Raw genomic sequence first — 41,110 nt, forward strand, 5'->3', positions numbered from 1 at the left:
ACAAGCGGCAAGGTACGCGAAAAAAACGATATTACAGCACTGGACAGGAATGCAATGCTTGAAAAAGTCAAGGCTGCAGGTATTGTTGGCTTAGGCGGTGCTGCATTTCCCACCGCGGTAAAATTAAACCCACCCGCAAACAGAACTATTGACACACTGATAATTAACGGCTCAGAATGCGAACCGTACCTTACCGTTGATGATATGCTGATGCAAACACACCCAGAAGAGATCATTGAAGGCATTCAGATATCCATGAAAATACTGGGTGTGTCAAAAGCTTTCATTGGTGTTGAAAAGAATAAAGCACTGGCAATAAAAGCATTACAGAAAGCTGTAACCAGTGTAAAATCAGAGGGTATCAGCGTAATGCCTTTGCGGACACGCTATCCCCAGGGCGCCGAAAAGCAGCTTATCTATTCCATTACAGGACGAGAGGTACCTTCCGGTGGGTTGCCCATGGATGTAAATGTGGTTGTACAGAATGTAGGCACAATCTATGCAATTCGTGACGCAGTGCTGTTTGATAAGCCATTAATTGAACGCTATATCACTGTCACCGGTAAAATTGTACAAAAACCCGGTAACTATAAGGTGCGGTTTGGCACACGGGTTATTGACATACTTGAAGAGTGTGGTGGTCTTACCGAAAATCCTGCAAAGATAATCATGGGTGGACCAATGTGTGGGCTAGCCCTTAACCACATGGATATACCCATAGTTAAGGGTACATCTGGCATTCTATTTTTAGCAAAAGACGAAGTGGAAGTGGATTCGTTCAGGCCATGTATCCGCTGTGGCAGGTGTGTAGCGGTATGCCCCATGAACCTCATGCCGTGCGACTTAGGTAATGCGGTTGAAAAGCAGCGTTATGATATTGCTGAAAAGCTGCATCCGTTTGATTGTATCATGTGCGGTTCCTGTTCATATGTATGTCCATCTAAACGCCCATTGTCGCATTTTATTAAGGTTGTTCAGACAGTACTGAGTGCAAAACGATAATATCAGAATATAGAAGGGTTGTTCATGGAAATAAAAGATGCTGACAAAAAACGCCTGTTAGAGGATTTAGTGCTTTCACACGCACCACATATTCGCGATACCCAATCGGTTCCGCTGGTCATGTGGCTGGTGGTGCTTGCATTGTTGCCAGCAACTATCTTCTCCTGCTATCTATATGGATTGTATGTGGCACTTGTTATTGGTGTTTCAATTATTTCGGCAATAGTTGCTGAAGGCATTGTACAATTTTTGTTAAAAAAGCCAATAACCGTACATGATGGCTCAGCCATAATAACCGGGCTTCTTTTAGCCATGAACCTACCGCCACATGTTCCACTATGGATTCCAGCTATTGGTTCTGCGTTTGCCATCATCATAGCAAAACAATTATTTGGCGGATTGGGATACAATATATTCAATCCCGCGCTTGCCGGTAGAGCTTTTCTCTTAGCTTCATGGCCTGTTGAAATGACCACGTTATGGCATAAATTCCCCGGTGGTTATGTTATAACCCAGAATCCAATATTTGACCCATCCATGCCACAACAGCTTGTTGACAGTATCAGTGGCGCCACTCCACTTGGCGCTTTGAAAGAAGGACCAAAAGTTTTATATGAACTATCGCTACAATCACAGCCGTTGTACCACTTTCTTTTTTCAAAAGCTATGATCAAGTCTCTGTTTATTGGAAACATTGGCGGCTGCATTGGCGAAACATCAGCATTGCTGTTATTAGTTGGAGCGCTGCTTCTTTTATGGAAGCGCATCATCACCTGGCATATACCGGTATCATATATAGCAACTGTTGCACTCATTATGGGAATATATTATTATTTCTTAGGTGTTCCCAATCTTCACTATGCCATACTTTTCCATATACTATCGGGCGGACTAATTTTAGGTGCCTTTTTCATGGCAACGGATATGGTTACCTCTCCAGTGACAAAAAGTGGTATGATTATCTTTGGCATAGGATGTGGCATATTGGCTTCGGTCATACGTCTGTGGGGCGGATACCCTGAAGGTGTGTCATATTCAATTTTGCTTATGAATGCGGTAACACCATTAATTGACAGGCTAACACGTCCCAAAGTATTTGGTACGCGATAGTAACCGATTATAAATTTTCTGGGAATTACCTATTTTGAGGAGCATTTTTACACTGTTATTATATTTAATAGATTTACACTGTCATTTCGATGAACGTAGTATTTTTTACACTGTCATTTCAATGAACATAGTATTTTTTACACTGTCATTTCGAAGGAGCGAAGCGACTGAGAAATCTTAAAGACGGAAACAAAGATTTCTCGCTGCGCTCGAAATGACAATAAAAAATGCTCGAAATGACAATTACGATGTTATAAATGACAATGATCAAATCATACTTTCAGAAGCGAGGAACAGTTATTACATGAAACCTGCTGATATCGTAAAGGCTACGATTATAATAAGTGTTATCGGATTTATATCTGCTTTTTCATTATCATTCATGAAAAAGATTACGCAGGAGCCAATTGCAAAACAGGAACAAGAAAAGAAACTGGCAGCTCTTGCGCTTGTTTTGCCTGGTTATACAGTACAGCAGGAAAAAACAGTGACCGTTGATGGCACATCCTTTACCTACTGGATAGCAACAAAAGAGGAAAACAGGATAGTAAAAAAAGCATGGGCATTTTTAGCTGACAAAAAAGGATACAGTGGGCCAGTGCAATCAATTGTTGGTGTTGATGAATCAAATACAATTCTGGGGTTTACTATACTATCGCAGAATGAAACGCCAGGGCTTGGTGCACGCTGTGTTGAGGTTGCGTCCAATGAAACATTTATTGACCATTTTATAACTAAAAGTGTTACCAGTAAAGAAGAAGTATCGTGGTTTCAAAAGCAATTTATTGGTTTGAATGCTGGCAAGCCCATCGCTATTCAAAAAAAGGGCGACTGGCACAAGGAAATGAAAGATGAATTATTGCAGCATAATGCTGTTACTGCAATAACTGGGGCCACAATCACCACTAAAGCAGTTACCCAGAGTATTGAAGAAGGTATACAGAAATTACATAAAGCTTTAACACTGCAAGAGGTACAATAATGGATTACTTCAAGGAATTTTTTAAAGGAGTATGGCAAAAAAATCCAATCCTGGTATTAGGGATAGGCATGTGTCCAACACTTGCAGTAACCACATCTGCATCAAATGCTGTCTGGATGACCATAGCAACGACATTTGTATTACTGGGTTCCAATATCCTTGTATCAGCCATACGTACCATTGTTCCTTCACATGTTCGAATACCAATTTTCATCACCATTATAGCCAGTTTTGTAATCATTGTTGAATTAACACTCAAGGCATTCCAGCCTGACGTATACAAAGCCCTTGGCATATTTATACCCCTCATTGTTGTGAATTGTATTATTCTGGGAAGAGCTGAAGAGTTTGCATCAAAGAATTCAGTTATATCATCCATTCTTGATGCATTAGGAATGGGCTTGGGTTTTGGTTTAACCCTTTTTATACTTGCAACAATACGTGAGGTGTTAGGAGCAAATAAGCTTTTTGGATATGTGTTAATTCCTGGCATGAAACCAGCAATTCTCATGATACTTGCACCCGGTGCATTTTTCACCCTGGGACTGCTCCTTTGGGCTATGAATGTTATAAAAGCACGGAAAGCACTTTTTAAACGTACTGAATAAAAGTACAGGCGAGGTAATGTCGTTATGGAAATTAAGATACTTTTTACTATACTAATCAGCACTATCTTTATTAACAACTATGTCCTTTCAAGGATATTAGGCCTATGCCCTTATTTAGGTGTTTCTAAAAAATTGGATTCGGCCATTGGTATGGGATTAGCTGTTATCTTTGTTATGACGATGGCTTCTTTCTTTACTTTTATAATTTATAAATTTGTTCTCATACCTTTTCACATTGAATATTTACGAACTATTGCGTTTATTATCGTTATAGCTTCTCTTGTACAGCTTGTTGAAATGGTTATTGAAAAGATATCCCCTGCCCTGTATCAGGCGCTTGGAATTTTTTTACCACTTATTACAACCAATTGTGCTGTGTTAGGTGTAGCTGTTCTTAATATAGATTCGGGCTTTATTACTCAAGAGTTTGGTCTTCTTAATTCTGTAGTGCAGGGTTTTGGCGCAGGCGTTGGTTTCACGCTTGCCCTGCTGCTTATGGCTGGCATTCGTGAACGCCTTGAAATTGCCATGATCCCGGAAAACCTTAAAGGTCTGCCCATTACGTTTATTACCGCTGGCCTTATGGCAATGGCATTTTTGGGTTTTTCAGGTATGAAAATTTTTTAATAAAGCGATAGTTTATGGAAATTTATTCCCCTAAAGTTACACTACTTGCTATAACACCCAATGCCGAAAAGCTCATTGAGGAAGCAGGTCGTACATGCTATCTGTCACTTGACAGAATTACTGAAGGCAGCGAAGCGAACTTTATACGTCGCTGCATCATAAACGGACACCACTCAATACTGGAACATGCATCAGCATCATTCAGGGTGCTGGGGGCTTCCCGTGCATTCACCCATCAGATGGTACGCCACAGGCTTGCAAGTTTTTCACAGCAATCGCAGCGCTACGTGAACGAAGAAGAATTTAATTTTATCATTCCACCATCAATCGCAGCAAATAATGAAGCAAAAGCCATCTTTACTGATTTCATGGAACAGGCACGCATCACCTACAAAAAGTTGCGCGAATTAAGTATAAAAAAAGAAGATGCACGTTTTGTGCTTCCCAATGCGTTAGAAAGCCAGATTGTCATTTCAGCTAATTTCAGGGAATGGCGACATATCTTTTCACTGCGTTTGGAAAAGGCAGCACAGTGGGAAATACGAAGCGTATGCATGCAGATGCTTAAAATTCTACAAGATGCAGCACCATCAGTTTTTGGTGATTTCATTATTGATGAATCAACATGTACTGCAAAATCTGATCTTATCAAATAACAATATCAGCTTTCTGTAAATGAAAATCAAAGTGCATTACTCCATCTTCAAAACGCTGAGTAAAGGGCACACCACACTTTTCAAAAACTTTCATCATCTTATCATTTTGCGGTAATACATTTGCTGATATTTTTTCAATATTTCGTTCTTTTGCAATTTTCATCAAATATCGTGCCATAAATGTGGCTATACCCTTGCCCTGAAACTCCTCATCAACTATAAAAGCCATCTCATATGTCTTTTCATTTTCATCATATCCATAGCGTGCTTCAGCTATAATCCGTTCATTGCCAGCATGCTGAATTATGCCAACTATCGACAATATCCGGTCATAATCAATATTGACATACGACTGCATCTGTTTATGCGGCATGGTCCGTATACGCGCAAAATACCGCAGATATTTTGACTCATCTGAAAACTGATAAAAAAGCCTTCGCATCATATCTTCATCAGATGGCTTTATGGGCCTAAACTTAACCAAAAGGCCATCCTTGAATGTTTTCATTGTTTCAAGCGTCACAGGATAGTTTATAATATTTTCAATTACATATATCTGGTCGGGATACACCAGGCCTGCTTCCTTTGCCTGATTAAGCAAATCAAGCCTGTGATTGGGATGGGCAATGTCTATGAGCGCCAGTGCCCGCTCACGAATTGATTTACCAAAAAGGTTTGCCACACCATATTCGGTTACTACATACCGGGTAACACCTAAGGTTGATCGCACCTGTTCGGTTTCTGTGTGTCGTATTACTATGTTACTATCGCCATGCTGATCAATAGAACGCAACGCCACTATTGCTTTACCCCCACGGGAAAAAGCTGCACCAACGGCAAAATTCAGCTTGCTTTCATAACCGGACAATAAATTATCACCTGAGTAAAATACTACTGACTCACCAGACAGATCAATCTTCTTAACATTCATGACACTTACCAGCTTAGGAATGCGCTGCACAACGGTTGGATACAGAAGGCGCATGAGTGGTAAAAACTCAAACATGGGATTTCGGTCTACATAGTCATACAGCATCCGGGTGCCATAACAATAGCTTAAGGTCACTGGAGCAAGATTTCGTATGCCCCGGTCAACTTTAATGGCACCAGAATCAATTAGATCAATAACCCAATCAGATACTACATGACTATACACTTTAAGCTCGCGCTTATTATGCAGGTGTTTGGCAATTGCATCAAATTGCCGTCCAACATGTAATGCTATCACCGAACCATCATCAATAAGATTGGCAACATGCCATCCAATCTTATCCATAATTTCATCATAGCGCTTATATTCTCTTTCAATCAGGGGGGCTTTGCTTTCAATGATATAATCTATGGCGTCAATATGCACAGCAGTATCACCCATGGTAACGGGAACATACGGGTTGACTTCAGCTATTACGGTTTTTGCATTTGCAATCACTATATTGGCAACATCTATCGCAATGCCCAAACTCATAAACCCCCTGTGATCAGGAGGCGAAACCTGTATAATAGCAACATCCACGCCAATGGCACCAGTGGAAAAAATAAATGGGATTTCCACTAAATGTGCAGGTACAAAATCTGCCTTGCCTTGCTCAATATCTTTGCTAATACTTTCACCAGTATTGAATGTCTTCAGTCGGAATTTATAAAGATTACTATCGGTTTTGAGGTAATTACCCAGTGTGATAAGATGTATTATCTCTAAGTCCTGCAGGCTGGTTGCATCTGATGTCATCATCTGCTCAACAGTATACACTGGCATTGCGGGGCCACTGCTTAAAAAAACACGGGAACCTGGTTTTATAATTTCACATAGTTTCTGGAAATCAATCTTCTTTGACTGGTATACATCATTATATGTTTTTTTTATTTGCATTGTATGTTCCTTTTTGCAGTGTATTATTGATAGGCCATACATTCTATACTACTGCTTATTATTCTACATTATTATATAATTTTAGTCAATTATTTACACAACTACTTTGATTAATCATAAAGGTCAGATTAACCATACGGTAATTATAACACCATAAATATGCAATACAATATTTTATGCTTTTTATCATTTATGCAGCTTGTATACTGAATTTTGAAAACTTAATTATATACTTGTATATTATAGTAAAATTTTTTCATATATACCATGACATTTCATTCTATCCTTCCCTATGCGATACTTAAAGGTGCATTTAGTTTATCTGCAAAAGCAGTTTTTTTTCTTACTATGTAATACACTTATATTTGTTGTGCACTGTACAAGTACCTGCATTACCTATTTTTATATTGTGTTATCCAATTTTTTTTATTGAAATTTATTATAATCTAATAATAGTATGATTGCTGTATAAATACTTTGGAGGAAATATATGAATATAGAAACAACCACCTGTATTGCCTATGAACACTTAGAGCTTTTTCAATCATATGCTGCTATGCACAAACTATCGCTTCATACGTTTATTATAAATTTCATAAACTATGTGTTTTCGTATAAACATATCCCGGTGAAAAGCTATTCACGATTGAGATATAGAAAGCGGTATCAAACGTGGAAACGCGTACATCTGTATTTGTATGAGAATGAGTATGAGTTTGTGATGGATGTGCGCAAAGTCTGTAAGATGTCTTTTGCTAAGGTTATAGCCTATTGTGTGGAGAATTATCTTTATGATTATCTTGCCGCATTAGAAAGTGAAGATAATACCGATAACTATCGCTTTAGTGGCTACACATTTTCATTTTATCTTGAAGAAGGCATCCCGTGTTGTCAATTTTACTGGGGACCACCCCCAGAATTGGTGAAACTTGCCACTCAATAGCAGTCAAAACTTATATAAATAGCCCAATAGATACCATACATATACTTTTACATTGTTAAAAGTCTATCAGTCTATTAGCTTCTACACTTTCTTTATTAATATATCACTTGCACTACAACTTAAGACACAAATATACCATTTGAGGATAGTAACAAATCTATAAAACATCACAGCAACTTTATATAATGCTTGACATTTTATATAATCATGATTTTTTAATTTTTCTTACTATTAAGAAACGGTAAGTTTTTATGAAACCTTACTCAATTCTTTTTTTAATATTATCTTTTACTACTATTTTTTTCATTTACTCATTCAGCATATCGAAAGCTTCTGATAGTCAAGAAATTAACCATAAAAATTGGATGCATCATCCTGATATTAAAAAAATTAGGTTGATATATGAAGAAGTTGAATCAAAAATAAAAAATAAAAATTTAAAAATATTAAAGAAATCATTTGACTACATCCAACCATACAAACCAACCCAAAAGATTATATATTACGATAATAACAATACCGTGCGCAAATATATTGAAGAAGCAGGCTCGGAAGATTCAAGCCTTACATTCAATTATTATTATGACCATAATAAGATTCTTCGATTTGTGTTCATAACAGGAGGAGCAGTTAACGGAACAAAACTTGAACACCGTATCTATTTTGATGATAACGCTAAAAAGATATGGGAAATACAAAAATTTACTCACGGACCTGGTTATACATTCCCCAAAGTATGGCCTGCAGATGAGTTAATTTTTGATCCCTGGAAAAGGTTTAGCGAAAACGTTGAGTGATTCAAACACCAAATTTTTAAGATAGTTGAAGTGTATAGCCTATTGCCAGAGTTGGCAGAGATTTAAGTATTGAAAGCCTTATTTTAAATTAACGTTTGATTAAGCTAATACATAATGAATCTTAATTATCTGGAGGATATAAATGAAATATATGGAATATGTAGGTGCTTTTTTAATTATTATATCCGTCCTGATTGGCATAATTTCTTATCAGGGTTATAAGATTAATAATTTTAAGAAAATGGGAATTACTGCTCAGGCTAAGATATACAAAAAATACCAAAAAGAAAGTTCAGAACCATGGGGCATTAGAAGCATTAAAGATTCTCCCCGCTATAAATTTATTAGAAAGACCAACTATTTCTGTGATGTTTCTATGTTTCATGGAAGCGATAATAACCAAAGTGGCTTTATGTTTATTACTGCCTCATTGCAGATAAGCAAGCAAACTCTTTCAAAAATTAAAAAAGGAAGCAAAGTTGAAATTATATATCTACCCGATAATCCGGATTCATCGGCATTAGTGTATAATGATTATAAAAATAATTTTTATAGTTTAGATGATAGTGCAATTACACTTAATCACAAAAACGGTAAAAAGTAAAATCCAGTTTAAAATCAACTCGACTCTGCAACTAGTAGTGCTAAGTTAATGTTCACGTCATATTCAGTTGCAGGATTGGGGAAGTTTACCACTGCAACAATACCACTTGATAAATCGATATATGATTCTCTAAAAGTTGGCGACTCAATAGAAGTGGTATATCTGCCAGAGGATCCACAAAATTCAGTGATTGCAAAAAAAATGCTTGATAGTCTTATATATTTACCTCCATACCTTGGTATTGCTTTGGTGGCTCTATGCTTTGTGGTAGGAATAATTCTATTAAATATTAAAAAACCTCTTCCCTACTAAATAGATATGGAAATTTATGAGAAAGGGGTTGTCTCAAAAGACATCTTCTGCAATAACTTTTGCCATACTGTCATTGCGAGGAACGAAGTGACGAAGCAATCTTGTCTTCTGTGGTATTTAGATTGCTTCACTTCGACATGCTCAGTGCAAGCGCTACGCTCGCAATGACTTTGCACCCGCGTCATTGAGAACTCCACGGATTGATTTGGGACACCCCCATTTTGTTGCAATTGCGTCTTTTTTTACTTAAGGAATATGCCCCATTGAAATTGCCGAGGGAATGACGCCTGCTTATATTGCACAGGTCGTAAAACCATTTCTGGAAGCGCGATGATGTTTTACGATGTATCAAAGGTGCGCATTTATGTGCGTCCGGGAAAGACGGATTTTCTAAAAAAAGCCTCAACGACCCTGCAGGTGGGGTTAATATAATTAGAGGGCATTCTAAAATTTGGGAAAAGACTTATGACAGCCGCTCAAGGTGTTTTCTTATAACAGCATTTTGTTTCTCTTCAAACGATTCATAATCAAAAAGCCACTTACCAAAATTATCTTCCCTGAAAAGCTGTATTACATCTTCACAAAAAGGGTATAATTTTTCTGATAGATCTTTTAATTGCTCTTCTTCACTTTTTGAAGCGCGGACTTTAGAAAATATATGAGCAGTGTCAACAGAAGTTCTAGTTATGAAATCTATTATGGCACTTGCGTAATACCAATACCGGTATCCATTAATTACATCTTCCCATCCAATAGGCGACGATAAAGTACCAAAAAGGATATTTACCTCACCCTGCGAGCTATAGAACTTAATGCGGCAATCCTTAGATTCAATTATCACTAAACAATGTTCGCCGCCTCTGGCTGATGAGCTATGTACCACATCAAATTTATATTCTTTGAATAAATATTTGAAATGCTTTTTTATTAATTTTATAAAATCCCTGCATTCACCATTTAATAACATAATGCTTTCCGCGTTTTGTTAGTTAAATCGATATGTTTATGCCATAAAATCTTATTGCCAAATCTTTTTTTTACAATCTTTCCACTATTGCCTTATATTTATTAGACACAAACCCAGTAAAAATTTCATCTACCATACATAAAATACTGATAAATAAATCCTTTAGTCAAAAGTATTTATTTAATATTTTATAATCAGAGTAACATCTTCAAATTGTTTTTTCCATTCAGAAATTGTTTTTGGCAATTTGTTTTTGAACTTGGCATCTGAGCTCACATAATAAATTTTATCCTCTTCAAGCCATGCAATGTAGAAGTGTTTGCCAGGTGTAAACATAACAATAGCAGCCATATCATCACACATCCCGGCAACACAACCCTCAATTACCGTAGCATTAAAATTATCAAGGCACTTTTGATGTGATATCACATGCAAGCGATATACAAAGGAAGTATAAGATTTCCCAAGTGTATTTTTAATCTTTTTTATTAGCAAACTGTCATGTATAATATTTTTTAGCCTTTCATCTGCAAGCTCTTCTTCAGGAATTATTTTTGATGTAAAATTTCCATCAAACACCACCCCTGCTCCACCATAATATCCTTCACAGTTCTTTGTTGTAACTACAATACCATGAGCAGTAAGTTTAAAGTGGATTTCTCTGTCATCATCAGAATCCAGAATGCATATAGCAGTATTATCTTTTAGCACTGCATTGCCTTCTATTACACCAGTATGGGCACCAGAATATGCTGTTAATACAAAATGAAAAGAATCCTGTGTTACCACACTAATTACAAGCTCAGCATTATCTACTAGACTATTCCTGTACCAGGTTCCTTCCCAGCTATTATCTGATGCCCCTATGATACTTAAAAAAAATAATAGAATATACTTAATAGTCATCTAACAGCCTTTTTAATAATTAAAAAACAATTTGATACTATTAAACCGTGCATTAACACATTGGACTCCAGAATCTGTTGTTAATCAAGAAATCCTTAAATGACATCTTTGCAGGTTTTCCTTTTTTACTTTTAATTGAAAACCTTCCATCTTGCTTTGACCAGCCCAACACTACCTCAGTAGATTCAAGACTCTGGTATAAAGTATATATATTCCATAATTCATTTAATGCTTTCTGCAAATCATTTTGCGATTTAAAACGACTTTCATCATTACCTATAGCATCCATAACTGCATTTTTATCTTTTGCAGAAATTTTATTAAAATTACCCTTCATTATATGATCAAGAGTAGCTGGATCCTTCATTGATCTTGCTATATCAGCTATCCTATAAAGAGATGTACAATTTTTTGCACCTTCTTTTTCCCTGTATTCAAAACACAGTAAACCGTTGCCGTCAGGTCGCAATCCAAAAGGAACCAGTTCAATTGTTACTTTAGTATCTGTACCATAGCGGGGAATTTCAAAATTAAGGAAAAAAACGGGATAATTTATTTTTCCCTGTACCGGTTGGGAAATGAATGTATGTATACCAAAATCTTTTGGCATTAAATCATTTAAATTTTTATTTGATGAAATCTTTTTTTCCCAGCTGCATTTGTATGAATCTGACTGTAAAAATATATATTCACCAGCACTGTTGACGTAGGCTCCCACCGTTGAAGTACACGAGCATCCACACTCAGGCCAGCTTCCTGAAATTTGGAGATAGCCATTTTTGGAATCATCTATAACATTACCATCAGGCTTCCCATCACCATTCTCATCCACAAAATTAGAATAGCATTTTTTTGCTCTTTCCCATAACATCTGGCTTAATGATTTTTTTGCCTGCCCGGCTCCTGAAACAGGAATAAAGGTCAGCACTATCAAAAGCAAAAACATCCATTTTGCAGCCTCAACCCCTTTTTTTGCATACATTCTTGTAGTATTCATTATATACCTCCAAAATATTATAGTATGCTGAAATAGTTTCAGCACATTTGCACTATATTTATATCTAACAATATAAAACCACAGCACCTGCTTAACTGTAGATAGCTCATTGATGCAATTATACAAATGTATGGTAATTGTTTAAACACTAAGCGATAGATAGTATTGGTACACAAAATCTCTTAAAAAAGCGTCTTTGGAAAATATAAAAAATAAATGGTAATTGTCAATACAATTATTGTTAACATCTATTATCATTTGATAGATTGTTTGTTTATATATTACACTATTTTACTTGACTTTTATAATTGAAGGCATTAATGCTTATGCATCTTCATAAATTTTTTATAGTTTAAGGAGGTTTTAACTATGAAAAAAGTCATTTTCATTTTTATTCTTGTTTTTTGTATGTCAGTAACGCTTTATGCTGCAGACCTGGTTAACAAAGATTCAAAAAAATATACTATTGAAGTTACCACATATGGTACTCTCAATACTTCTATTGGAAGCAATACAACACTGATGGGTGGTGCACCAGATGGTGCAACAATTAAGATAAAAGAAACAGGCTCAACAATTAAAGTAAATGGCAGTAAACCAGTTATCATAAAAGATGGGAAATTGTCTCAATAAAATCTTGTAGGCTACATCTTATTTTATAACTTCAAAAACACTGGTTATTATAATTAAACCAGTGTTTTTTGTCTGTACATAAAAAGTCGCAAATTATAAAATAGAAAGCCAATTTCGTACACAAAGTATATTTTTATTAAGTGATAGCGATGATTTCTATAATAAACATACAAATTCATTCTGCTATTTGGATTCATAATACTACCCAACAAATTCCATGAAAATTACATTCTGTTATTTCTACGAATACATTAACTTCTATTATTTCGACAAACATGAGCTCTTTTCATTTCGACTTTATTTTGCCGATTATATCATTTCGACAAGTAAAGTGAGGAGAAATCGTAAAGTAGTGAGTAAAGATTTGTCACTGTGCTTAAAATGACACGCTATTTGTCTTTTAAACGAGGGAAGCAAGAAGAAATCCTACACTATGAAGTAAAGATATTTCGTTATATCTAAAATAACACGATGGTACACTCAAAATATAATAATGCTATGCTCAAAATAATCGGAAGCAGTTAATATACATCACATTTAAATGAAAATAAAAGATTCGCACAAAACTAATTTGTTAATAAAATCCTCATTATAAATACAAAGGCAAGTGATGTATCGTACCAGTAAAATGTCCCAATTATTTACACAGTAAACACCGTTATTTAATGGTTATTATTTCTCACTTACATGTCATACAAATATATTTTTACTGTAACAAAAATTTAATTATTGACACAATAGCACATATGCGTTTACATTAGTCTGGTAAGACTTGAATATAAACAGGGGTACCCACATGGAAATCAACCTTAACAATAAGGGAAATCTGGTCGAGGTTAAAGTTAAAGGCGATATTGAGATGATGTCCATCAAAGAGTTTAAAGAAAAACTCCTTGCAGTTGGCGAAGACAATGATGTGGATATAGCACTTGACCTGTCTGAGGTTGATTATATCGATTCCTCAGGTGTTGGCGTCCTTATCAGCCTGAATAAAATACAGAAGAAAAAAGGCAAAAAACTGGAACTCATCAATGTCAGCCCAAAAGTTCTTAATGTATTAAAATTAAGCTCACTTGCTGAAGTTTTTAATTTATAATTGGCGATAGTTCCTGATACCAGTTCCTTTATATGCATAATCTCACAGCTTACAGAACAGGCATTGGCTTTGATGCTCACCAACTTGTCAAGGGCAGGAAGCTTATTATTGGTGGTGTGCATATACCGTATGAATATGGCTTGCTTGGCCACTCAGATGCCGATGTTTTAACCCATGCAATTATTGACGCATTGCTTGGTGCAGGCAACTTAGGCGATATTGGCACACTCTATCCCGACACCAGCAATCAGTATAAAGATAAATACAGCATTGAAATGCTAAAAGACACCTATCAGCTTTTAACCAAGCATGATATTGAAATTATAAATATTGATGCAGTGATACTATGCCAAAAACCTAAAATTGCACCCTATTCAGGCCAGATGAAAGAAATAATTTCAGCTGCCTGCGGCAACCTGCCTGTATCATCCATATCAATAAAAGGTAAAACTACCGAAGGAATGGGATTCACTGGAACAGGTGAAGGCATAGCTGCACTGGCAACATGCCTGGTGTTTTTTAAAGAATAATGTACAAAAACGTAAATCCCACCGGATAACGATATCCAAAAAATCACAAATACAGGTTGACAGCTAACAACAAATTTATATTGATAGTTCATTCAAATGGACATGCGTCTAATGTCATTTTAACAATTGCACGTATAGTCACTGAATGTTTTTACAAGAAACGTAAATTAACATCTTTGTCATTCTGACTACAATGAAATTGTAAAAAAAAGAATAAATATTTTTACAACACAGGAGCACTGCTATGATAAAAAACGATATTGAACTGCTAAAACGAGGTGTTGAAGAAATTATCCCTCTGGATGAATTTGAAAAAAAAATTGAACGATCACAAAAAGAAAACAAACCACTCATTATAAAAGCAGGCTTTGACCCAACTGCACCGGATATTCACTTAGGACATACCGTGTTGTTGCGCAAAATGCGCCATTTCCAGCAAATGGGGCATACAGTTATTTTCCTCATTGGCGATTTTACCGCCATGATAGGGGACCCTTCTGGAAAATCCCAGACTCGTAAAAGGCTGACTCGTGAAGAAGTTTTGAGCAATGCTGAAACCTATAAAAAGCAGGTTTTCAAAATCCTTGATCCTGAAAAAACCATCGTTGATTTTAACTCACGCTGGTGCATACCCATGAGTTTTGCTGATGTTCTTGATCTTGCATCACGGTATAACGTTGCTCGAATGTTAGAGCGTGATGATTTTGCTAAACGCTATAAAGATGGTGTGCCTATTTCCATATTGGAATTTTTGTATCCTTTAATTCAGGGCTATGATTCCGTGGCACTGAAAGCAGATATTGAATTAGGTGGTACTGATCAAAAATTTAACCTGCTGGTTGGTCGAGACCTTCAGCGTGAATATGGACAGGAGCCACAGGTTATCATGACCTTACCGTTACTGGTGGGCCTTGATGGTGTTCAGAAGATGAGTAAATCGCTTAATAATTATATTGGCATAGATGAAGATCCACAACAGATTTTTGGGAAGGTCATGTCAATATCTGACGATCTCATGTTTTTATATTATGAGCTTGTCACTGACGTTCCACGAACTGAAATTGAAAGCTACAAAAAAGGGATACAGGATGGTTCAGTGCATCCCAAAGATGTAAAGGTGAGGCTGGCAAAGGAAATATGCGCACAGTTTTATAATGAAGAGATAGCCCAAAAGGCAAAGATGGAATTTGACAAAATATTTGTACAAAAAGACCTGCCATCAGAGATGCCCGAGTTTAAAGTACCTGAATCCGAGAAAAAGAACAATACAATATGGATTGTGAAGTTACTGGTTTTGGCTGGCATGGCAAAAACAAATGGTGAAGCACGCAGACTTATTGAAGGCGGTGGAGTGTATATTGATGGCAATAAGGTAGAAAATCCTGATGCCGAAATTCCCTGCAGTGCATCTTTTATTATTAAAGTTGGGAAACGCCGTTTTGTTAAAATACTTCCGTAACTTTTTTCCCGTTTCTACACTAATTTTTTTAGTAACTTAAATCTACAAACTATGTCAGAATATAGTGATAATGAACTTATAGACAGGGTAATTGCAGGTGACACTGATGCATTTGCTGATATCATTACACGATACCAGAACAAAATTTTCAGGTATGTGTATACACGTGTATATGACTATGATGAGGCATGTGATATGACTCAGGATATATTCCTTATTACCATGGAATCGTTAAAAACATTCCGGAAAGAATCTCAATTTTCAACTTGGCTTTTTAGCATAGCTGTTAATTACTGTAAAAATCACCGAAGAAAAAACAGGCATAAAGTATATTCAATACACTCAACTCAGGATGAAACGGAAATACAAATTCCTGATATTCGCCAAAACCAGGAAGAACTTGTCATAACAAATGAATTATTGCAGATAATGCTTGAGGAAATCCATAGATTACCAGATGACTACCGGGATATCCTTGTTTTAAGAGATATAGAAGGTGAATCATACTCAGCAATTGCGCAAGCGTTACATTTAACTTTGGCCAATGTTAAAGTTCGTATCCACCGTGGGCGTGAGATGTTAAAAACTCGTTTGCAGCAAAGGGGGCTTTTATGAATCATATACCCGTTCATAAGCTTTCTGAATATATCGATGGCATTCTTGATGCCCAGGAAAAAGATGCCATTACATCACATATAAAAGAGTGCCCTGAATGCAAGCAAAACCTTCTGCAACTTCAGAAGATGATTGTTATGCTGTCATCCCTTAAAACGCTATCCATGCCTGCAACATTTGCAACTAATACTCTGGCACGGGCTAAAAAGCAGTATTATCATAAACGGTATTACCGTTCATTGCGTGGCTCATTTTTTGCAGCTGCTATTATGCTTATAGCTATAATAACCATGCTACCGGACTCAATCAAACATGATCAATTCATAAATCACATTACACAGAATACCCATAACACTACCAGATTAGATTGCATCATCCCAACCAACATGGACCTGAATACTGCAATGATGGTTATACAGCAACATAATGCACGGGTGCTGGATTACTCAAACTCATATGTTATTGTGGAATCTGATGTGAACAGTTTTTCATCAATACGGCAAATCATAAATAATTATGAGAGCTATCGCCACAATACAATATCCAATGTGGGTATTACTTATATGTCACAACAGGGAAAAACTTATCCCGAATTATCACATGCCAACAAAAAGAAGTTTCTTTTCCGATTGCAGCTTCGCTAAAAATATATTTACTACCTTTTAGTTTGTAATGCCTTAATAGCGTTTATAAAGTCATCATAAAAATCAGTTAAAAGATCGCCCTTACGTAATTGCCTGAACTGTGGCACTTTACCCTGTTGTATTTCCTTGCAATATTGTCGCATTACATAAACAGGGCCTGCTATTCTATGGGTTAGATACACTCCATAAACAAAAAGCAACACTGCCTGGAATATTGTTATCCCAATAGCGCTATATAAAAGAATAAGATTATTATTTTTAATTGATTGTAGTATGCCTAAATTTTCCCTGAATGTTTTTTCACCAGCAACTACTATCTGATTTTCCTTATCCATTAGAGCTGGTGTTGTCATAAACATTTCTATGAGGTTTTCCTGATTAGCTGATATCTGATTAATATAATTGCTATTCTGAAAAACAAAAAACAATAGCACCAGTGAAAAACAGGTTAGCAGTATAATTGGTATAATAAGTATTTTTGTAGCGATAGTAACCTGAATAGACCTATCAATGAGGTAATGTTTTCGTTGCTTCAACATATCTTATTCCTCTACATTAATTATTTTGTATATGCCTGAATACAATAATAGATACTATCTTCATTATGTGTCAGTACTATACACGATAAATTGCATTACGTCAACTACGTTTTTAGTTTTACTAATAAAACTTGACAATCAAGTAATTATAATGGTAGTATTGGCACCAAAGGTACAATTTTGTTCTAACAATATCGGTAAGAATAGTTATGAAGCAGTACATATCCCATGCCAAATTTTAATTGGGAGGAATATCTCCATGATTACCTTGAGTTTAATTGGTTCATTATTGTCATCGTTTATGCTGCTATTTACTATTTTTTACGGACTATATAAAAACTATCATGACAGAGTATTGCGATATTATTCATATTTTGGCTTATGTGCGTTTGGCATACTTTTTACCATGTTTTTGACATATGCATTTCCCAATGACCTTGATTTAACATTAGTAAATAAAATTACTCAGGCATCGACGGTGTTAACCTTTTCAGCACTTTTTGTACTATCCTTAATATTCCCAAAAACCGAAAAACAGGTCCCGTTTCTGGTAATTGCAATTATTCTTGTTCCTGCATACATCATTGCCTACATAGCAGTTTTTACTGATATGAATATCACTGCAGCATATTTTAAAGATGGAAAATTAGTTCGTGAATTCAGATTTTTTTACACTGTATATTTATCTATAGCATTTGTATATGTTCTTTTAGGAGTTATTAATTTCATCCGTAAATATATAACCACAAAAGTTGAACTGTATCGCAAGCAGATGCGTTTTGTATTTATTGGTACCGGTATAGCAATGACTTTTGCTGCTGTTTTTTCCATCATTATGCCACGATTCTTTGGTTATGTTGATCTCTATGTTTTAGGTCCATCACTGGCAACCTTTATTGGAGTATCATCCCTTTTTTACGCAGTTATTTCATATCAGATGATGGATATCAGGACCGCTATACATAAAACAACCATGTATACTGTTATTTCCACTGCTATATTTCTACCAATGTTTGCACTGGTTTATATTTACGATATTAACATATTAGGATTAAAAACGATACCTCTCTATATTATAGCATTTATCATAGTTGTTATGTTTATGGCTCTTTCACGATATATTCAACCGATAATCGATAAAGCCTTTAAACGTAAGCACTATGAATTGCAGGAATATCTGGATACATTTGTTAAAGAAATAAGTTCTATACGAGACATAGATGAATTGATAAAAAAAACAGTTTCAACTATACATAATACGTTTTATCTAAAATCAACATATTTTTTGCTGTACAATAATGATGTCCGGAGCTATCAGCTTGAATACTCAATGGGAGAAGCCCCTGTTTCACCTTCCATCAACCGTTTATCACCTATAGTCCGCTGGTTTAACAGAAACCAGCGGATAGTAACCCTGGATAACGTTTATATGGATGAAACCTCATTTATTGATGTACGGGATGAATTCATTCAATATTTTACAACCAATAATATTGTAATCATGATTCCTATTTACCATCGCCGTGTTTTAACTGGCATTCTATGCTTGGGTGAAAAAGATACGCTTGCAGCATACAAACCTGATGAGATTGAACTATTATCGTTCTTATCCAATGAAACCAATATTAACCTTTCTCATGCAATAACATATCAGGAAGCAAAAAAAGAACAGATGCTGCAGCGCACCATCACCATTTCAAGTGACCTTTTAGCAAAAGCTGTTCCCAAAGCTTTGCCCAATATTACGGGCATAAAATTTGGTGCTTTTTATATCCCACGGCAGGGTGGAGGTATTGATTACTTTGATTTCATCCGCCCGGGCCTGCAGGGAATAGGCACTATCGCCACCGACATTGCCGGCATTGGTATGCAGAGCGCATTATATTCTGTTATCATGAGGTCTGCTTTCCACACCAGCCTCAGTGATGCTCATTCATCATATAGCGTCATCCAGAAACTTAACCGCGTTATTCATAACTATTCCCAGGGTAAAGGTATATTAATTACAGCCTATTACTATTATATTGATGTTCGTAATATGCGGCTTATATACACAAATGCGGGATTTCCACCAATGGAATTATACCGTGTAGAAAAAAGTGACTTTTCATCACTGGATACAGAAGGAATACCACTGGGATATGACCCAACCTTCAATTATGGCATGGGCCGAACCAACATACTCAGAGGAGATATTGGCATATTATATTCCAAAGCATTAATTACATCTAAGAATTCCCGTGGTGAACAATTTACGTTAGATCATGTACGGACTATAATAAAAGAAAATCGTATGAAAATGCCTTCCGACATTGCAACCATAATACAGGATGAGTTCAAGGCCTTTATGGGGATAAGCTCTCCTGAATCAGATATTGTGGTAATTATTTTTAAATCATATTAAGTGCAACTATAACGATTCAACAAGTATCCTCAATCCTTCTTCAACTGTATAGCCGGGTGTAAATCCTAATTCTCTGATTATTTTTGAAGGATCGGTTACTGATTCTTTTATATCCCCTGCACGTGCTTCAGCGTAATTAACTTTGATATCTGTATTATATATCTTTTGCAATATGGCTATCAATGTGTTTAAATCGGTAGCCTTTCCATAGCCAACATTATAATAATGAAAACCTGAATGAATTTTTTCCAGTGCCAGCATATTTGCTTGCACTACATCCTTTACAAAAATAAAATCCCGGTATTGCTTCCCATCGCCAAACACCGTGATATCCTTTCCCTGAGCAATTCTACTGGTAAAAATTGAAATAACGCCAGAATACGGTGATGACGGATCCTGCCTGGGGCCAAATACATTGAAGTAGCGCAACGATACAGTTGTTAGATTATACAATTCATTGTATAAGCGTAGATAAACCTCTGAAATATATTTATCAGCACCATACGGCGATTTTGGCAATACCGGTGAATCTTCACGTTTAGGTATTTCAGGATGATCCCCATATATGGCTGCAGAGCAGGCAAATATTACTTTTTTTACGCCATTATTCCTGCTTGCCTCAAGTACATTCAATGTTCCTTTTGCATTTGATTCAAATGTTGCCGGTGGGCATTCAATGGATTTTTGTACCGAGGCAACTGCTGCTTCATGAAATACTGCATCACAACCCTTAACTGCTTTTGAAACTGCTGCATAATCAGCTACATCACCCTTTATTATCTTCAAGCGCAAACCTGGAAAGTTTTTCCCAAAGGAAAGGTTTTCTTTTTTACCCGTTGAAAAATTATCAAATACTATCACTTCATACCCTTTGCGCACACACTCTTCTGCAATATGCGAACCAATAAATCCCGCACCACCGGTAATACAGATTTTCATACTCAAATTCCTCCAGCTATAGAATGTATAATGCTTCCTTTATTATCATACTATGTATTGATAAGAAATTTTGTATTACATTAAACTGAAGGGTGTCCCAAAAGACACCTCTTTGCAATGACTTTTGTTTTCCTGTCATTGCGAGGAACGAAGTGACGAAGCAATCCCATAGTTGCGAGCGCCGCAGGCGCGTGGCAATCTCATCTTCTGCGGCATTGAGATTGCTTCCCTACGACAAGCTCAGGGCAGGCGCTTCGTTCGCAATGACATTGCGCTCACGCCATTGCATGCCCTACAGTTTCTTTTGAGACGGCCCCTTCATCCATCTTTTTTAGAAAATATAAACCTTGCCACTACACTGTACTTTGCTGTCGTTGTACTAGCAACAATGCAATTGTTGTCTGTAATCCTTGTAACGACAAGTATAGTAACTATCGCTTTGTACTCAATACCTTTTTCACACGTTGTACAGTTTATAAGCTACAATACGTGTAATGGGATTGATTTTAATCATAACAATAATTCTTTAGAATTTCAAGAAATTTACAGATTACTCCGGGCAGTTGTAATTTATGCAGTTACTATCGCCCCAAATTTTAAATTTTTATTGATTTTATGCAAAATACCATTATATTGGTTATTGGTATTAACGTTATTATTTGTATTATCTATCAAAGCTTCATTTACAAAGGATACTGCTCTAAATCGTAAAATCTAACCAGGCTATTTTTCAGGATACCTATGAAAACAGAATATGAGTATTGGGACCACAAACCGCGTGAAGAATGCGGTATTTTTGGTATTTATAATCACCCAAAAGCTGCTAACCTTACCTATTTAGGCCTTTACAACCTGCAACACCGGGGACAGGAATCAAGCGGCATTGCATCATCCGATGGCGATCATATTTACCGTTACGCAGGAATGGGTAAGGTTGTGGATGTATTTACTGAAGAACACATCAATAATCTTAAAGGCAATATAGCAATAGGCCACAACCGCTATTCAACCACCGGTTCATCATTTTTGCGCAATGCCCAGCCTTTGCGTGCGCACTCGGTATTGGGTCCAATAGTGCTGGCACACAATGGCAACTTAGTAAATTACGCACAGCTTCGGCGTGCTCTTGAAAAAGAAGGAGCCATTTTCCAGACATCTATCGACAGTGAAGTTATCGTGCATTTAATGGCACGCTCTGGGCTTACTACGTTTATTGATGCACTCATTTATGCACTGAAGGCAATTAAAGGTGCCTATTCACTGCTGGTAATGAATTATAACACCATCTATGCAATCCGTGACCCGTATGGGTTCAGGCCGCTGGTACTTGGCAAACTGGGCAATGCAGTTGTCATAGCTTCAGAAACCTGTGCATTTGACATCATTGATGCAGAATATATACGGGAGATAGAACCCGGCGAGATGATTGAAATATCACCCAATGGCATTAAGTCATACTTCCCGTTTGCAAGTGTTAAAAATTCACTGTGTGTGTTTGAATATATTTATTTTTCACGGCCCGACAGCATCATCTTTGGCCAATCGGTGCACGAGATGCGTCTTCGCATGGGGGCAATGCTTGCAAAACAGGCACCGGTTGATGCTGATATCGTAGTTCCTATTCCCGATTCATCAGTGTGTGCTGCGTTGGGATATTCCCGAGCAAGCGGCATTCCGTATGAGATGGGCATGATACGCAGTCACTACATTGGCCGCACATTTATAGAGCCCGAACAGCGCATCCGCGACTTTGGCGCTAAAATAAAATTCAATGTAGTGCGCTCTGCTGTAGAAGGCAAACGCATTGTTGTTGTGGATGATTCCATTATGCGTGGCACCACCATGCGAAAAATTATCAAGATGTTCCGAAAAGGCGGCGCTAAGGAAATTCACGTGCGCATTTCAGCGCCACCAACACGATTCCCCTGTTTTTACGGTATTGACATCCCCACACGCTCAGAACTCATTGCATCATCGCATACCATTGAGGAAATTCAAAAATACCTGCGTGTGGACTCGCTTGCATACATGACGATTGAAAGTATGTTAAAAGCCTTGGACGTACATCACGGAAAATTTTGCACAGCCTGTTTTGATGGCAATTATCCAGTTGAGTTTCAGGAAGCTGATGATTATCAAAAGTGCCTGTTTGATGACACGGTTGCATGCGGCGATTACTACTAAAAACGCTTGACATAATTGACATAAATTTTTCTTTGTTACGTATACAGGTGACTAGCTCAATTGGTAGAGCAGCGGTCTCCAAAACCGCAGGTTGGGGGTTCGAGCCCCTCGTCACCTGCATTTTTATTTTATGAACCCGCAAATCACCACCATTCAATTTGATGCAAGCACCTTTAGCGCTGATGACACCCTTGTGAAGCTCTTACATGCCTCATCCCATGATAAGCTTTTGCACCAGAGCACCTTTACTAACACTGTATTTCACACTTCATTATCTCACAATTTTGGCGATAGTTCTGGTAAACCAATGCATCAAGAGTCAACCCTTACTAAAAGACTTTTGCAGCTATTTGCACAGACACAAAATAACCTTTTGCCGGTTGCTTTTGTTTGCACTGTAGAACATCATGCACTGCAACTGCCTTTCAATTACAACGATGATTTTCCCCTGCATCCTTTTATTGTCACTTTGGGCATGCAGTTTGAACGCTGGCGTACCACTCTTACAACGCTAAGCGATAGTTACTGTGCACATATCATTGGCATGTGGATTTTACACCGTTGCACACAAAATATTGCAGCAAAGCTTGATCTTGGCGATAGTTACCAGGCAATTTATCCGGGTTGCCAATTACTTCCCATTTCGTATAACAACCTCATCTATTCACTATTTGAAAGCAAGCTACAAAATTATGAAATCACAATGAACGAATATATGTTTACACCATTACATACGGTTGCAGGATTTTTACTGCCACATTCAAAAGCAAATGCCTGTGCAGACTGTAGCATGACACACTGTGAGTTCAGAAATATCTTGACAGAATAGCTCACTTACTACAATGCTCTATGGACGCATAGCAATGTATTTAGCCAGTAACTATCGACTATTACCAATTTATTATATACTTATATGATACTTACACACCCAGCATACTGTAACCGCCCCACACGGGCCGAAATATCACTGCCAAATCTCAGGAATAATTTTGCTATTGTCCGCTCACTGGTTGCCCCACAGGTAAAAATTATGGCAATGGTAAAGGCAAATGCGTATGGACATGGCATAGTGCGCATTTCTCAGGAACTGATAAAAGCAGGTGTGGATTATTTAGGTGTTGCCTACTTAGAAGAAGCGCTATTTTTACGCCAGCACGGCATAACCACACCAATTCTGGTGTGTGGCGCCATCAACACCGAACAAATTCCCGAATTTATTATAAACGATGTTGAAATCACCAGCTCTTCACTTGATAAATCAAAGGCAATTCACAATGCAGCCAAAGCATTAGGCAAAAAGGCAAAGGTACATTTAAAAATAGATACAGGAATGGAACGCATAGGTGTTCACTGGTACAATGCAGAAAAGTTTATCAACGAAACCATGTCACTTGATGGCATCATAGTCACTGGCATTTTTTCACATCTGGCAAAAGCCGAATCTGATGTGGCATTCACAAAACTACAGATACAACGTTTTACCACAATTGTGGAATATATGCAAAAAAATTCTATAGCTCCCCCATGTATTCATATCGCAAATTCAGCAGCAATCATTAATCATCCCCAATCGCATTTTACCATGGTACGACCTGGCATTATGCTGTACGGTTATAACCCCAATGGATATAATCCCGATATTACATTTAATGGCAAAAAGTTACTGCCTGTAATGACACTAAAAACCAAAGTTTCATACTTTAAAGTAGTGCCTGCACATACGGGAATAAGTTACAACCATTTATATATCACCTCACAGCAAACACGTATCGTGACGCTGCCTGTTGGTTACGGCGATGGTTACAGCCGCTACCTTTCTAATAACGGTGAAGTCATTATCCGCGGGAAAACCTATCCTGTAGTTGGGGCCGTATGCATGGATCAGATCATGGTTGATATTGGGCCTGATGGTACTGCATACAATGGTGATGATGTGCTCTTGTTTGGTCAGATGGATGGCTACACCATTCCGCTTGAATCATTATGTCAAAAAATTGGTACTATCACGTATGAAATTTTAACAAACATAAGCCCACGAGTACCACGGATATATATTGAATAACTCACTAATTTTTTAATTGACATAATCCGTAATCTATTACTTAACTTCTTTATCTTTTTGGGAGGGTTTGTTGATGATAAAAGACGCAATGTATTATGATTCGTATAAAGAAGATCGTGATCTAATTTTAGAATATAACCAGACTTCACTGGCTGACGTTAATTTAGTTAACATTATTGGTATTGGTATTGATAATTGCACACGCCAGCAAGCTGTGGTCAAAGTTCTTAGAATGATAGAAGAAGGTGGTGTGCACCATGTGATGGCACTCAATCCTTATAAACTTCACCGCCTTACCACTAACAATGACCTTAACCTCATTGCATCCAAAGCTGATTTGAAACTGGCCGTTGGTGCAGGCCTTCCATGGGCTGCAAAATTTTTAGGAAAACCATTAAAAGAACGAATTCATTTCATGAGTTTTCTCATGGACCTAATACGCATAGCTGAAATAAAAGAGCTTACCATATTTATGGTAGGAGCAAAGCCTGAGATTATTGAACAGGCATATGCAAATATAAAAAAATCTTTTCCTAAAATCCGCATAGTAGGCCGACATGGAGGCTATTTCAATAAAGAAAGAGCTGCAAACGTCATTGAAGCCATGCGAAAATCCGAAGCACAAATAATACTTATTGGACTTGGTTTTCCAAAAGAAGATAAATGGATTTATGAAATCAAGAATCAGTTTAAAAATACTGTATTTATTGGCATTAATGGTAGCATAGATATAATCTCTGGACAAAAACGAAAAGCCCCTGCATATTTTATGGAAAAAGGGCTTGACTGGTTTTATAGAATCATTACCCGTCCCTGGCGGTATTTGCGTCTTTTGCGTTTGCTTCTTTTTTATATACAGGTTTTGTGGCAAAGGTTACGGAAATAATTTTAATTGGACAAAAACATACTTCAACAATTACTATCGCTCATATTTTCCGGGCTTTGCCTTTGAATCGCGTGCTTTCTGTAATTCTGAATTAGTTACCTGGCACCTTCCTAATGTAAACCACTCAACAATTTCCTTTTTGCCACAGGTGCGACAATGAAACACAGCTTTTTTATCCTGTGTCCATTCATTCACTTCAACATATCGTGAGCCACAATTGCGGCATAAAATTACCGAAACATATTCCATTAAAAGCCTCTTATTTATTGTATTTTTACAGCAATAACTGATATATCTTCCCGCTGAGCCAGGCCCTGCATAAACTCTTTTACTTTTGAAAGCAGCCCATCTATGCAGTGAGATGGTTCATCATACTGACAGCATGTGTCCATTACCTGTTTTAACCCAAAAAGGCGTGCATTGCGGTTTTTACAATTAACAATCCCATCAGTGACAATAATAAACATGTCATTAGGTTTAAGTTTTACAACAATTTTTTTACTATCCCGTGTATATGAAAAACGCAGATATCGCGCAATTTTGTGACGGACCAAGATAGGATACGCTTCACCGGTATTCATGAAAGTAAGTGTCCTTGAATGTAAATTAATCATTCCATAGAATAAGGAAACATATTGCAAATTTTGCTCCTTAACCACACGCAAAGTATTGATAAATACCGGGCTCACTGCATTTTCATATACATTCATTAACCCTTTTACAATTCCATTAACCAGTGATGCATTGAGTGCGCCAGGTACTCCCTTATTGTGAACGTCACATAACGCTATGTTTACAGTATTTTTTTGGTACAATAATTCATAAAATTCACCCCCAACCTCACGTGCGGGAAGATATCGTGCTGCTACTTTACACAAACCAAAATCTTCAGAAATTGCAGGATGCAGTGAATGCTGAATTGAACGTGCAGATTCTAATTCATGGCGCATGCGGGCTTCCTCAATAGCATGCTCAAAAAAGATGGCATTCTGTACAGCCAGTACTGCCTGATCAGCAAATGCCAAAAACAGGTGCATATCTTCATCAGTAAATGCAGGGCGATTAATTGGATTAATTGCCTGAATTACTCCCAAAAGCTTTCCTTTATAAAGCAGAGGTACACATATAATTGAGCGAGTAGTAAAACCTGTCTGTTTATCAAAATTTGGATCAAACCTGTTATCTGAGTATACATCATTGACAAAAACACCTTTACGCTCTCTGGCAACCCATCCTGCGATACCCTGCCCCATTTTAACCCTGTATTTTTCCTGTAATTTATCTCCAGCCTCACCCAGTGCCACCTTAAACACAAGTTCGTTGGTTTTGTCATCATATAAAAATAAGGTACTGGCTTCCGTTTCCATAATCTCTTTTATAATCTCCATGATTATGGTAAAAAGTTTGGCCATGTCAAGTGTTGAGTTTATGATTCTGTTTATCTCAACTAACTTTGAAAGGTTATGCAGCTGTCGCTCAAGATATTCTAAATTGTATTTTTTTTCATTCATATATGCCTTTATTCCCTTAATAAATATTTATCTATTTATTTTTTCGGTTTTTATTTTATAATCATATACATACGTATGCTTTTATATATATAAAACTAAACAACAGTCAATAAAAATAATTACAGATAGTAAAATATTCAACTATTAATTTTCAACCGTATTTTTATTACCTTACTATGAATATGTGTACACAATAGTTTCCTAACATATCGTGATTGTACGCTATTATTAGCCTAAAATCATTTTTATGAAATAATTGTTAAAAATATTTCAGTAATAATTCCTTAACAAATTTCATAATGAATATAGTGTACACCCCCGCCGCCTTCGGAGGCGGGGGTGTACACTATTTTATATTTTGTTCAAATTTCCACATTTAGGTATAATTAATAAAAATATTTAGTAATCACTTATAAAAAGTGCTTGTATTTTCGTAATACTGAAGTAAAGCTATTTGAATAGCACTATTTATTGTATATGCGATAGTATCTGATAAAAAAGGTACATTGCCATGACCTACCTTATTGATGGTTACAATTTAATATACAAATTTCCTCATTTAGAAGAGCTCATGCTTCAGGACAACCTTACTGAAGCCAGAAAAGAACTTTTAGATATTTTAAAGACATTTGCTAAGCTAACCGGAAAACGTATACGTGTTGTTTTTGATGGTCAGAAGAATATTGAGATACCAATAAGCAGTGAAAAGGTTGCCAATATCGACGTATATTACTCATTACACTATTCGGCGGATTTTTTAATAAAAGAATTCATACGAAAAGATATTCAGCCACGCAATACAACAGTCGTTACCAGCGATAAAGATATCATTGACTTTGTTAGCCGATTTAAAACACGCACCATGAAAAGTGAAGACTTTGCAAATTTTATAAATCAGACTATAGAAGATTATACTGTGGCACAAACTCCAGAAAAAGAAGAAAATCCAACATTAAGTAGTGAAGAAATTGAATACTGGGAAAAACTTTTTATTAAAAGAAAAAAGTGAATTAATTTTCTGCTGCTAACAGTGCTGCACCCAGCGCCCCTATTATCTGTGCATTTTCTGAAACTTTAACCGGTGAATCTAAAAGTTTTTCTATAGCTTTAACAACGCCAATATTTTTTGCCACACCACCCGTCATCATAACGGGGTTTGTTATTCCCACACGGTTAGCCATTGCCATAATTCGCGATGCTATGGATTGATGAATGCCAGCAATGATATTATCTCGAGTTTCACCTTTTGCAATGAGTGATATAACTTCAGATTCTGCAAATACAGTGCACAGACTGCTTATTTTAGCTGGATTATTAGCTTTCAGCGATAGTTCCCCAAATTCATCCAGATCCACTTCAAGCGCACGCGCCATTACCTCCAGAAATCGCCCCGTGCCAGCAGCACATTTATCGTTCATAGCAAAATCTTTCACCCTACCGTTTTCATCTATCACAATAACCTTGCTATCCTGGCCACCAATATCAATGATTGAACGTATTGAATTATCCAGAAAGTGAGCACCCTTTGCATGGCAGGTTATTTCGGTTATATTATTATGAGCAAATGCTACACTTTTACGGCCATATCCGGTAGCAACAATCTTTTCAATTTTATCAAGCGATAAACCAAGCTCAGTTAATAACTCCTGTGTTACTTTTTCTCCGGCTTTTGCAGCATTAAATCCAGTAAATATGATTTTACTGCCAATGATATTTTTAGTATCAAGAACAACCGCTTTTGTGGTTATAGAACCAATATCCATTCCTAATGTCAGCATAATAAATGTTTTCTCCCTTACAATGAAATATAGAACAAGCGTTCACTCATTTTTTGTCAAGCTAAATTTTACCAATCAGGCTGCGGCTTGTAATTATTTTTTTCTCTTCCAATAATATCCATTTTGTATTCTAACGGCAGATAATAGATAATAGCCTTAGGGGACAGATCGTCTTTTTTAACAAAGCCTATCACTACCAGCTGATGATTTTCTTTTTGTACAAATGTCCTGAAAATAACCGGCAACGACATTTCGGTAAATTGCCATCGCTGGAACTGTTTGTTGGAATAAATCATCTGTATACGGAGCATAACTTCATCAACGATCTTATCACATACCAGTGATTTGAGCTTTGATTCATTTGTAGAACTATCGCCACTGCCCGATTCAGAAAAGATATAATAATCATCTATTGATTTTTCATCAACACCAATGCACCGGGCAATATCACCCTTGTTGTAGCAATTATGAATACCATGGATGGTACAAACAAGTGGGCCAGTACGGATACTTTTTTTTATGCATCCGTTGTAAGCAAGAATCACCACCACTAAAGCTATTGCAACATATCGTTTCATATACACATTATTTCAGATTCAATTATTAAAATTTTCGTCGTCAGCATATCAGCAAACCAAATAGCACACATCATTTTCTATTTCAGGTTTTCATTGAAAAAGGCCATCATCTCAGGTAATATTGACTGACAAAAATTCCAGTCATGCATTTTATATTTTTTTTCAACAAAGGTAAAATTGTAGCCGCTTTTATATTCCTTCTGCAATTGTTTCAACTTTACCGCCAGCATAAAGCTTTGCTCCATTGGCACACGTGAATCCTTATTGCCATGTGCTAAAAATACTGCAACACTTTTTAAATTTTTTGCATCGTCAATTGCATTGTCAAAAGCAGCCCAGCGCTGTGGATTATCATTATATTTTCCATATACTGAAACAAACATGTAATTTTTAACATGAGATAGCATATCGTAATATCCGGAAAGACAAGCAATGGCACCAACAGTGTCACTGAAAAGTTCCCCTATACGAAGTGCTCCACGTGCTCCAATAGAAAATCCACATACTCCCAGAGAGTCTTTATCAATCTTTAAACCTACAGTATTTTTAAGATAGGGAATTAACATTGTCCCAATCCATAACGCCGCTGGCATCTCATTCCATTTTACTGTTGTTTCATCAAAGAATTGTGACTCATACACCGTGCGAGGCATGTTGGGACATACTATAACCATATTGTACATATTGGCATAGTATGTAATATTTGTATTATTTTGCCAGCTATTCATAGAACCATCATAATCATGGAGTGCTATAATTGTGCGACTGCTTTTGGAATAATCTTTGGGGAAATATAGTTTAACTGGCACAGTTTTTTCAGAATTTTCTGCAGCAGGAACAGTAACAATAACCCAGCTACCTGGTTTGACATCTACTGCAGAGACAGAATGAATTGCAAGTATTATACAAAGCAGAACCTGAACTATAAAAGTTCGTTTCATAAAGTTATTGCCCCCTATGACAAAATTTTTATATTTTTAATCCTTTTGCTCTGACCCTTTATTGTAAAAAAAGTATACTTTAAACTTTAAAAGCATGACTTTGAATATAGAAAGATTGTTATGCTCTGACCCCGTGTGCGTATTGCAATCCAAACGTATATTGCAGAATGTTTTTTTTCAAGGGAATTTTTTATAGGCATCTTAAAAAAACCGCTTTGATCATTACAGATGCAAAAAAAAGTGGTTTTAACCTATAGATTGTGCCTACAAGGGAACATCCCAAAAAACAGTTTTTAGATGTTCCCTTGTCCTGACATCGTTATGGAAAAAGGATACCCTGATATTTAATAACTACAGATAAAATTTGTGGATAGAAAATGTAAGAAATACTTAGCATTAATTCACGTCTTTACTGCATAAATAATGTTTCATCAGTTTCCCTGAGGCTTAAGTAATCGTTATCCGTAACAATGACATGATCAAGAAGCTGTATGCCAACAATAGCACCAGCCTGTGCTACTCGTTTTGTTATTTCTATATCGTTGACCGAAGGCTTGAGCACACCAGAAGGATGATTATGCGCAATAATAACCGATGATGCTGCTTCACGTATTGCATCCCTGAATACCTCACGGGGATGCACAAGCGCCTCTGAAATTGTCCCAATTGATATCCTTGATTTTTTTATTAGCCTGTTTTTACTATCCAGTATCATGACCCAGAATTCCTCCTGCCTGCTACAAGCAATATTGCCTACCAAACATTCCCAAACAATACGCGGTGAGTCAATTGATTCTTCATAATTGCGTGGTGCTATCAAACGTTTGCCAAGCTCCATTGCAGCTTTAATCCTCACCGCTTTTACAATGCCCATTCCATTAATGGAAGCTATCTCCCTAATTCCCGCATGATAAATACCACTAACACCCCCAAAATGCTGTATGAGCCCAAAAGCACATTCCATAACATCCCTTCCCTTTACTCCTGTGCCAAGTAAAATAGCTAAAAGCTCTGCATCACTTAAATCATCAATTGATTCGCCATTAATACAACGCTGAACTGGCAGGTCACATTTTGTCTGCATAGTTTTTCCTTCCATAAAATTTTTTTGACGGTTACTATCGCCCTACTTATTACAACGCTTGAGTTATAAAAACTTTAAAAAAAATTTTTTTAATTTATAATTTTTTTTCTTAAACCGATAACTATTGTAGGATTTTTTTATATCACATTAAATTTTACTGTTGACAAAATTCCATGATACGGAATATATTAAATCATAGGGAGTTTGCAATCAGGGAGGGTTATATGAAAGTTAGTATCGATGCTATTTTGCAGTCCGCACATCAGTTAAAAAGCACTATAAATGTTGATGAACATAAATCAGGAAATAGAAATAAAGTAACCAGCGATAAAATCAACATTGAACACAAAGTGATGGCGCGCCTGGATGAAATTCACAACCAGATTAAAGATATTCAGACAACACTTTCACGCTATCAGGTTATTGATGAAGGCATTCGTATGCTTTTGGATGACAAAAAAGCAGGCGGCACCAACGTTTTGAATATTATTAATTCTACGCAGTATAATAATAGGCCTGTATTAAAAGAATTTCTGGGCGATAGTTATGATGAAAACACCCTTGCCCATAAAAAAGACCAGTTAAAAAATCTGGTTGCTGACAGTATCACCGGTTTGCAACGACTTCAAGTTGAATTTGAGAATATCGTTGCCTCTGACCTTGCACGCAATGTTCACCTGAAAGATAAAATTGATGAGATTAATTTACTGATACCGCATAGCATCAAAAATGCTCAACACCTCCATCATCTTGATGCTGAAACCGTCAAGCGGTTGATTCAGTGATGTAATCTTATGCTCTGACCCCTTTTATCTTTACATTCAATCTACAATAAAATAGCGCTTGCTGTATTTTGCATCATAGCGCATAAACTTAGCTACTCTCTTTGCAAAACTATCCCCTAACTGGAAAAGAACTCATGATGGTCTATTAGCACTTCTACATCAGCATCCTCTTGTAAATATGATTTAATCCTGCTGTAGAAGTATGCAGTGGTGTCAGAGCCCAGATTCTCCCCATCTCTGCGGTCTCTGCGTGAGACAAACTGATGTATCACGCAGAGTGCACTGAGTACGCTGAGTTATTAGAGAGATAGTGGGATTTTGGGGTCAGAGCCTTAATGGATAGGATGACTTGTTGCCTATACGTCATTCCGGTCATCTCTTTTTGTCATTTCGAACGTAGCGAGAAATCTTTGCTTCCCCCTTTAAGATTTCTCAGTCACTTTGTTCCTTCGAAATGACAGAGTAATACGGTCATTCCGGGCTTGACCCGGAATCTTTATCCTCACCATTGTGGATCCTGAATCAAGTTCAGGATGACTTTTTGCCTATACATCATTCCGGTCATCTCTTTTTGTCATTCCGAGCAATTCTTTTTGTCATTCCGTCCAATCCTTTATGTCATTTCGAGCAATTTTTTTTGTCATTTCGAGCGCAGCGAGAAATCTTTGCCTCCAACTTTAAGATTTCTCAGTCACTTTGTTCCTTCGAAATGACAGAGTAATACGGTCATTCCGGGCTTGACCCGGAATCTTTATCCTCACCAATAAGATCCTGAATCACGTTCAGGATGACTACACTGAATCAATCCTGAAATAAATTCAGGACATGATTCAGGATGACACCCTGTTATTCACTATAAAACCCCGCTGTGGCGATATTATTATAAGGGGTCAGAGCATAATGATTTAATTTGCTGCATATTAATTTCATACAGACTCCCAATGTCATATTTGCTATCACATATTAATTTTAACCATGACGTAATTAATATAACATATAATTATAATAAAAAAAGGCGAACATAAAGGGGGTTCTATGTTCGCCAAACGATATATTATAGATATGGGGCGCTTTATGAAAATAAAGCCAATTGTGTATATATCACCAGCGCAATGCCACCTCCACAAATCCACTGTACACTGTGCCACTATACGAATAATCTGGGTATAATGCATCTATTTCAGCCTGACTGACATCATCATTAGTTGGATTCCCATCAAAATTTTCATAAATTTGTTCAATTGCAATCCTATCCTTCTTTACCTGACGTTCCTGTAGCATTTGCATCTGCCCAGCTATAGTTATGACAATTGGAGCAACCATTGGCCCTGTTTTGGGGATGGTAAAGCTTAATCCCGCCGAACCAATATGAGTATTAGCATCCATGAAATTGAATAATGACGAGTCGTTCACTGCTTCATCAGGAACATAAGAAGGTCTGTATGAATATCCTAAATTCATAGTGAGCCATTGCATCTTAGGAGTAAGACATCCAAAGTTATAGCTTACACCAACTTTTGGCACAATGATATCCTGAAACTTGGGTATTTCTACCCCTTTATTTGCCCAGTATGCTTCTTTTGATTTAGAAACTTTACACTTTGACCACATCTGATATTCTACATCTACTGATAGTGTAAGACCCGATAGTGGTTTTATTGGCAAAAATGTATATGCAATACCACCAGAAATAATTTGTGGTGTATAGTAATCAAATATACTTAATGCCATTTCCAATGTTACACCTGCAGTATACAGTTCGGCACTGGTTGCAAATGGATCAACCTCCATATACACTTCACCTCTGTATGCAACGCCTAAATCAAGTCCCCTTAAAGCATTAATCTTTTTCCCAGGTGATATATATAATCCTGCAACAGGTGCTATTTTTGGAGTTAACTCCATCTGTACTTCAGAGTTTGGCGTCTGCTCATTTGGCCCAAGTTCAACCTGTGTTAAATTAACTGCACCTCTTCCGCCTGTCCACACGTTGGCACCAACTCCAATGCCAAAAACATCATCCATAAATCCAAATCCCAACCCTGCCAGTATAACTGCACGCTCAGCTTCTTTGCCGTACCTAACAAAGTCATGAGTCCGCAAATCTATATCATATACTTTAACCAGCGATCCATCCTGCATCAATCCCAATCCAAGGCCAAATCTGCTTGATGATATGAACGAAGGCATCTTTACAAAATGATTCAAATCAAGCACCAGTCCTAATGTAACCGTTCCAAAGTTAAGCTCCTTATCGGCAACAATATCAGTGCGCGGGATATCAATTTTCATCTGCGGCTGCGTGTACATATAATTGATTGCCAGCTGATCTTTATAGGGGAAAATATCATACGGTGATATCGTTGTTTCGGTAACTGTTGTTTCCTGCTTTCCGCCTTTTTGTAAGGTCATTTCCTTTTTTTCCTGTACAGGTTCTAGTATATATCCCCTTGTTCTGCCAAGTCCTGCAATATTGTAATAAACGCTTGACCAGTCATTAACCACTGCAGTCATAGCATTTCCGCGTGAAATTCCAATGGCACTAAATCCATACGTATCGGCAAAGTTTGCAAACGCAATCGTTTGCACAGTAACTATCGCCACAAAAATTAACAAAACTTTGCTCATTAATCTATACATTATAACCTCCATACTATTTTTTATACTTCAATTGGTGTATATGATATTATCCCGCACCCTTCACTTTTTTTATCTTGTTCGATAGTTCCCGTCATCATTCTACTGTACTATATGCAGCCTCACGCTAAAACGTAAGGCTGCACTTTTTTTACTTTGTTAATACCTGACCAAGCCCTGAATATGGATCAAACTCATCGCTATACAGATATTCAGATGGCGATGAAATTACAGGCTTTGAATAATCCTCAAATGTTGTTGCTTTATAGTACCTACCTGCCTCCACATCATTCATCATGCTGGCTAATGCAACAAGGAGCTCACCTAAATCATCCCACAGGCGTGAATCAGGATTTGCTATTAAATCAGTTCCCAGGAATGCATACAGCTCTTCAAGCACCTGCTGCGATGGATAACGTGATGACAGGTTAGTCATAAAGTATTCCATAAACCCATCATCCACCAGCATGTTGTTAGCAACTGTTAGGAGATTGGCATAATGGCCTGAAAATCCATTTAAAATAGTAGGTAAATTGGTTGTCAGAATATCATTCAACTCATTGGGAACTACCCACTGGCTACCGTCATAGTAATACAATACAGCTCCTAACGTATGACGCAATCCTTTAAGCTGTGAATCGGTTGCCGTAAAGCTTGTAAGCGATTTATCCAGCACAGTAATGAGGTCTTCAGTAATATTATATTGCCCGGTTGTTGTTCCATGAGAGCTCATAAGCTCTGCTATGCCATTCATAAGCTTGTAGTAGTTATTCCAGTTGCGGTCAGGATTGCTATCATCCCTTCCATCAACAAATACCGCAAGCCCCTTTTCATTGTTTTCAGGTATATTATCAGTATCTGAGAAGCCAATGAGTTCATCAAGGGCGGTGTTAAAATTTACTATACCATGATTTTCATCAGATGTACTTAATGTACCATCATTGTTAGTAAACATCCATGATGGATAACTTATACTTTCAATATAATACCCACTTTGCAATTCTTTACTCTTTGCTGCCTTAATTGTTGTTACAACCTGTTCCAAACCATAGAATATCTTTTGTTTTGCTCCCCAGTCACCATAACTGGTGCTGTCTTCATTTTGATATGCATATACACCATCATTCCTGCCTGTCTTTTGCAAAAATGCCAATAGCTTACTTACCATGCGGGTATTTGCCAATGCAGGGATAAGACCATCTGCTGAACCTGTTGTATTTTCAGTTAATATATTTGCCACAGTACGTAAGCTTTGCGTGGGTTTAAAATCTACTGCACTATCAGTAGGCTTTGGAGTAAAGTATGCATATATCCCTCTCCCATGCGGATCATTCATCTGTGGCACAAACCATCCCTTTGATGCCCCAGTATAGGGAGTTTTGTAATAACGCACTACAGGGCTTGTCAGCGATGATATAAGATCACCTAAATACTTTAATGGGTATTTATGATTACCAGCAAAATTGTACCAGTAACCACTTGCACTGGGTTCGTAGTATGATTTTCCGTGTAATACACCCGCGAGTGCTGCTACAATGGGAAGCAATTTATTGCGGTTTTGCCACACGGATGAGGATTCATTGCCTATATCCGATGAATTGGAGGCAACGTAGTCTTGCTGTAAAAATGCCATTCGGGCCATGGTAACTATATTGTCACCAATAACATTTGGAAGTACATTACCTTGGCCTAAAATTGTATCCCAAATAGTGTCAACACCAACATAATCACCATCAGTATTGCCAAGTAAATTTTTCCATGAACTATCCTCTTTAACAATAACCCACAACCGTCCATCACCAGGCAAAAATGAATCCCCATAATTAACACCATTTGGTTGTGTGCGTACAATATCCAGACCCTGATTTCCTTTAAACACCCATGTACCCACACTCCCAGTTTTCTTTGCCGTTGCCATTCCAACCAGACCATTACCTTCAATAATAACAAAGACAGGTGCATCTATATATAAATCAATACCACACGTTAAAGCTGCTACAGCATGTATATATACATAAGATGTCATAGGCATTATAAACACAAATTTCTTTTCTAAAACCAGCCATTGGAAATTGCGATACATTGCTTCTTCCTGGCTGGCACATGCACGAGCGCCATCCCCTTCAGCAATCTTTTCAAAAAATCGTATTGCCCCAGAGTTGCTGGTAAATGCATCCAGATCATCGCTATATTGATTTCTTCCTGTGGTACCTTTTAATGAATGCATTTTATATTTTGCAAGTGAGTCAGTTGCATCAGTTACCACACTTGCTGGGGAGTAATATCCTGTCCAACCAGTTGGAGCATGGTTACTATCGTCATGATAATTTATATTTGTTGAACGGACAAGATAATGATCAGTATCCCAGTATGGCTTATAGCGATTGTCGCGCAATTTAAAAGTTCCTTTATCTGTGACCAGCGTTTGACCACTTGGATCATCCGCATCGTTCCCGCCATCAGATGGATAGAAATATTCCCAGGTTGCAGGATCACCGCTTGGCTTATGAACAAATGCATAAATTCTTCCATCAGGTCTGTAATATACATAATATGTTTTACTGCCACTCACAACCGTGGAAGCATTTGGATCAGCATAATAATATGGTCCTTCGCCCTCCCAACAAGCCCGAGCTATCCAGCCCATAGTCCATCGTCCAGTGTTTAATTCGCCAAGACCATTACCCACATATGGGTAATACGTTCGATAGTCATTATTAGCATGACCAACTGTAGTGTCATTGCTGGTTGGCGTTATGCCGGTCCTACCACCATTGGGTATACCTGCATCTCCAGCACATGCACCACTTAATAGCGCAAGCACTGGGAAATCTGAACCTAAATAAAATTTATAATTATCAGCCTGAGCTGAAGTAAAAGCATTTTTTGCACGGAATAAATAATCACCCTGCCCCCTGCTAGACAAACTTGTACTTGTCACAAGCCCACCTGTCTTCCCACTCCAAGTATTACCAGTTACCCTGCAATCAAGTGCTAAATTATAGGCACCCAAATACCACATGGTAAATCCCTGGCTTGCACTCCGCGCTTCTTTTAATCCACCAACAGTAGGATACAAGCTGTCATTAACTGTCATAATACCACCCGTTGGCAAGCCATGCAGCCGTGCCGTTAAACCACCACTTCCGCTTGTATAATTATTCAGATAATTATTTTGATATGGTTCGTTGCTGTCATAGTAAGGTGATGCTGTCACCTTCCTTGTTAAAAAACCAAATTCATTGGCGAGCTTAAGGGTATACAAAAGATGCTCCAGATATGATACCTTGTAGGTTTCGCTGCTTCGCATCTTTCCCTCACCATTGTATATAACCATACGTAATAATGAAGGTTCAAGCTCATAATTATCAAAATCTATTCCACAATTAAGTTTTAAATTATACAGGGACTCTGATAAGCATTCTATTATTGAACGCCCTTGTGCATCTTTTATTGGCGTATCTGCGTTATTCTCTTTCCCGCGTATAAAAAGTGTCATAAGAGCTGGCCACATGCTCCTCAAGCCATTGCGCAGTTCGGTGTTTACATAATAACCCGTAGCTACACCTGTTGTATCTGAATAATAATTTGTTTGAGTAGAACCATTGCCATAATACTGACCACCCACTGTGGCATAATCCTCGGCATTTATCATAAGCTCTTTTAAAATGTCTGCAAATGAGTTGCTGCCTGCACTTGCCGTCAAAAGATTTCCAGTTTCACGGATGACATCATACAGCGCTTCACGTGCTTCAGGGTCACCGGTTGCTATATCATTAATTCCTGAAAGCAGGGCATCCATACCATTGACAGCATTGCCCAGCCGATTGTTGTTGTCATCATAAAAGGTGTTTGCCCGCACTAACAATTTCCCAAGGCCTTCCTGCAATTGTGGAAATACTGTTTTTAAATTTTGCCCATCGCTGTCCTGTAAAAATGCAATCAAATCAGCCATTACGGTTTCTATTTCACTTCCATGGGCATACTGTATGTAGCCTATTATTTTGCGTAACATATTTAATATTTCATTGCTGGTACCAGGGCTTGTTGCACTTAAATCGTCTAAAAAGCTATACAAATCTGTTGCATAGCTATCATAACTGTCATTAGGCCAGTCATAGTCGTCCTGTTGCAGTATTCTTCCAATGATAGAACGAAGTGCACCAATGGTATCAACAAGAGGATCAACAACTGAAGGATCAGCCACAACAGGCAACACATCTTTAACAGCATCCACATCCGCATTAATTGAATCAGCTAAAAGAATATTAAATGTATGCTGATCAATCCCGGAAAATGCATCATACAGCGCTGGATAATCATCTAAAAGGTCAAAAAGGCGGTATGGTGGCTCAGGGTCATTGCGCTGAAACCAGAACTTACCCTGAGAACACGAAGTTATGAACATTACAATGAATATGAATAGAAATGATTTCAACACTTTCATACACCCCTCCTGGATTACATGAAATATTTTTTTTGTTTTTAATAATGAATACATTGTCGATTGGATTATATGTATTACTATAAAAATGGTACTGACATGTCGGTCTATTATATCAACATGCTTCCGACGATTAAGTACCATATTCCCCACAAAAAAACGTTTTATTAAACACTCACCATCTGTTTTGGGTGCTAAAATTTGACATGATGTTTTCATAACAAACCCTTTCAAACTGGCGTACCAGTATTTACCGTCTGGATGTACTAATTCATGCATATATATTAATACCGACTGGTAAGTATTGTCAACTATTAATCAAATATTTTACAAAAAAATTTTAATTTTGTTAACATATTATATTGTTGACGATTTATTGTAATATATACATAATATTAAAAATAGATTTATATCTAATATTTTTTGTTAACTACACTATCAACATAAAAATCATAATATGCTTTATATTGTATTGAAGTGCAATTGCAGTTGTTACCAATTTATTTTTTTAATTTCAAAAGAATTATTGCTTTAGTAAATAAATTTACTATAACAAAGCTGCTATACATACTTTATAGTATTACCAATTGTGTTATAAATAGAGGAAGCACAAGTGTTGCCGATAGTTGCTTTATGAAAATCACCCTTTGTCTTTTTACTCTAAAAGGCACCGCATTCTATAAAACAAATTTTGTTCTTTACACATTTTTTCGTTCTACAAAAAAGCATGCAATGAAAATTGCCTTTTATTCTTGACCTATGAGTTATTCCTACCATAACTCTGTTTTTTCTAATATCTTTTATATATATTCAATAGCATGAATTATAACTACGGGCTGTGTTAAAAACAAACTTTAAAGCGGCCTTTTTTTATTTTATGTACTGGACATAATGTGCAATGTCACTATTCATCACATCTTCAATCTGATAATACGTAAATGTAAAATTAACCATAGGGGAATAACAACATAATAAATATG

Annotated in this window: 37 protein-coding genes and 1 tRNA gene; 24 read left to right on the forward strand and 14 right to left on the reverse strand. The window is 37.0% G+C overall.

Annotation, left to right across the window (positions count from 1 at the left end):
• The 6 genes from rsxC to thyX form a co-directional block, all read left to right on the forward strand.
• Nucleotides 1-1,002, forward strand: a 1,002-nt coding sequence (rsxC, locus tag AB1444_10500; GenBank protein ID MEW6527085.1) for an electron transport complex subunit RsxC, incomplete at its 5' end; no start/stop codon positions are given.
• 24 nt (nucleotides 1,003-1,026) lie between these two features.
• Nucleotides 1,027-2,112: an RnfABCDGE type electron transport complex subunit D gene (locus AB1444_10505; protein MEW6527086.1), complete on the forward strand. Its 1,086-nt coding sequence runs from the start codon at nucleotides 1,027-1,029 to the stop codon at nucleotides 2,110-2,112.
• A 304-nt stretch (nucleotides 2,113-2,416) separates the two neighbouring features.
• On the forward strand, nucleotides 2,417-3,094 hold the full coding sequence (locus AB1444_10510) for an FMN-binding protein (protein ID MEW6527087.1): 678 nt from the start codon (nucleotides 2,417-2,419) through the stop codon (nucleotides 3,092-3,094).
• Complete coding sequence (locus AB1444_10515) at nucleotides 3,094-3,702, forward strand: electron transport complex subunit E (protein MEW6527088.1); 609 nt, start codon at nucleotides 3,094-3,096, stop codon at nucleotides 3,700-3,702. The genes AB1444_10510 and AB1444_10515 overlap by 1 nt, the downstream gene beginning before the upstream one ends.
• 24 nt (nucleotides 3,703-3,726) lie before the next feature.
• Entirely contained in the window at nucleotides 3,727-4,329 is a 603-nt protein-coding gene (rsxA, locus tag AB1444_10520; protein ID MEW6527089.1) for an electron transport complex subunit RsxA, read from the forward strand.
• Nucleotides 4,330-4,343: 14 nt separating this feature from the next.
• The gene (gene thyX, locus AB1444_10525; protein ID MEW6527090.1) at nucleotides 4,344-4,985 is read left to right on the forward strand and encodes an FAD-dependent thymidylate synthase; all 642 of its coding nucleotides are present in this window, start codon (nucleotides 4,344-4,346) and stop codon (nucleotides 4,983-4,985) included.
• Here the strand turns inward: thyX and AB1444_10530 are convergent.
• Complete coding sequence (locus AB1444_10530; GenBank protein ID MEW6527091.1) at nucleotides 4,978-6,855, reverse strand: GNAT family N-acetyltransferase; 1,878 nt, start codon at nucleotides 6,853-6,855, stop codon at nucleotides 4,978-4,980. The two genes, thyX and AB1444_10530, sit on opposite strands and share 8 nt — an antisense overlap.
• 490 nt (nucleotides 6,856-7,345) lie before the next feature.
• On the opposite strand from AB1444_10530, the gene AB1444_10535 reads away from it, so the two are divergent.
• The 4 genes from AB1444_10535 (at nucleotide 7,346) to AB1444_10550 (ending at nucleotide 9,511) form a co-directional block, all read left to right on the forward strand.
• Nucleotides 7,346-7,798, forward strand: a complete 453-nt coding sequence (locus AB1444_10535; protein MEW6527092.1) for a hypothetical protein — start codon at nucleotides 7,346-7,348, stop codon at nucleotides 7,796-7,798.
• Nucleotides 7,799-8,049: 251 nt separating this feature from the next.
• Nucleotides 8,050-8,595: a hypothetical protein gene (locus AB1444_10540; GenBank protein MEW6527093.1), complete on the forward strand. Its 546-nt coding sequence runs from the start codon at nucleotides 8,050-8,052 to the stop codon at nucleotides 8,593-8,595.
• Nucleotides 8,596-8,737: 142 nt separating this feature from the next.
• Nucleotides 8,738-9,199: a hypothetical protein gene (locus AB1444_10545; protein ID MEW6527094.1), complete on the forward strand. Its 462-nt coding sequence runs from the start codon at nucleotides 8,738-8,740 to the stop codon at nucleotides 9,197-9,199.
• 48 nt (nucleotides 9,200-9,247) lie between these two features.
• A complete protein-coding gene (locus AB1444_10550; protein MEW6527095.1) occupies nucleotides 9,248-9,511 on the forward strand; it encodes a hypothetical protein in 264 nt (87 codons plus the stop codon).
• A gap of 463 nt (nucleotides 9,512-9,974) precedes the next feature.
• Here AB1444_10550 and AB1444_10555 read toward each other — a convergent pair whose 3' ends face one another.
• The 3 genes from AB1444_10555 to AB1444_10565 all read right to left on the reverse strand — a co-directional run bounded on the left by AB1444_10555 (nucleotide 9,975) and on the right by AB1444_10565 (nucleotide 12,381).
• On the reverse strand, nucleotides 9,975-10,478 hold the full coding sequence (locus tag AB1444_10555) for a hypothetical protein (protein ID MEW6527096.1): 504 nt from the start codon (nucleotides 10,476-10,478) through the stop codon (nucleotides 9,975-9,977).
• Between the two features lie 180 nt (nucleotides 10,479-10,658).
• On the reverse strand, nucleotides 10,659-11,384 hold the full coding sequence (locus AB1444_10560) for a hypothetical protein (GenBank protein MEW6527097.1): 726 nt from the start codon (nucleotides 11,382-11,384) through the stop codon (nucleotides 10,659-10,661).
• Between the two features lie 52 nt (nucleotides 11,385-11,436).
• The gene (locus AB1444_10565) at nucleotides 11,437-12,381 is read right to left on the reverse strand and encodes a hypothetical protein (GenBank protein ID MEW6527098.1); all 945 of its coding nucleotides are present in this window, start codon (nucleotides 12,379-12,381) and stop codon (nucleotides 11,437-11,439) included.
• A gap of 369 nt (nucleotides 12,382-12,750) precedes the next feature.
• Here AB1444_10565 and AB1444_10570 point away from each other — a divergent pair, with 369 nt between their 5' ends.
• From AB1444_10570 to AB1444_10595, 6 genes are all read left to right on the forward strand, one after another.
• The gene (locus AB1444_10570) at nucleotides 12,751-13,014 is read left to right on the forward strand and encodes a hypothetical protein (protein MEW6527099.1); all 264 of its coding nucleotides are present in this window, start codon (nucleotides 12,751-12,753) and stop codon (nucleotides 13,012-13,014) included.
• Between the two features lie 796 nt (nucleotides 13,015-13,810).
• A complete protein-coding gene (locus tag AB1444_10575) occupies nucleotides 13,811-14,110 on the forward strand; it encodes an STAS domain-containing protein (protein MEW6527100.1) in 300 nt (99 codons plus the stop codon).
• Between the two features lie 32 nt (nucleotides 14,111-14,142).
• Nucleotides 14,143-14,640 (forward strand): 2-C-methyl-D-erythritol 2,4-cyclodiphosphate synthase, encoded by a 498-nt coding sequence (gene ispF, locus AB1444_10580; protein MEW6527101.1) that lies wholly within the window; start codon nucleotides 14,143-14,145, stop codon nucleotides 14,638-14,640.
• 244 nt (nucleotides 14,641-14,884) lie between these two features.
• Nucleotides 14,885-16,099: a tyrosine--tRNA ligase gene (gene tyrS, locus AB1444_10585; GenBank protein ID MEW6527102.1), complete on the forward strand. Its 1,215-nt coding sequence runs from the start codon at nucleotides 14,885-14,887 to the stop codon at nucleotides 16,097-16,099.
• A gap of 51 nt (nucleotides 16,100-16,150) precedes the next feature.
• Complete coding sequence (locus AB1444_10590; GenBank protein ID MEW6527103.1) at nucleotides 16,151-16,714, forward strand: RNA polymerase sigma factor; 564 nt, start codon at nucleotides 16,151-16,153, stop codon at nucleotides 16,712-16,714.
• Nucleotides 16,711-17,358: a zf-HC2 domain-containing protein gene (locus AB1444_10595; protein ID MEW6527104.1), complete on the forward strand. Its 648-nt coding sequence runs from the start codon at nucleotides 16,711-16,713 to the stop codon at nucleotides 17,356-17,358. The genes AB1444_10590 and AB1444_10595 overlap by 4 nt, the downstream gene beginning before the upstream one ends.
• Before the next feature lie 11 nt (nucleotides 17,359-17,369).
• Here AB1444_10595 and AB1444_10600 read toward each other — a convergent pair whose 3' ends face one another.
• A complete protein-coding gene (locus AB1444_10600; protein ID MEW6527105.1) occupies nucleotides 17,370-17,897 on the reverse strand; it encodes a hypothetical protein in 528 nt (175 codons plus the stop codon).
• A gap of 259 nt (nucleotides 17,898-18,156) precedes the next feature.
• Here AB1444_10600 and AB1444_10605 point away from each other — a divergent pair, with 259 nt between their 5' ends.
• Nucleotides 18,157-20,301, forward strand: coding sequence for a SpoIIE family protein phosphatase (locus tag AB1444_10605; GenBank protein ID MEW6527106.1), 2,145 nt, complete (start codon nucleotides 18,157-18,159; stop codon nucleotides 20,299-20,301).
• A 6-nt stretch (nucleotides 20,302-20,307) separates the two neighbouring features.
• On the opposite strand, the gene AB1444_10610 is transcribed toward AB1444_10605, so the two are convergent.
• Nucleotides 20,308-21,240, reverse strand: coding sequence for an SDR family NAD(P)-dependent oxidoreductase (locus AB1444_10610; protein MEW6527107.1), 933 nt, complete (start codon nucleotides 21,238-21,240; stop codon nucleotides 20,308-20,310).
• 741 nt (nucleotides 21,241-21,981) lie between these two features.
• Here AB1444_10610 and purF point away from each other — a divergent pair.
• The 5 genes from purF (at nucleotide 21,982) to AB1444_10635 (ending at nucleotide 26,372) form a co-directional block, all read left to right on the forward strand.
• Nucleotides 21,982-23,424 carry an amidophosphoribosyltransferase gene (purF, locus tag AB1444_10615; protein MEW6527108.1) on the forward strand — a complete coding sequence of 481 codons (1,443 nt, stop codon included), beginning with the start codon at nucleotides 21,982-21,984 and terminating at the stop codon, nucleotides 23,422-23,424.
• 45 nt (nucleotides 23,425-23,469) lie between these two features.
• Nucleotides 23,470-23,542 (forward strand) — tRNA-Trp (locus AB1444_10620).
• Between the two features lie 12 nt (nucleotides 23,543-23,554).
• Nucleotides 23,555-24,253, forward strand: coding sequence for a hypothetical protein (locus AB1444_10625; GenBank protein ID MEW6527109.1), 699 nt, complete (start codon nucleotides 23,555-23,557; stop codon nucleotides 24,251-24,253).
• Nucleotides 24,254-24,337: 84 nt separating this feature from the next.
• Complete coding sequence (gene alr, locus AB1444_10630) at nucleotides 24,338-25,486, forward strand: alanine racemase (GenBank protein ID MEW6527110.1); 1,149 nt, start codon at nucleotides 24,338-24,340, stop codon at nucleotides 25,484-25,486.
• Nucleotides 25,487-25,559: 73 nt separating this feature from the next.
• On the forward strand, nucleotides 25,560-26,372 hold the full coding sequence (locus AB1444_10635; protein MEW6527111.1) for a WecB/TagA/CpsF family glycosyltransferase: 813 nt from the start codon (nucleotides 25,560-25,562) through the stop codon (nucleotides 26,370-26,372).
• 33 nt (nucleotides 26,373-26,405) lie between these two features.
• Here the strand turns inward: AB1444_10635 and AB1444_10640 are convergent, their stop codons facing one another.
• Together AB1444_10640 and AB1444_10645 are read right to left on the reverse strand one after the other, a co-directional pair.
• Entirely contained in the window at nucleotides 26,406-26,621 is a 216-nt protein-coding gene (locus AB1444_10640) for a hypothetical protein (protein ID MEW6527112.1), read from the reverse strand.
• 14 nt (nucleotides 26,622-26,635) lie between these two features.
• The gene (locus AB1444_10645; protein MEW6527113.1) at nucleotides 26,636-27,883 is read right to left on the reverse strand and encodes a GAF domain-containing protein; all 1,248 of its coding nucleotides are present in this window, start codon (nucleotides 27,881-27,883) and stop codon (nucleotides 26,636-26,638) included.
• A 511-nt stretch (nucleotides 27,884-28,394) separates the two neighbouring features.
• On the opposite strand from AB1444_10645, the gene AB1444_10650 reads away from it, so the two are divergent.
• Entirely contained in the window at nucleotides 28,395-28,892 is a 498-nt protein-coding gene (locus AB1444_10650; protein ID MEW6527114.1) for an NYN domain-containing protein, read from the forward strand.
• Between the two features lies 1 nt (nucleotide 28,893).
• Here the strand turns inward: AB1444_10650 and AB1444_10655 are convergent, their stop codons facing one another.
• The 4 genes from AB1444_10655 to radC form a co-directional block, all read right to left on the reverse strand.
• Nucleotides 28,894-29,661, reverse strand: coding sequence for an acyl-CoA dehydratase activase (locus AB1444_10655; GenBank protein MEW6527115.1), 768 nt, complete (start codon nucleotides 29,659-29,661; stop codon nucleotides 28,894-28,896).
• A gap of 68 nt (nucleotides 29,662-29,729) precedes the next feature.
• Entirely contained in the window at nucleotides 29,730-30,239 is a 510-nt protein-coding gene (locus AB1444_10660) for a hypothetical protein (GenBank protein ID MEW6527116.1), read from the reverse strand.
• A 77-nt stretch (nucleotides 30,240-30,316) separates the two neighbouring features.
• Nucleotides 30,317-31,180 carry a prolyl oligopeptidase family serine peptidase gene (locus AB1444_10665; protein ID MEW6527117.1) on the reverse strand — a complete coding sequence of 288 codons (864 nt, stop codon included), beginning with the start codon at nucleotides 31,178-31,180 and terminating at the stop codon, nucleotides 30,317-30,319.
• 409 nt (nucleotides 31,181-31,589) lie between these two features.
• The gene (radC, locus tag AB1444_10670) at nucleotides 31,590-32,264 is read right to left on the reverse strand and encodes a DNA repair protein RadC (GenBank protein MEW6527118.1); all 675 of its coding nucleotides are present in this window, start codon (nucleotides 32,262-32,264) and stop codon (nucleotides 31,590-31,592) included.
• A 224-nt stretch (nucleotides 32,265-32,488) separates the two neighbouring features.
• On the opposite strand from radC, the gene AB1444_10675 reads away from it, so the two are divergent.
• Nucleotides 32,489-33,049 (forward strand): hypothetical protein, encoded by a 561-nt coding sequence (locus tag AB1444_10675; GenBank protein ID MEW6527119.1) that lies wholly within the window; start codon nucleotides 32,489-32,491, stop codon nucleotides 33,047-33,049.
• Nucleotides 33,050-34,150: 1,101 nt separating this feature from the next.
• On the opposite strand, the gene AB1444_10680 is transcribed toward AB1444_10675, so the two are convergent.
• A complete protein-coding gene (locus AB1444_10680) occupies nucleotides 34,151-35,689 on the reverse strand; it encodes a hypothetical protein (protein MEW6527120.1) in 1,539 nt (512 codons plus the stop codon).
• A gap of 148 nt (nucleotides 35,690-35,837) precedes the next feature.
• The gene (locus AB1444_10685; GenBank protein MEW6527121.1) at nucleotides 35,838-40,133 is read right to left on the reverse strand and encodes a hypothetical protein; all 4,296 of its coding nucleotides are present in this window, start codon (nucleotides 40,131-40,133) and stop codon (nucleotides 35,838-35,840) included.
• Between the last annotated feature and the right edge of the window lie 977 nt (nucleotides 40,134-41,110).

The sequence above is a fragment of the Spirochaetota bacterium genome, from assembly GCA_040756435.1.
In the GTDB taxonomy this organism is placed as follows: Bacteria; Spirochaetota; UBA4802; order UBA4802; family UB4802; genus UBA4802.

Bases quoted from the DNA above. Each gene is read 5' to 3' on its own strand.
- AB1444_10575 (MEW6527100.1), top strand. From the start codon at position 13,811: ATGGAAATCAACCTTAACAATAAGGGAAATCTGGTCGAGGTTAAAGTT.
- AB1444_10595 (MEW6527104.1), top strand. From the start codon at position 16,711: ATGAATCATATACCCGTTCATAAGCTTTCTGAATATATCGATGGCATT.
- radC (MEW6527118.1), bottom strand. From the start codon at position 32,264: ATGCAGACAAAATGTGACCTGCCAGTTCAGCGTTGTATTAATGGCGAA.
- rsxA (MEW6527089.1), top strand. From the start codon at position 3,727: ATGGAAATTAAGATACTTTTTACTATACTAATCAGCACTATCTTTATT.
- AB1444_10555 (MEW6527096.1), bottom strand. From the start codon at position 10,478: ATGTTATTAAATGGTGAATGCAGGGATTTTATAAAATTAATAAAAAAG.
- AB1444_10600 (MEW6527105.1), bottom strand. From the start codon at position 17,897: ATGTTGAAGCAACGAAAACATTACCTCATTGATAGGTCTATTCAGGTT.
- AB1444_10605 (MEW6527106.1), top strand. From the start codon at position 18,157: ATGATTACCTTGAGTTTAATTGGTTCATTATTGTCATCGTTTATGCTG.
- AB1444_10535 (MEW6527092.1), top strand. From the start codon at position 7,346: ATGAATATAGAAACAACCACCTGTATTGCCTATGAACACTTAGAGCTT.
- AB1444_10675 (MEW6527119.1), top strand. From the start codon at position 32,489: ATGAAAGTTAGTATCGATGCTATTTTGCAGTCCGCACATCAGTTAAAA.
- alr (MEW6527110.1), top strand. From the start codon at position 24,338: ATGATACTTACACACCCAGCATACTGTAACCGCCCCACACGGGCCGAA.
- AB1444_10540 (MEW6527093.1), top strand. From the start codon at position 8,050: ATGAAACCTTACTCAATTCTTTTTTTAATATTATCTTTTACTACTATT.
- AB1444_10660 (MEW6527116.1), bottom strand. From the start codon at position 30,239: ATGAAACGATATGTTGCAATAGCTTTAGTGGTGGTGATTCTTGCTTAC.
- AB1444_10640 (MEW6527112.1), bottom strand. From the start codon at position 26,621: ATGGAATATGTTTCGGTAATTTTATGCCGCAATTGTGGCTCACGATAT.
- AB1444_10530 (MEW6527091.1), bottom strand. From the start codon at position 6,855: ATGCAAATAAAAAAAACATATAATGATGTATACCAGTCAAAGAAGATT.
- AB1444_10635 (MEW6527111.1), top strand. From the start codon at position 25,560: ATGATAAAAGACGCAATGTATTATGATTCGTATAAAGAAGATCGTGAT.
- AB1444_10550 (MEW6527095.1), top strand. From the start codon at position 9,248: ATGTTCACGTCATATTCAGTTGCAGGATTGGGGAAGTTTACCACTGCA.
- AB1444_10505 (MEW6527086.1), top strand. From the start codon at position 1,027: ATGGAAATAAAAGATGCTGACAAAAAACGCCTGTTAGAGGATTTAGTG.
- AB1444_10655 (MEW6527115.1), bottom strand. From the start codon at position 29,661: ATGCTGACATTAGGAATGGATATTGGTTCTATAACCACAAAAGCGGTT.
- AB1444_10645 (MEW6527113.1), bottom strand. From the start codon at position 27,883: ATGAATGAAAAAAAATACAATTTAGAATATCTTGAGCGACAGCTGCAT.
- AB1444_10560 (MEW6527097.1), bottom strand. From the start codon at position 11,384: ATGACTATTAAGTATATTCTATTATTTTTTTTAAGTATCATAGGGGCA.
- AB1444_10570 (MEW6527099.1), top strand. From the start codon at position 12,751: ATGAAAAAAGTCATTTTCATTTTTATTCTTGTTTTTTGTATGTCAGTA.
- AB1444_10650 (MEW6527114.1), top strand. From the start codon at position 28,395: ATGACCTACCTTATTGATGGTTACAATTTAATATACAAATTTCCTCAT.
- AB1444_10510 (MEW6527087.1), top strand. From the start codon at position 2,417: ATGAAACCTGCTGATATCGTAAAGGCTACGATTATAATAAGTGTTATC.
- tyrS (MEW6527102.1), top strand. From the start codon at position 14,885: ATGATAAAAAACGATATTGAACTGCTAAAACGAGGTGTTGAAGAAATT.
- AB1444_10515 (MEW6527088.1), top strand. From the start codon at position 3,094: ATGGATTACTTCAAGGAATTTTTTAAAGGAGTATGGCAAAAAAATCCA.
- purF (MEW6527108.1), top strand. From the start codon at position 21,982: ATGAAAACAGAATATGAGTATTGGGACCACAAACCGCGTGAAGAATGC.
- thyX (MEW6527090.1), top strand. From the start codon at position 4,344: ATGGAAATTTATTCCCCTAAAGTTACACTACTTGCTATAACACCCAAT.
- AB1444_10625 (MEW6527109.1), top strand. From the start codon at position 23,555: ATGAACCCGCAAATCACCACCATTCAATTTGATGCAAGCACCTTTAGC.
- ispF (MEW6527101.1), top strand. From the start codon at position 14,143: ATGCATAATCTCACAGCTTACAGAACAGGCATTGGCTTTGATGCTCAC.
- AB1444_10665 (MEW6527117.1), bottom strand. From the start codon at position 31,180: ATGAAACGAACTTTTATAGTTCAGGTTCTGCTTTGTATAATACTTGCA.
- AB1444_10545 (MEW6527094.1), top strand. From the start codon at position 8,738: ATGAAATATATGGAATATGTAGGTGCTTTTTTAATTATTATATCCGTC.
- AB1444_10590 (MEW6527103.1), top strand. From the start codon at position 16,151: ATGTCAGAATATAGTGATAATGAACTTATAGACAGGGTAATTGCAGGT.
- AB1444_10610 (MEW6527107.1), bottom strand. From the start codon at position 21,240: ATGAAAATCTGTATTACCGGTGGTGCGGGATTTATTGGTTCGCATATT.
- AB1444_10565 (MEW6527098.1), bottom strand. From the start codon at position 12,381: ATGAATACTACAAGAATGTATGCAAAAAAAGGGGTTGAGGCTGCAAAA.
- AB1444_10685 (MEW6527121.1), bottom strand. From the start codon at position 40,133: ATGAAAGTGTTGAAATCATTTCTATTCATATTCATTGTAATGTTCATA.
- AB1444_10680 (MEW6527120.1), bottom strand. From the start codon at position 35,689: ATGTATAGATTAATGAGCAAAGTTTTGTTAATTTTTGTGGCGATAGTT.